A 56,447-nucleotide genomic window follows, 5' to 3' on the forward strand; every position below is an offset into this window, starting at 1 on the left:
GCGCGGTACGCAGCCAGCGCCTTGCGGTAGGACAACGGCGGGTTCTCCGAGTGACGCAGCCACCGCAGCACGACCGTGAGCTGCTCCTCGCTCAGCAACTCACCCGGCTCCGGGGTGTCGACCCCGGCCACGGCTGCCATGTCGGCCAGCGCGTCCCAGTCGAGCGGGGTGTGTCCCTCACCCGGCGAGCCGGTCAGTTCCGGCGCCGGGGACACGGGGCCGACCTGCGGGGACACAGGGGACACACCCGGGGACACGGCAGGGGACACGCCCCCGTCCGTCCACTGGCCCAGCACCCGGGCCAGGTCCTCATCCGAGAACAGCGCCGGAACCTCCTCGGGGAGGTCGGTGGCCGGGTGCTCTTGGGTGAGCTTCGTCAGCTTCTCGGCTGCCTCGTGGCGCACCTTGTGCGCCTTGCCGCGGGCCTTGCGGTCCTCGCGCTCCAGCGCGGCGGCCGTCGTGTGCCGGTCGGCCTTGGCGCGGGTGACCGCGCGGCCGATCGCCACCTGATCCCGCGTCGCACTACGGACCGCGTCGATCTGTGCCTGCGCCGCGGGGGAGATCCGGGTGGCCTCCCGCTCCACCGCCATGATCAGCGTCGCCTTGGCGGCGGCCGGAACCACCGCGCCGATGACCGCCACGACCGCCGACGCGTACAGCAGACCGTGGGTGAACAGCACCCCGACCGAGGTCACGAGGAACAGCCATCCCAGCGTGGCGGGCAGCGTCGCTTTGGAGCCCTGGCGGCGGTGCGCGGTCTCCATGGCCAGTGCGTACAGCCAGACCGCGTCATAGATCCCGGCCACCGTGTAGGCGAGCGGCTCCGGGGCTTGGCGGGAGAGGATCTCGCCCACCGCGTACACGGTCCAGCCCAGGGACAGGCCGGTCAGACCGGCCGGCAGACTCCAGTGAGCCGCCCTTCGAAGTGCAGCCTGTGCTGCCTTCCAGTCCATGTCCTCACTCCATCTCTTGCGATTGGCCCTCGGGGTAGGCGCAAGGGACGCACACCCCCAGCGAGGCGGGTATGACGTATCCGGCGTCGTTGCGGCACTGCGGGCAGGTACGGCGGGCCCGCATCGCGCACTCCAGCGCCCGGCGCTTCGCCTCCGTCATGGGCCGCACGGGCTTGGCCTTGTCGAGCCGATACAGATAGGCGACCAGCGGGCCGCGCCGGTAGCGCGGGCGCAGCACCTGTGCGGCGACCGGCTGACCGCCGGGGCGCAGGCCGCGGGCCCGTAACTGCCGTCTGGTCGCGAACCCGTCCGGGGCGTACCGCCACAGGTAGGTGGGGATGCCGTAGCGGGCACCGGTCGGGTCGAAGCACTTGCCGAACGCCCCCGCCATCAGGCCGCCGCTCCGGTCAGTTCCGGGGCGGGGATCTCGGCGAAGCCGGTCAGCGTCAGCACGGCGCCCGCCAACTCCGCGGTCGCTTCCAGGACGCGTGTGCGGCCGCCGCCCTGCGTGGCGTGCACCACCGCGTCCGGGGCGATGCCCAACGCCTCGCGCCACGCCTCGAAGCCGGCCAGGTCGCCGTGGAACGACAACTCCAACCGGTCGGGATAGACGGTGTCCACGCGCACCCACGGCGCCGGCTGGTGCCCGAAGTCCACGGCGAGCAGGCGCAGCGCCCGCAGCGGCACGGACAGGTCATCGAGCGTCAGACCCTCGTTCATGCCGCCACCCCCCGGCGCACAACGCGGCGGCGGGCGGGGCGGGCCAGCGGGACCACGTTGAACAGGTCCGGGTGGTCCTCCACCACCCGTGCGGCCAGGCGGATCAGGTCGTCGGGCAGGCTGCGGTACTCGGGGTCGGCGAGGATGTCACGCGCCGCGTCCAGGCGGGCCGCGCGCTCCTCCTCGCTCTCGCCCTCCACCCCGAGCCACAGTTCCACCGGGGTACCGAGCGCGAGTTCCGCGAACTCCGCGTCGGAGAGGGCCTGATGACCGGCAACGATGTACTTCATAGGGGATCTCTCCTCACAGTGGAGCGGCCACCACGCGCCCGGAGATGCCTCGACAGACGCGCGCCGCAACAAGGGGAAACCGCACCGGAGCGGGTGCGGGTGGAACCTTCGAAGTGCTCATCAAACGGGCAGGCCACCGACGTTGACGCCGGCGCCCTGCCCGCATGACGAGTGACGGGAAAGCCCGTCACTGTCGTCTCACGGCTCCGTACGCGCCTTGCTCCCTTCCGCTTGGCCGACGCGTCGGTGACCGCGCCACTCAGTCGTCACTCGCTGAGTGGATCGCCCATCCCTTCCGGGTGTCATGGACCGGGTGCAGCCCAACCACCGGGGTCCCCGTGATCCGATCCCTGGGACTGCGCCCGAGGGTCAGACCAGCGGCTTAGCCGATGACACCGATCACTCCGTGAAGACGACGGACTTTTACGTCTCCCCTGCCGCTCGAACCGCGTGTAAGCGGGTCCGGCGGGGTCGAGCAAACTCCCAGGTCAAAGCCCTAGGGAGAGGAGTGGCCGAGGCGCTCGCCACTCTTATCAATGCGCCCTAGGGCGCCCTGATGCACATCACTGTGACAGCGCACGAAAGGCCCGTCAAGCCCTTCCGTTGATGCGCCCTAGTGCGGTTTCGGTGACCTTGGTACGGTGGCCGTGTGCCGATCAGCAGAGATGCCCCCAGCCCACTGCACCTCCAGGTCGCAGAAGACCTGAGGCAGCGAATTCGAGCTGGCGAATTTGAGCAGAAGAGTTTTCCTTCGCTCCGGTCCCTGGCCAAGCACTACGAAACCGCGCAAGTGACGGTGCATGACGCCGTTAAAGTGCTACAGCAGGAAAAGCTGATCGTTTCCGTGAGCGGGAAGGGGACTTTTGTCCTTCCCCGAAACGAGGTCGCTTCGAGCGGAGCGAACGAAGGTGAAAGCCTGGCTGAGCAGCTCGCATCGTTGCGCACAGAGCTCGAAGAGGTAAAAGAGCGACTCAGCCGTCTCGAAGGCGGTGTGAGTCAGCGTGATGATCTCTGAATCTTGACGATCTGGATTTCCGCTTGTTCATGAGAGAAGTCAATCGTGCGTATCGAGAAAACAAAATGAAGTGACAGTGCAGCCAGAGTGCAGCCGCAGTGCAGGCCGCTGACACCAGGGGGTACGTTGGACGTCGTTGAGGCGTGGACCGGCCAGAACGCCAGTGCACTGAAGAGGGCGTTTCGTGACACAAACGAGGGATTCGCGGGCCGTCTCGGCACATCTGTCAGGACTGTCGCCGCATGGAGCGCTAACCCGAACTTGGTCCCAACGGCGGAGATTCAGCGCGCCTTGGATACGCTGCTCTTTCAGGCGGAAGGTGACGTTAAAGGGCGGTTTGCTCTGCTGATCGGGAATCAGCAACGAGTCGAGGGCGAGCATGCCGCCGCAGGTAGCCAGAGGCCGGCGCAGCACCGTTTAGCGAAAGACCCCCACATTGCAGCGGCTCTGTCCTGGCTCGAATCGAGTTTTACGTGGGCACCTACAAGCGCGCGAGAGCGAGTCGCGGAAGAACTTGCCGCTTTGGACCCCCGCACTGTGGAAGTGCAGGCCCAGCGACTCGCCCAGGTGACTCGGGAACAGGCCGCCGCGGCTGCATGGCGCTATTACCAGGCAGGGTTCGGCAAATGGCGCCCGTACAAGGCCCGGCTAGCCGATCAGGTACTTGCGACGACGATCCTGACGCAAGATGCATGGCTTGACCTAGCGCAGCCATTGGGCAGTGAGCAGGGCCACTTCCAATTTCACTCCGGCATACGGCGTGAAATGAAGATTAGCCAAAGCGTGGCGGAAGAAGCAGCGCGAAGCTTGGCTGAATCTATCGAAAAGGGAAGCCAGATCGTCAACTCTGAGATCTACAGTCTTACTTCCCTAGATATTCAGGGTGGGGTTATATCTGGCAGTGTGGGTGTCATCGATTTTGTTCAATTCGCCTTGACGCTCAATCTCTTGGAGAATGAGCTGATGCGGTCGATCGTCAGCGATGAATCCAACCGGTCGTTAGTCATGCCGATACGAAACGAACTTCTCCCTGACGTGGCGACAGTCTTGGACTTCAGTGGCCGTATTTGCGCGGGCGGAGCATTGGCCCTAACCGCGATCGCGCGGCCACGTGGACGCGGCCATGACCCTGACTACCTGCTCTTGATTCAAGAGCGGTCGGGCAGTGTGCTCAACGCGAACCGACGTTTGGCAGTCATCCCTAAGGCGTTCCACGGGCCGATGGCTGACTACGGCGAGGACGCTCACTTCTCGGCAACGATCGAACGAGAGATGGAGGAGGAGCTCTTCGGGCGGACCGATGTGGACTCTACTGTCAGCGATCAGCTTCACGCTGATCCAATGCACCCCAGCCTTCTGTCTGCTCCCATGCGTTGGCTCATGGACCGATCAGACAGTGATGCCTGGCGGATGGAGTCCACGGCTGTAGGGATAAACCTCGTAAGCGGCAATTATGAGTTCGCGAACCTGATCGTCATTGATGACGAAGAGTGGTGGGTCAGGTATGGAGGGCAAGTTAGAGCGAACTGGGAATCGAGTGGACTCCATCGTTACTCCAGCCTAGATACTGCGCGCCTGGAGTCGTTGGCGCTTGATCCGCGCTGGAGTAATGAAGGTCTCTTCGCGTTCACTCAAGGGTGTCGGCGGCTTGCTGAAATTGGCGGGCAGCGTGTTCGGATGCCTTCTATCAAATTGGAGTGGTAGGTCATGGCTGACAACTGGTATACGGGCAACGCAGGCGCCGATGCAGACCAGCACCGCGGCTGGCTTCTGGGGCACTTCATCGACCCCGCCAAGAGCGCAGTACGCCAGACGGGGGCGCTCGAAGTGAAGTGGGGCATCCATCCGGCTGGCGAGCAGCGGCCGGACTGGGTTGGCGATGATCAGCGAACCGCCATGCTCCTTCTCGTGAGCGGCAAGTTCCGGCTTGACCTCAGCGTGGGCAGCGTCACGTTGGAGAAGCAGGGCGACTATGTGGTGTGGGGGCCCGGGATTGATCACTCGTGGCAGGCGGAGGAAGACTCCGTAGTTGTCACTGTGCGCTGGCCGTCTATCTGACACGGCCCCGATTCGCCCACTCGTCCTTCCATCGGACGCCGGACGGCCGATCTACCAAGGTCAGGACGAGGTGTGGACGGGATCGGGCTACTCCAGCCGTAGACGGGCCTAACCTCGATCTTTCGTGATGGGCCCCCGACTCCGCCGGCGGCCCATCACGAAAGATCGAGGCCCACCCGGATGAGCCTGACGACCCTGCGGAGATCGAGCGCTATCGGGCGCAAGCCCGGATCAACTCCGTTCTCATCGTCGGTAGCGGTGCCCTTCGCCTCGATTCCATCCTGCCGTCAGGGGTCGGCCCGGAGTTTGGCCGCGTCATCCTCGTCGAGCCCGAATACGGATTGCGAGCCCGCCTCGTCAGGCTTCGTTGGAAGATTCAGGCGGCAACGTCCCGCCTGCGCGAACGGCAGAACTACGGAGATTGACCTTCAGGTATTTGTGAAGATTTATGGCGAGCAGTGTCGCAGGATAGGATCTAATTCGTCTCTGTGTTCTCGCTCTGATCCCCTTCTGTTTGGGGTTGCTGCATTTCACCACTTGGTACGCCAGAAATTGCCGAAATTATGTCGCGTACTGCGAGGGATTTGTCTCGCCCGTCGAGGGACGAGAGCAAACGCTCTGCGGCTAGGTACTTGGAAAACTCCAGTGGCTGAGTGAAGTAGTCGCTCAGTTGCGTGGATGCCCGCTCTTGCATCTTAAGGAAGGTTGAACCCAGGTAAGCGCCAATGCCGCCTGCCGTGGCTCCTAGGGCGCCAGCCACTACGGATGCTGTCGCATTCTTTGCGAATGCGGCGAATGCGGCGGCTGCAAGCAGGATTAGGAATCCTACGCTGGCTGCAACTTGCCCGTAAAGAAAGCTGCGCTCAGCCTGCGTGGTGGCAATTTTGTGATAGTAGTCCAAGCGCTTCTGGGTGGCGAACCAAAGGGACTGAAATGTCACGTCAGATTCGCTGGCTTCTGCTTCGGCTTGCCTGAGTTCGTCAAGGGCTTCCCCAAGGATCACCCTGTCGAGAAACTCTCGTCGGGCCCGCTTTCTATTGATTTGAAATAGGGGCAGTGTCCCGTATAGGTAGATGCCTACACCGGCAGCCGCAGATCTCAGGGCGTCAGGGCGCGTCATTATTCCGGTGTAGAGCCAGTATGCGAGCACTCCGAGCCCGGCAACCGGAATGATCCCAAAGAAGATTTTTCCGCGCAGTTTTCTAAGTCTGGAATACTCTTCGGAAGAGCGCCAAGCCTTCCTGCGGCGAGCCATATCTTCAGGGGATAGGGTTTCGGTTGCCTCGGTGGGGGCGCCCGAGTCGCCACCCAGCAGCATGTCAATCAAAGTTCTAGACGCGGGGAGTTGAGGTATGAGCGACATGGCGCATCACTCCGAGGATGGTTGGGCAAGCACACGGCGGAGCGCGACCGTATCGAGTGTGGGGCGACTGAGGGAAGCTTTCCGCTGACCATGTACCGGGTTGAGTGAACGATGTCCCGTCAAAGCTGTCCGCGCGATGCAGGGGAAGCGTAGGTGGGTCTCTGTTCTCAAGATCAGGACGAGACGTGGACGGAATTGCCTCATCTGGCGCACAGCTGGGGCTGAGTCGCAGGTCAGGCAGGGTTGCGAGTGGCGATCTTGAGAGGACTGTAAATCTGCCGGCTCAGCCTTCCCAGGTTCGAATCCTGGCGCCGCCACACTGGGGAAGACCCCCTCCATGCTGCGTAAACGCAGCATGGAGGGGGTCTCTTCATGTTCCGGGACGATCTTTCGAAGCGAATCGAAACAGGGTGACTTGTCTCACGCTGTGACGCGCGGATCCCGGGGCTGATCAGGGTTTCCAGGCAGTGCGCGGACCAACTTCGCGGGTGTGGTGTCGTGTTCGGTGTCGCGGGACTCGGCACCTAGGGGCAACTTCCTGAGCGCGACGCTCTGATGGCTGTGGCCGGCGCTTGCCGTCTCTTCAGGTGATACGGAGGCGGCTCTGGTGGCCTAAAAAATCGAACACATGATTGAATTCTGTGATGCGACCGTTCCCCGATGACCTCCCCCAGGTGCAGCAGGAGTGGAGTGCCACCTACCGACAGCTTGCCGAGCAGTCCGGTTGCACCGAGTTGCGCCGACGCCTGTACCGGCTGTCTGTGCAGCTGTACTTCCATCCCTATTGGGAGCAGCGGCGCCCAAGCCCTGGGGCGTGGTGGGAGCTGCGAGGCGTGGGACGTTCGGGCGGGGACACGAGTGAGCGGCTTCATCGATGACGTGCTGGAATGCGGGACCGGACGTCCCTGATGATCCTGGAGGCGCGTCAGGACCGACGCGCGTGATCGTGCATCCGCCGCTGCCCACTGGCGGCCGGCACGTACGCGTGAACGGCGAGATTCTGGGGCTTGCCCACGGTCTGGCCGACATCGCGGAGTTCCTCCGTCGAGCCGGGATGGAGATCGACGCTGCGGAGGTGGCGGAGGCACCGTGGATCGTGTGGCGCGGTGTCGGGCCCGAATGCTGGAGCCCAGAGGCGAGCAGTTGACGTACTGAGGGCAACGCCCCGCACAATCTGGTGCCTGATGTCCAGCGCTGAACCGCTGCTCCTGCCGTGGACTTGCGTGGATTGGTTGTCTCCGGCATCGGCTCTGGTAGGAGCTGTGATCGGCGCGGGTACGACGCTGCTGGCTCGACGTGGGCCATGGCCGACAGCAGTTGGAAGCTCAAGGCCGCCAGGCCCGGCGACAGTCGTACGGCGACTACAACTCGCGCCATTCGCCCAGAGCTCCGGCCACCCGAGTCTGCGTGAAGTCGCGCACCAACTCCCACGTGTCTGGTCCCAGCCTCGTCGCTGTGCTCACCAGGCTGGGCGACGTCCAGGACCACCCCGATGCCGAACTCGGCACCCGAGCGATCGCAGGCCTGCTTCACCGGCGTATAGCCAAGGCCGTGGAGGAGATCGCAGCGTCAACTCGCCGTGGCGGTACCTCTGACCGAGTGCAAAGCGACATCGGCGACCGGCTGAGCGAGATCCCTGAGGACGCTCAGGGGAGCAGGGCGACGGCAGGGGCGACGGCAGGGAGCCGCGTGATGAGGCGGGCCTGACAGGCAAGATCCGGGCCACTCGCGGACCAGTTCCGGCCGCGACGGCTTCCTCTCCGGCACTCACGCCCCCCACCCCGCCAAGTCGCCGCTCCACTCCGGCAGTTCGGTGCCGAACTGGGAGAGCCGAGACGGACCTCGGGCGCCGCGTCTCAGGCCACGCACTCGACGTACAACGCATGAGGAATCGTGAGGTAGTTGGCCCAGTGCTCCTCGCCGTGCGCCGCGACCCCCTCGTCCGAGACCCGCGGCCACACCCAGCCGACGCTGCCGAACCCCGCCTCGTGCAGCGCCTCCTCGTACGTCCGTCGCGACCACCGGTAGGGGAGGAGCGGGAACTCGTCGAAGCCGGGCACCTTCATCACCGCCGGGGCCTCTTCGCCGTCCCGGGCGGCCGGGGCGATGGTGAAGTCGATGCCGTAGTGCGTGTACCAGCCGGGCTCGACGGCGACGTCGGGGTTGAGCGTGGCGAAGACGAACCGGCCGCCCTCCGGACGCAGGGCCCGGCGCGCGGTGCGGCAGAAGCCGGTCAGGGTCTCGCGGGTGGGCGCGTAGCAGAGCACGTAGACCGAGGAGACCAGGTCGAAGCGGCCGTCGAGCTCGGGATCGCCCCCGGCGGGCGGGTCCGTGGCCGCACGCGCCAGGTACGTGATGTCGAGCCCCGCGGCGGCCGCGCGGCGCCGGGCGAAGTCGAGCATGCCCTCGGCGCTGTCGATCCCGGTCACGGCCGAGGCGCCGAGCTCGCGCAGCCGTCGGGTGTACAGGCCGCTGCCGCAGCCCAGGTCCAGGACGGCCTTGCCCTCGACATCGCCCAGCAGCCCGAACAAGGTGTGGGCCTCGACGTACTCGCGCAGCGGCAAAGCCGTGGCCATGCGTTCGTACGCCTCGGCGAGTCCGTCGAAGTCCGTGCCGTGGTCCTCGTCCATGGGGTCTCCTGCGGCTCGCGAGCGGCGGGGGCGGGCGGGCGATCGGGTCCCGGAGGGCATCGGGCAGGTGGCGCAGGGGCATGCTAGTGCGGGCGCGAGCCCGCCCGTCCCGCGAGAACAAGGCAGTTCCGGCCGATCGGCACTGGCCGGATCCGACGCCGTCGCGCTCAGACCGAGGACCCGGCCACCACCCGTCTGACACGCACGACACCAGCCCGCGCGGGGCACACTGATCACATGCCCAGCCGCCGTAGGAACTGCCCCGAATGCCGCCGCGAGATCGCCGTCGTCGCCGGTCGCTTCGCGCGACACGACCCGCCCGGCGCCCGCGAGAACGGCGCGCTCACCTCCTGCCCGGGCTCCCGCCGCCAGGCCCAACTGGGCGCGGCCCAGCCGTCGTTGGACGGCTATGTGATCCCGGAGATCCCGGGCCAGATGCCCCTGTTCTGACAGGCAGTTCCCACGGCGGTCTCCACGGCTGTTCCGACAGACCGTTCCGACGGACTGCTCCTACGAACCTGGCTCGTACATCCATACGAGCCACCGGTCCGTCCCCGTCGAGCCGAAGCCCTTCCAGCCGTACGAGGGGAATGGCCGGCCGCGAACTTCCGCGCCCGGCAACCCCGTACCGCCACCCTCAGTTCCCGGCCACGGCCTTCACCGCCACCGACACCGGCGTCGACCCGCCGACCAGCTCCAGGGTCAGCCCGGCCGTCGCCGGGGTCTCCAGCAACTCCGCCACCACGGCGGCCACATCGTCGCGTGTGACCGGACCGCGACCCGTGTGCGCCTCAAGCCGTACGAGGCCCGTACCGGCGTCGTTCGTCAGCGCACCCGGGCGCAGGATCGTCCAGTCCAGGGCGTCGAGCCCGCGGACATGGTCGTCGGCCTCGCCCTTGGCGCGCTGGTAGACGTCGAAGACGTCGTCGCCCTGGTGTTTCGCATCGGCGCCCATCGACGACACGACCACATGACGCCGTACGCCGGCCCGGACCGCCGCGTCCGCGAACAGCACCGCCGCACCCTTGTCCACCGTGTCCTTGCGGGCCGCGCCGCTGCCCGGACCCGCGCCCGCCGCGAAGACCGCCGCGTCCGCGCCCTGAAGATGGGCCGCGACCTCCTCGACCGAGGCCGACTCCAGATCCAGGAGCACCGGCTCGGCACCGGCCTCCCGCAGGTCGTCGCCCTGCTCGGCGTTGCGGATGATTCCCGCGACCTCGTTCCCGCGCGCGGCGAGCAGCCGCTCCAGCCGCAGCGCGATCTGACCATGTCCACCAGCGATGACAATGCGCATGCATCGACCGTACGCCGGAACGGTTGTGATTGCCGGTTCGGTTGGTGGGCGAGTGGGGCGCCGTGGCGGGTGTTCGCGGTTCCCCGCCACTCGACCTGCACCCGCCTACGACATCTCACCCGCCTACGACATTTCACCCGACCCGCACCCGGCGCCCACGACTCACCCCTCCCGTACCCGCCGCCCACGACTCACCCGACCCGCGCCCGCCTAGGACTCCCCTCCCACACCCGCCTACGACAACTCCCCCCGCCCCTGCCGCGGCAACCCCAACTCCACCGCCGCCGCCGAGTCGCAGAACTCCCGCACCGCACTCGTCCGCGCCACCACCCGCCCCCGATGCACGACGATCCGGCTGTACGCCAGCGACAACGCCCCCGCGAGCCGGTCCCCGCGCACCGCCAGCAACTCGGCCGGAAACCCCGCCTCCACGCGCACCTCGGGCAGCCCCAGCACGGTCCGGGCGGAGGTGCTCACCGCGTCGTAGGCGTCCTCGGGGCGCAGGCCGTACCGCGAGGCCAGCAGATAGGCCGCCTCCAGCGGATCCCCGCGTCCCACCGGGTTCGACACGTCCCTCAGCGCACCGCTGCCGGCCGCCACCCGCACCCCGGCCGCCCGCAGCAGCCGTACCGGAGCCGTACCGCGCCGCTCCACGCCCCCGCAGCCGCCCTGCGGCAGGCACACCACGGTCACCCCGGCCGCGGCGAGCTGGTCGGCGGTGCGGGAGGCGATCTCGGAGGGCAGCCGGCCCAGGAAGCCGCACGGGCCCAGGGTCACGCCGGGACGCAGTCCGCCCGCCATCGCCGCGAGGCGGGCGAGGCGGGCGGGGTCGGTGCCGTCGGTGTGCAGATCGACGGGGCAGCCCTGCTCGGAGGCGACATCCAGCACCGCCTGCACATAACCCGTCGGATCGGGATCGAGGTCCGGGCAGCCACCCACCACCGAGGCACCCATCTTCACCGCGTCCCGCAGCATCGCGAGTCCCTCCGCCCCCGCCACCCCGGTCAGCACCCGCGGCATCGCCACCGCGGTCAGCTCGGTGAGCCCGCGCAGCGAGCGCCGCGCCTGGAGTACGGCGGCCAGCGCGCCCAGCCCCTGGACGTCGCCCACGCGCACGTGTGCCCGCAGCGCGGTCGCCCCGTGTCCGAGCTGCAGCAGAGCCGCCTCGGTGGCCCGGCGCTGGACGTCCTGGGGGTCGTAGGAGACCGGGCCGCCCTCGTCGGCCGACAGGGCCGTGTCGCCATGGGCGTGCGGCTCGACCGGCGCCGGGAGCAGCAGATAGCCGCTGAGGTCCACCCGCGCACCGCACGCGCGCGTGCCGTCCGCCGCCAGGCTGCCCGCCGTGCCGACCGCCTCGATGCGCCCGCCGCCCAGCCGTACGTCCACGGTCCGGCCGTCGGTCAGCCGTGCCCCGCACAGCAGGATTGAGGTGGGGTCGGCCGGGCCCGAGGAGGACGAGGAGGGGGGCGGCTGCGGCTGGCTGTCGGGCATCGCGCTCCAGGGGCTCAAGGCTCGTGGCTCGGGGCTGCGGACGGGGACGCAAGATCACGCAGAGTGAGTCGAGCCTAGGGCGGTGATCCGCTCGCGGCGGGGAGGAGCGCAATAGTCGTACCGGTGTGGTTCGTCGTACGGGAGAGGCCTCAGGGGCCGGTGGGAGGACCCCTGGACAGGCCGCCCGGCAGGCGGCCGGAGAGCCCTCCGGACGGGCCGCGGAGGGGGCATGGACGAGGACCGGAAACGGATTTGGGTGAACGGCGGCCGAGCGTGTAATGTCTTCATCGCTCGCCCCAATAGCTCAGTCGGTAGAGCGTCTCCATGGTAAGGAGAAGGTCTACGGTTCGATTCCGTATTGGGGCTCTGGTGTGAGAGGTTCCCGCCGCAAGGTGGGAACCGATCGCATCACAGCGGTGTAGCTCAGTCGGTAGAGCAAGCGGCTCATAATCGCTGTGTCACCGGTTCAAGTCCGGTCACCGCTACTGACAGTAGCCGATTGCGGGGTCGGTCCTTCGATCGGCTACTCTTCTATGCGTTAATCGTCCCATCCGTTCGTCAAGGAGCACTCCTGTGGCTGCCACCGACGTCCGCCCGAAGATCACGCTGGCCTGCGTGGAGTGCAAGGAGCGGAACTACATCACCAAGAAGAACCGGCGTAACAACCCGGACCGACTGGAGATGAAGAAGCACTGCCCGCGTTGCAACGCGCACACCGCGCACCGCGAAACGCGATAAATCAGGCTCGTACGCGAGGCCGTCCCCTGTACTCCAGGGGGCGGCCTCGCGTCGTTCCTGAGCCGATACCGGCCAGTACCCAGTGATCAGGAGGTGCCGAGCCCATGGCGCTCGACCAGTCCTTCGTGGGGCGGAGCTACCCGCCCACCGACCCCTACGAGGTGGGCCGCGAGAAGATCCGCGAGTTCGCGGAGGCCGTGGGGGACGCCAACCCGGCGTACACCGACCCGGACGCCGCCAAGGCGCTCGGTCACCCCGATGTGATCGCCCCGCCGACCTTTGTGTTCGCCATCACGTTCAAGGCCGCCGGACAGGTCGTGGCGGACCCGCAACTGGGTCTGGACTACAGCCGGGTCGTGCACGGCGACCAGAAGTTCGCCTACACCCGCCCGGTCCGCGCCGGTGACCGGCTCTCGGTCACCTCGACCATCGAGGCGATCAAGTCCATGGCGGGCAACGACATCGTGGACATCCGTGGCGAGGTTCATGACGAGGCCGGCGAGCACGTCGTGACGGCCTGGACGAAGCTGGTCGCGCGCGCGGCAGAGGGGGCGTGACGAAGAACATGACGGCGAAGATCGCATACGAAGACGTCGAGGTCGGCACCGAACTGCCCGCCCAGACCTTTCCCGTGAGCCGCGCCACTCTCGTCCAGTACGCGGGCGCCTCCGGGGACTTCAACCCGATCCACTGGAACGAGAAGTTCGCCAAGGAGGTCGGGCTGCCGGACGTCATCGCGCACGGCATGTTCACCATGGCCGAGGCGATCCGCGTGGTGACGGACTGGGTCGGCGACCCGGCCGCCGTCGCCGAGTACGGCGTCCGCTTCACCAAGCCCGTCGTCGTCCCCAACGACGACCAGGGCGCCGTCATCGAGGTCAGCGGCAAGGTCGCGGCCAAGCTCGACGACAACACGGTCCGCGTGGACCTCACGGCGACCAGCGCCGGGCAGAAGGTGCTGGGGATGTCCCGGGCGGTTGTACGGCTGGCCTGATCTGCGGGTGAGGTAAGGGGCGTTCTCCATGGTGGGGCGCCCCTTACTGATGGCAGGCCCCCTACCGGCCCCAACGGTCGATGGGGTGAAGACGTTCCGAGCCTCTTGACGGCCGTTGACGTCCCTTGACGTAGTTAGTGATTGAGTACTAACTTACTGGCATGGTCAGGATGAGCGCAGAGGAGAGGCGCGAGAGCGTGATCCGCGCGGCGACGATCGAGTTCGCCCGCGGCGGCTACCACGGCACGTCGACCGAGGCGATCGCCAAGCGGGTCGGGGTCTCGCAGCCGTATCTCTTCCGGCTCTTCCCCGGCAAGAAGGCGATCTTCCTGGCGGCCGCCCAGCGATGCGTGGAGGACACGATCCGCACGTTCGCGGAGGCCGCCGAGGGGCTTCAGGGCGAAGAGGCCCTGCACTCCATGGCGGACGCGTACACCAAGGTCATCGCGGAGCGGCCGGAGCGGCTGATGATGCAGATGCAGATGTACGTCGCGGTGGCGGCCGCCGAGCAGGAGGGCGACCACGAGTTCGGTGCGGAGGTGCGCGACGGCTGGATGCGGCTGTGGGACACGGTCCATCTGCCGCTGGGTGCCGACGTGAACGAGACGACGACCTTCTTGGCGTACGGCATGCTCGTCAACTGCCTGGTGGCCATGGGGTTCCCGCCCGAGCACCGGGTGTGGGAAGGGCTGTATCCGTCGGCGCGGGCCAAGGGCCGACTCGAGCACTGAGTGGTGGAACGGGCGTCGGCGGCGCCCTTTCATGAGCGCGAAAGTTAGTAATCAATAACTACCCAACGATCCAGAAAGCTCTGGGGGAGCGATGTCACAGCAAGCCGCACAGAAGACACCACGCGGGGGAGCCGTCTGGGCTCTCGTCATCACCAGCGTCGCCGGGTTCATGGCGGCCCTCGACAACCTCGTCGTCACCACCGCCCTGCCCGCCATCCGCGAGGACCTCGGCGGCGGGCTGCACGACCTGGAATGGACGGTGAGCGCCTACACCCTCACCTTCGCCGTCCTGCTGATGTTCGGCGCGGCCCTGGGCGACCGCTTCGGCCGCCGCCGGCTCTTCCTCGCCGGACTGGCGGTCTTCACCGTGGCGTCCGCCGCGGCGGCCCTGGCCCCCGGCATCGACAGCCTCATCGCGGCCCGCGCGGTGCAGGGCGTGGGCGCGGCCATCATGATGCCGCTGACCCTCACCCTCCTGACGGCGGCCGTCCCCGCGGCCAAGCGCGGGATGGCGTACGGCATCTGGGGCGCCGTCAACGGACTCGCGGTGGCCTCCGGGCCCCTCATCGGCGGCAGCCTGACCGAACACATCTCCTGGCAGTGGATCTTCTGGCTGAACGTCCCGCTCGGCATCGCCCTCATCCCCCTCGCCCGCCTCCGCCTCGCCGAGTCCTACGGCACCGGCGCGCCCCTCGACATCCCCGGCACCCTCCTCGCCAGCGGCGGTCTCTTCGGCATCGTCTACGGCCTCGTACGCGGTCCCGCGGACGGCTGGACGGACAACCTCGTCCTCACGTCCCTGTTCGCCGGTACGGCACTCCTCGCCGGGTTCGTCCTCTACAGCACCCGCGCCAAGAACCCCATGCTGCCGATGCGGCTGTTCCGCTCCCGGGCCTTCTCCGGCATCAACGCGGCCAGCCTTCTGATGTTCCTCGGCATGTTCGGGTCGATCTTCCTGCTCAGCCAGTACATGCAGGGTGTGCTCGGCTACTCGCCCACCGAGGCGGGACTGCGGATGCTGCCCTGGACGGGTATGCCGATGCTGGCCGCGCCGATCGCGGGGATCCTCTCCGACCGCATCGGCGGCCGCCCGGTCGTCGCCACCGGCCTCTTCCTCCAAGCGGCAGGCCTCGCCTACCTGGCATCCGTCATCACCGTGGACGCCTCCTACTCGATCCAGCTCCCCGGCCTGATCATCAGCGGCATCGGCATGGGCCTCTTCTTCGCTCCCGCCTCCAACCTGGTCATGTCCAGCGTCCGTGGGTCCGAACAAGGCGTCGCGTCCGGTGCGAACAACGCCCTCCGAGAGGTCGGCGGTGCCCTCGGTATCGCGATCATGGGGTCGATCTTCTCCGCCCAGGGCGGCTACGAGACGGGCCAGACCTTCGTCGACGGCCTGCGGCCCGCGCTGGTGACGGGGGCGGGCGTGGTGGCACTCGCGGGCGTAGCGGCCCTCCTGATCCCGCGGAGGCCCTCCGCTCGGGTCGCGGCAGGCACGGCAACGGAGGAACGGACACCGGCCCTGGAAAACGCCGCCGTCTGACCTCCCACCACGAGACGGCCCCGCCCTTCGGGACGGGGCCGTCTCGTGCGCCCCCAGGCGGGACACCCCCCGGTGCGGCACCGACCCACAACGCAACCGCACCGCGCAACGCGAACCCCCACCACACCCGCGCAGGCCGCCGCAGGCATCCACCCACCCACCCGCACCCGCAATCCGCAGCGCACACCCCCACCGGCCTGCGACGGGCCGCCGCAGGCATCCACCCGCTCGGTGTCAGACGCGTCTCGTACCCTTGAGCGCGTGCAGGAACGACACGACGCCCCCCTCGCCCCGCTGACCACCTTCCGCCTGGGCGGTCCCGCCGCTCGGCTGATCACGGCGACCACCGACGCCGAGGTGATCGCGGCCGTGCGCGAGGCCGACGACAGCGGTACGCCTCTCCTGCTCATCGGCGGCGGCTCGAACCTCGTCATCGGGGACAAGGGCTTCGACGGCACCGCCCTGGTCATCGCCACCAAGGGCTTCGAGCTCACCGGCACCCGCCTCGAACTCGCCGCCGGCGAGGTCTGGACCGACGCCGTCGCCCGCACCGTAGAGGCAGGACTCGCCGGCATCGAGTGCCTCGCCGGCATCCCCGGCTCCGCGGGCGCGACCCCGATCCAGAACGTGGGTGCGTACGGCCAAGAGGTCTCCGCCACGATCACCGAGGTGATCGCCTACGACCGCCGGGCCCGCGAAACGGTCACCGTCGGCAACGCCGACTGCGGCTTCTCCTACCGTCACAGCCGCTTCAAGGCCGACCCCGAGCGCTACGTCGTCCTGCGCGTCGCCTTCGAGCTCGAAGACGCCGACGGCCTCTCCGCACCGATCAAGTACGCCGAGACCGCCCGCGCCCTCGGCGTGGAACCCGGCGACCGCGTCCCCCTCACCGCCGCCCGCGAGACCGTACTGAAGCTGCGCGCGGGCAAGGGCATGGTGCTGGACCCGGAGGACCACGACACCTGGTCGGCGGGCTCCTTCTTCACCAACCCGATCCTCACCGACGAGCAGTTCACCGCGTTCCACGCGCGCGTGAAGACCCACCTCGGCGACACGGCCGAGCCGCCCGCGTACCCGGCGGGAGAGGGCCACACCAAGACCTCCGCGGCCTGGCTCATCGACAAGGCGGGCTTCACCAAGGGCTACGGCACCGGCCCCGCCCGCATCTCCACGAAGCACACCCTCGCCCTCACCAACAGAGGCGAGGCCACCACCGAGGACCTCCTCACCCTGGCCCGCGAGGTCGTCGCCGGCGTCCGCGAGACCTTCGGCATCACGCTGGTCAACGAGCCGGTGACGGTCGGCGTCAGCCTCTGAAGGGCCCGGCCGAACGGGAATCTCCGTTGCGGCGCACCCCGCTCACCCCCGACCCTGATCCCATGAGGGATCCCGCATGCGGCTGAGGCTGCGCCAGTTCAGGCCCCGGACCGGACCGCACGAGTACCGGGTCGTCCAGCCCCGCCACCCCCTGCGTCACACCTCTCTCAGTGCCCCCGACCCCATCGGCCTGCTGCTCGGCGACCACGACGGGCTCAACCGGCTGGCCGGACTGTTCTCCTTCGCCGCCTACTCCCGCCACACCATCGTTCACGTCCCGCTGCGCGACGGAGTCCCGCCCGACGAGGGCTGGGGCGAGCGAGTCGACCTCGTCCTGGCCCACCACAGTCTCGGCCTGCGTGCCACCCAGTGGCCCGAGCTGCGCCGAAGGCTCACCCACGGCACCCCGCTGACCGTAGGCACGGACGAGGCCCGCACCGCGCGGGACGCGGAGTCCTGGCGTGCTCGCCACTCACGCGCGGACGCCCGGGACGAGCTGCGGCACGCCACCCACGCCCGGACGTTCTTCCTCTTCGGCAACAGAGACGTCTTCGCCCAGACGGCCACCGAGTTCGCCTACGCGGCCGGCTGGGGGCCGCGCCAGAAGCGTGTCGCCGAGGGGCACATGGCCCTCATGACGGCTCTCACCCTGGCTGAGCCGCCCAACACCGGCGGGCATCCCCTGGAGGTGGACATCTGCTACAAGCCGTATCCGCCCTACGCCCACTTCAGGCGGCCGGGCGAGCCAGCCACTCGTCCACCCCGGCCAGCATCCGCGCCTTGACGACCTCGGGCGCCGCGGAGGCCCGGACCGACTGCCGGGCCAGCTCCGCCAACTCCTGGTCGGTGAAACCGTGGTGCTGCCGCGCGATCTCGTACTGGGCGGCCAGCCGCGACCCGAAGAGCAACGGGTCGTCGGCGCCCAGCGCCAGCGGAACCCCCGCCTCGAACAGCGTCCGCAACGGCACGTCCTCCGGCTTCTCGTAGACGCCCAGCGCCACGTTCGACGCCGGGCAGACCTCGCAGGTCACACCCCGGTCGGCCAGCCGCTTCATCAGCCGCGGATCCTCCGCGGCCCGCACCCCGTGCCCGATCCGGGTGGCGTGCAGGTCGTCGAGACAGTCCCGTACCGACGCCGGACCGGCCAGCTCGCCGCCGTGCGGCGCCGACAGCAGCCCGCTCTCCCGCGCGATGGCGAAGGCACGGTCGAAGTCCCGTGCCATGCCCCGGCGTTCGTCGTTCGACAACCCGAAACCGACCACGCCCCGCTCCGCGTACCGCACGGCGAGCCGGGCCAGCGTGCGCGCGTCCAACGGGTGTTTCATCCGGTTCGCGGCGACCAGCACCCGCATCCCGAGCCCGGTCTCCCGCGAGGTCGTCTCCACCGCGTCGAGGATGACCTCCAGGGCGGGGATCAGACCGCCCAGACGAGGGGCGTACGACGTCGGGTCCACCTGGATCTCCAGCCACCCCGAGCCGTCGCGCACATCCTCCTCGGCGGCCTCCCGCACCAGCCGCTGGATGTCCTCGGGCTCTCTGAGGCACGAACGCGCCGCGTCGTACAGGCGCTGGAACCGGAACCAGCCCCGCTCGTCCGTGGCCCGCAGCTTCGGCGGCTCCCCGCTGGTCAGTGCTTCGGTCAGCGCCTCGGGCAGCCGTACGCCGTACTTGTCGGCCAGCTCCAGGACGGTGCCCGGACGCATCGAACCGGTGAAGTGCAGGTGCAGATGGGCTTTCGGCAGCTCAGAGACATCACGTACACGCTCCATTCCAGGATCCTGCCGTACGTCCCCGCCGTCCCGGTAGCGCTTTCCCCGAACGTGGTCTTGCTCGCACGCAAACACGAGCGGGCCGCCCCCCCCGAAGGAGACGGCCCGCGCGGCACTCAAGGTCAGTCCGTGGCCTCGGCCAGCAGCTTCTGGATCCGCGAGACACCCTCGACGAGATCCTCGTCACCGAGCGCGTACGACAGCCGCAGATAGCCCGGCGTACCGAACGCCTCACCCGGGACGACCGCGACCTCGGCCTCCTCCAGGATCAGCGCGGCCAGCTCGACCGTGTCCTGCGGACGCTTGCCGCGGATCTCCTTGCCGAGCAGGGCCTTGACCGACGGGTAGGCGTAGAAGGCGCCCTCGGGCTCCGGGCAGAGCACGCCGTCGATCTCGTTGAGCATCCGCACGATCGTCTTGCGGCGGCGGTCGAAGGCCTCCTTCATCTCCTCGACGGCCGACAGGTCGCCGGAGACCGCGGCCAGGGCCGCCACCTGGGCGACGTTGGAGACGTTCGACGTGGCGTGCGACTGGAGGTTCGTCGCGGCCTTGACCACGTCCTTGGGGCCGATGACCCAGCCCACGCGCCAGCCGGTCATCGCGTACGTCTTCGCGACACCGTTGACCACGATCGTCTTGTCGGCGAGCTCCGGCACCACCACCGGCAGGGAGTGGAACTCCGCGTCGCCGTAGACCAGGTGCTCGTAGATCTCGTCGGTCAGGACCCACAGGCCCTTCTCGGCGGCCCAGCGGCCGATCTCCTCGATCTGCGCGCGGGTGTAGACGGCGCCGGTCGGGTTGGAGGGGGAGACGAAGAGCAGGACCTTGGTGTTCTCCGTACGAGCCGCCTCCAGCTGCTCCACGGAGACGCGGTAGCCGGTGGTCTCGTCCGCGACGACCTCCACCGGGACACCGCCCGCGAGGCGGATCGACTCCGGGTACGTCGTCCAGTACGGGGCCGGGACGATGACCTCGTCGCCCGGGTCGAGGATCGCGGCGAAGGCCTCGTAGATGGCCTGCTTGCCGCCGTTGGTCACCAGGACCTGGGAGGCGTCGACCTCGTAGCCGGAGTCGCGCAGCGTCTTCGCGGCGATCGCGGCCTTCAGCTCGGGCAGACCGCCGGCCGGCGTGTAGCGGTGGTACTTCGGGTCCGAGCAGGCCTCGATGGCGGCCTGGACGATGTAGTCCGGGGTCGGGAAGTCGGGTTCACCGGCGCCGAAGCCGATCACCGGACGCCCGGCGGCCTTGAGGGCCTTGGCCTTGGCGTCCACGGCGAGGGTGGCGGACTCGGAGATCGCGCCGACTCGGGCGGAGACCCGGCGCTCGGTGGGAGGGGTTGCAGCGCTCATGGGCCCATCGTTCCAGACCGGAAACGCCAGCGGCACACGGGTTTCACAGACTGAACACGCGTGGAACAACCGTCCGGATTCGCGCGGTGGCCTGGGTGATCTTCGATCGCCGCGCAGTCGATCTTCCGTCCGCACAGCCCCTACGGGCGCTTTCTGTTCGACGGGGGCCTCCGGAGCACGTACACTCTCACCTCGTTGGCCTCACAACGGCCGCGCTCATCCGGTGCACACCGAGCACTCGGGCGGATGCGGTACGTTTGGGGAGAACCACAAAGGGTCGTAGCTCAATTGGTAGAGCACCGGTCTCCAAAACCGGCGGTTGGGGGTTCAAGTCCCTCCGGCCCTGCTACACACACCGCCAGGATGTGTGCGCATGTACGTACAGGTAATGCACCGCCGTGCGGCTCAGACCGGGCGCGGCACGGCCACGACCCGGGAACAGGTGAGGACGAATGGCGGACGCCGTGGGCTCCATCGACACGCCTGATGCCCAGGATGAGGCGTCGGAGTCGAAGAAGACCCGCAAGGGCGGTAAGCGTGCCAAGAAGGGCCCGCTGAAGCGCCTTGCCCTCTTCTACCGGCAGATCGTCGCGGAACTTCGCAAGGTCGTCTGGCCGTCGCGGAGTCAGCTGACCACCTACACGACCGTGGTGATCGTCTTCGTGATCGTCATGATCGGCCTGGTCACCGTGATTGACTATGGACTCGACCACGCCGCCAAGTACGTCTTCGGCTGAGCAATGTTGCGAAGGGCGCCGCGGTTACCGGCGCCCCTTTCGCATGTTCCACCCCTATGTATCCAGGAAGAAGCAGCCACCGTGTCTGACCAGAACCTGAACGACGCCATCGAGCCGGACGAGTCCGTGGAAGACGAGCTCGACATCCTCGAGGGCGCGGACGAGGACCTGGACGAGGTCGAGGCTGCCGACGCCGAGGCGGGCGAGCCCGCCGAGGAAGCCGCTCTCCACGTCGAGGACGAAGCCGACGAGGACGCCGAGACCGAGTCCGGCGGCGACGTCGAGGCCGTCGAGGACGAGGAAGAGGACGCCGAGGAGGAGCCGGCCGAGCCGGTGGACCCCGTCGTCGCCCTGCGCGAGGAACTGCGCACCCTCCCCGGCGAGTGGTACGTCATCCACACCTACGCCGGTTACGAGAACCGCGTGAAGACCAACCTCGAGCAGCGCGCCGTCTCGCTCAACGTCGAGGACTACATCTTCCAGGCCGAGGTGCCGCAGGAAGAGGTCGTCCAGATCAAGAACGGCGACCGCAAGACGATCCGTCAGAACAAGCTCCCCGGCTACGTCCTGGTGCGCATGGACCTGACGAACGAGTCCTGGGGCGTCGTCCGCAACACCCCCGGCGTCACCGGCTTCGTGGGCAACGCCTACGACCCGTACCCGCTGACCCTGGACGAGATCGTCAAGATGCTCGCCCCGGAGGCCGAGGAGAAGGCCGCCCGCGAGGCCGCCGAGGCCGAGGGCAAGCCGGCTCCGCAGCGTAAGGTCGAGGTCCAGGTGCTGGACTTCGAGGTCGGCGACTCGGTCACCGTCACCGACGGCCCGTTCGCCACGCTGCAGGCCACGATCAACGAGATCAACGCCGACTCGAAGAAGGTCAAGGGTCTCGTCGAGATCTTCGGCCGCGAGACGCCGGTCGAGCTCTCCTTCGACCAGATCCAGAAGAACTAGCTTCGTCTGGAGCACAAGCCTCCGATCAGGTCAGACAGGCTTTCGCAGCCGGTCTGACCTGCTCGGTTTTTGGCCGCGCAGGGATACCCGTTATCGTTGTGCGGTATGCCTCCATCCGGATCATCCGGACCGGACGGCTGAAAACTCTCACTAGGACCCGGAGAGAGCAATGCCTCCCAAGAAGAAGAAGGTCACGGGGCTCATCAAGCTCCAGATCAACGCCGGTGCGGCCAACCCCGCGCCGCCGGTCGGCCCCGCGCTCGGCCAGCACGGCGTCAACATCATGGAGTTCTGCAAGGCCTACAACGCCGCGACCGAGTCGCAGCGTGGCTGGGTGATCCCGGTGGAGATCACGGTCTACGAGGACCGCTCCTTCACCTTCATCACCAAGACGCCGCCGGCCGCGAAGATGATCCTCAAGGCCGCGGGTGTCGAGAAGGGCTCTGGCGAGCCGCACAAGACCAAGGTCGCCAAGATCACCGAGGCGCAGGTCCGCGAGATCGCCACGACCAAGCTTCCCGACCTGAACGCCAACGACCTGGACGCCGCGTCGAAGATCATCGCCGGCACCGCCCGCTCCATGGGCATCACGGTCGAGGGCTGAACCCCAGCCTCGTAGCACCTTCGTAGCACCGTGGCAGGGCCTGCTCGGCCCATACCACGACTCCTCAAGACACACAGGAGCAGTAGTGAGCAAGCGCAGCAAGTCCCTCCGCGCTGCGGACGCCAAGGTCGACCGGGAAAAGCTTTACGCCCCGCTCGAGGCCGTCCGTCTCGCCAAGGAGACCTCCACGACCAAGTTCGACGGCACCGTCGAGGTCGCCTTCCGTCTGGGTGTCGACCCGCGCAAGGCCGACCAGATGGTCCGTGGCACCGTGAACCTTCCGCACGGCACCGGTAAGACCGCCCGGGTCCTGGTCTTCGCGACCGGTGACCGTGCCGAGGCCGCGACCGCCGCGGGCGCCGACATCGTCGGCTCCGACGAACTGATCGCCGAGATCGCGGCGGGCAACCGCCTCAACGAGTTCGACGCCGTCGTCGCCACCCCGGACCTCATGGGCAAGGTCGGCCGCCTCGGCCGTGTGCTCGGTCCGCGTGGTCTGATGCCGAACCCGAAGACCGGAACCGTGACCCCGGACGTGGCCAAGGCCGTGACCGAGATCAAGGGCGGCAAGATCGAGTTCCGCGTCGACAAGCACTCGAACCTGCACTTCATCATCGGCAAGACGTCCTTCGAGGACGACAAGCTGGTGGAGAACTACGGCGCCGCGCTGGAGGAGATCCTCCGTCTGAAGCCGTCCGCCGCCAAGGGTCGCTACATCAAGAAGGCCGCGGTCTCCACCACCATGGGTCCCGGCATCCCGGTCGACCCGAACCGCACCCGCAACCTCCTCGTCGAGGAGGACCCGGCCGCCGTCTGATCCTGACGGCAGTCGCGTCGCGATACGCGTTCTTGACGCGGGCCCCGCAACCTTTCGAGGTGCGGGGCCCGTCTCATTTGCGGGTACCTGTGTCAGTGCTCCGCGCTAACGTGCGGGCACAGCAACCGCATTGGGGTGGGACGAATGAAGAGCACGACCATGCGCCGGACGGCCCTGGCGATCGCGACAGCGACCGCGCTGACCGGCCTGGCTGCCTGTACGTCCTCGGATGACTCGGCAGGCTCCGGCAAGGACGACAAGGCGTCCGGCAAGGACACGAGCAACCTCAGCCCCGTGGCGGCCCTGCGCTCCGCCGAGAAGTCCACCGACGCCGCCGACTCCGCCAAGGTCGAGTCCACGACCACCATGGGCACGATGATGTCCATGACCGCCGACGGAGCCCTCGGCTGGGGCGACGGCATCACCGGCACCATGACCATCGAGTACACCGGCGGGACCATGGCCGACACCATGCGCCAGCTGGGCACCACGTCGATGGAGGCCCGCTATCTGCCCGACGCCTACTACGCGCGGATGGGCGACAAGTTCGCCGAGCAGGCCGGCGGCAAGCACTGGATCCGGTACGACTACGACGACCTCGCGGACCTCGGCGGCAGCTCCGGCGCCTACCTCCGGGACCAGATGCAGAACACCACGCCCAACCAGTCGGTGAAGCTGCTGCTGGCCTCCGGGGACGTGAAGAAGGTCGGCGCGGAGAAGGTCCGCGGCCAGGAGACCACGCACTACTCGGGCACCGTCGACGTCGCCGACCTCGCCGGCAAGAACTCCAGCCTCACCGCGAGCCAGCTCGCCGGCCTCAAGAAGCAGCTCGAACAGGCGGGCGTGACCACACAGCAGGTCGACATCTGGGTCAACGACCAGGATCTGCTGGTCAAGAAGGTCGAGAAGGGCACGATGGCCACCGGAGACCTGACCCAGACCGCCTACTACAGCGACTACGGCGTGAAGATCTCCGCAGAGAAGCCCGCGGCCGGCGACACCCAGGACTTCAAGGAGCTGCTGGAGAAGCAGGGCGGCACCGTCGCCGGCACCACGTCCTGACATGGGCCGGAAACCCGAGGGACGGGGGAGCCCTGTGGGGGATATGGTCCTGGTCGAACTTTCAACAGGAATCACACAGTCCAGGGGGGACTCATGAGCATGTCCATACGCGGCTCGGTACGACGTAGAGGTGCGGGGGCCGCCGCGACGGCCATGCTGCTGGCGGGCGCGGTGGCCTGTAGCGGCGGGGGAGACAAGAACGACGCCGACGCCACGGACACGGGCGCGAAGACGGGCACGAAGCGCTCCGTCACGCAGGTCATCACCGCGGCGTACAAGAAGACGGCCGAGGCCAAGTCCGCCCGGGTCAACATGACCATGTCGGTGCCGGGCGCGGACGGCGGCAAGATGACCATGAGCGGGATCATGGGCTGGGACCCGACGCTCATGGACATGACGATGAAGGGCTCCGGGCTCGGCGCGGACGCGGACATGCCCAAGAACGCGCGCATCATCTGGCAGAACGACGTCGTCTACGTCGACGCGGGCGCGGCCGCCGCCGAGGAGATGGACGGCAAGCGCTGGATGAAGCTCGACCTCGGGGCGATGGCCGAGCAGGCCGAGAAGTCCGGGGACGGCGAGCTCACCAAGCAGCTCACCGGCGGCCTGGAGGACATGAACCAGGACCCCGCCCAGCAGCTGGCGATGCTCCTGGACTCGCCCAACCTCAAGCACGTGGGCAGCGAGAAGATCGACGGGGCCGACACCGAGCACTACAAGGGCACCCTCACCGTCGAGGAGATGATGGCGACCAACAAGTCGTTGGACGTCCTGGAGCCCAAGGAGCGCAAGGAGCTCCTGGCCGGCATGAAGAAGGCCGGCATCAAGGGCTACGACACCGAGGTCTGGGTCAACGAGGACGACCTCCCGGTCCGCATGGACGTCGGCATCGACAGCCCCGAGGGCAACATCGAGATGAGCATGAAGCTCTCCGACTACGGTGCGAAGGCCCAGGTCGAGGTGCCGCCGGCCGACGAGACCTTCGACCTGATGGAGATGTTCAAGGAGCTCGCGGGGAGCGGCGATCTCAGCGGGAGCTGAGCACCGTAGGACCCGATTTGCCTGACGGCGACGGGGTCACGTACTCTCCTACAGAAGCCAAAGACCGCTGGTCGTTGCCGTGCTCTCGCAAGAGGGTCCGGCGGCCGAAGGATCCGCTGAAAATCGCGGACGACCCGCGCAGGTGACTGTGGAAGTGCTCCCGGAGTTCGCTGCTCGACAGCGTGCGAGTCCCGGTCGAGCTACGCCCCGTGCACCTGTGCCGGGGCGTTTCGTTTTTCTGCAGCCCCTTCTGAGCGGTCCTCATCACCCGGAAGGAGGCCACGCTTATGGCAAGGCCCGACAAGGCTGCCGCGGTAGCCGAGCTCGCGGACCAGTTCCGCAGCTCGAACGCCGCTGTGCTGACCGAGTACCGGGGTCTCACCGTGGCGCAGCTCAAGACGCTGCGTCGTTCGCTCGGTGAAGACGCCCAGTACGCCGTGGTGAAGAACACGCTGACCAAGATCGCGGCCAACGAGGCCGGGATCTCGACGCTCGACGACCTGTTCAACGGTCCGACGGCGGTTGCCTTCATCTCCGGTGACCCGGTGACGTCGGCGAAGGGTCTTCGTGACTTCGCCAAGGACAACCCGAACCTCGTCATCAAGGGCGGTGTCCTTGACGGCAAGGCGCTGTCCGCCGACGAGATCAAGAAGCTTGCGGACCTCGAGTCCCGCGAGGTTCTGCTCGCCAAGCTGGCGGGTGCCTTCAAGGGCAAGCAGACTCAGGCTGCGCAGCTCTTCCAGGCGCTTCCCTCGAAGCTCGTCCGCACCGTGGACGCTCTTCGTGCCAAGCAGGACGAGCAGGGCGGTGCCGAGTAATTCGGCTCGCACATTGACCGCGGCCGCCTGAGGCGGAAGCGGTCGACGCGGGCCGAAAGTACGCCCGCCGACATGTACATCACGGCACCAGCCGATTAAGTGGAAGGATCGCCCAACATGGCGACGAAGCTGTCCCAGGAAGAGCTGCTCGAGCAGTTCGAGTCCCTCACCCTCATCGAGCTCTCCGAGTTCGTGAAGGCCTTCGAGGAGAAGTTCGACGTCACCGCCGCCGCCGCGGTCGCCGTTGCCGCTCCGGGTGCCCCGGGCGCCCCGGTCGAGGCCGCTGAGGAGAAGGACGAGTTCGACGTCATCCTCGCCGGCGCCGGTGACAAGAAGATCCAGGTCATCAAGGTCGTGCGTGAGCTGACCTCCCTCGGCCTGAAGGAGGCCAAGGACCTCGTGGACGGCGCCCCGAAGCCCGTCCTGGAGAAGGTCAACAAGGAGGCCGCGGACAAGGCTGCCGAGTCCCTCAAGGCCGCCGGCGCCTCCGTCGAGGTCAAGTAACACCTCACGGGTCCGCACGGACTCGCGCGTGCCGCAGGCCTCGTAAGAGGGCTGTAACGCTGACGCACCGAAGAGCGATCATCCATCCGGGTGGTCGCTCTTCGGCGTTCCCGGGGGCGTCGTGGCGGCTGCCTTGCGACCGTGGTCGTGGGGAGTATGGTGATCTTCGTCGTGCCCCTTGAGCGCCCCTGGTGGCAGGCCAGAGGCAGACCGCAAGTGACGAGCGCAGCACCCGGTTTGGGCAAGACAGGCCTTGACGAACCGCACGCAGCGCGCAATTCTCAGGACGCGTCGCCAGAACGGTCCGAATCCGAGGCATGGATCGGCGACGAAGAGGGCAGTATCAACGTGCGTTGAGGGCGAGCGTGCCGAAGGCGTTGAGGACAACGAGGGTCACAGAAAATCGGGGCTGGACATCAGTGCGCCAAGTGGCTACACTGACCCTTTGCGCTGCCTGTTAGCTGCCCCCTGCCCGTCACCAGGGGTCTGCCCTCGCCTCAGCATCGATGATCAGAACTTCTCTGACCTGGCAAAAAGCCAGATCAGGGAGGTACCTGTCTTCGGGTGCAGGAGTGGGACCGGTACGCGCGTAGTGAGTCCGAGCCCTCGGAAGGACCCCCTCTTGGCCGCCTCGCGCACTGCCTCGAACGCGAATACGAACAACGGCGCCAGCACTGCCCCGCTGCGCATCTCTTTTGCAAAGATCAAGGAGCCTCTCGAGGTTCCCAACCTGCTCGCGCTGCAGACCGAGAGCTTTGACTGGCTGCTCGGCAACACCGCTTGGCAGAGTCGGGTCGAGGAGGCTCTGGAGTCAGGTCAGGACGTCCCCACCAAGTCCGGTCTGGAGGAGATCTTCGAGGAGATCTCTCCGATCGAGGACTTCTCCGGGTCGATGTCTCTGACATTCCGCGACCACCGCTTCGAGCCGCCGAAGAACAGCATCGACGAGTGCAAGGACCGCGACTTCACGTACGCGGCCCCGCTCTTCGTGACGGCAGAGTTCACCAACAACGAGACCGGCGAGATCAAGTCCCAGACGGTCTTCATGGGCGACTTCCCGCTCATGACCCACAAGGGCACCTTCGTCATCAACGGCACCGAGCGTGTCGTGGTGTCCCAGCTGGTCCGTTCGCCGGGTGTCTACTTCGACTCCTCCATCGACAAGACGTCCGACAAGGACATCTTCTCGGCCAAGATCATCCCGTCCCGGGGTGCCTGGCTGGAGATGGAGATCGACAAGCGCGACATGGTCGGTGTCCGCATCGACCGCAAGCGCAAGCAGTCCGTGACCGTCCTCCTCAAGGCTCTCGGTTGGACCACCGAGCAGATCCTCGAGGAGTTCGGCGAGTACGAGTCCATGCGCGCCACCCTGGAGAAGGACCACACCCAGGGCCAGGACGACGCGCTGCTGGACATCTACCGCAAGCTGCGTCCGGGCGAGCCGCCCACGCGCGAGGCCGCGCAGACGCTTCTGGAGAACCTGTACTTCAACCCGAAGCGCTACGACCTCGCCAAGGTCGGCCGTTACAAGGTCAACAAGAAGCTGGGCGCGGACGCCCCGCTCGACGCCGGCATCCTGACCGTCGAGGACATCATCTCGACGATCAAGTACCTGGTGAAGCTGCACGCGGGCGAGACCGAGACGGTCGGCGACCGGGGTACGAGCATCGTCGTCGAGACCGACGACATCGACCACTTCGGCAACCGTCGTCTGCGCAGCGTCGGCGAGCTCATCCAGAACCAGGTCCGCACGGGTCTGGCTCGTATGGAGCGCGTCGTCCGTGAGCGCATGACGACCCAGGACGTCGAGGCGATCACGCCGCAGACCCTGATCAACATCCGGCCGGTCGTCGCCTCCATCAAGGAGTTCTTCGGCACCAGCCAGCTGTCGCAGTTCATGGACCAGAACAACCCGCTGTCGGGTCTCACCCACAAGCGCCGTCTGTCGGCTCTTGGCCCGGGTGGTCTCTCCCGTGAGCGGGCCGGCTTCGAGGTCCGTGACGTGCACCCGTCCCACTACGGACGTATGTGCCCGATCGAGACGCCCGAAGGCCCGAACATCGGTCTGATCGGTTCGCTCGCCTCCTACGGCCGCGTCAACGCGTTCGGTTTCGTGGAGACGCCGTACCGCAGGGTCGACGGCGACGTCGTCACCGACGAGGTCGACTACCTCACGGCCGACGAAGAGGACCGATTCGTCATCGCGCAGGCCAACGCCACGCTCGACGACAACATGCGTTTCACCGAGAACCGCGTCCTGGTCCGCCGTCGTGGCGGCGAGGTCGACTACGTCCCCGGTGACGACGTGGACTACATGGACGTCTCGCCGCGCCAGATGGTGTCGGTCGCGACCGCCATGATCCCGTTCCTCGAGCACGACGACGCCAACCGTGCCCTCATGGGCGCGAACATGATGCGTCAGGCCGTGCCGCTCATCAAGAGCGAGGCCCCGCTCGTCGGCACCGGCATGGAGTACCGCTCCGCGGTCGACGCCGGCGACGTGGTCAAGGCCGAGAAGGACGGTGTGGTCCAGGAGGTCTCCGCGGACTACATCACCACCGCCAACGACGACGGCACGTACATCACGTACCGCCTGGCCAAGTTCGCCCGCTCCAACCAGGGCACCTCGGTCAACCAGAAGGTCATCGTCAACGAGGGCGACCGCATCATCACGGGCCAGGTGCTCGCCGATGGTCCGGCCACCGAGAACGGCGAGATGGCCCTGGGCAAGAACCTGCTCGTGGCGTTCATGCCGTGGGAGGGTCACAACTACGAGGACGCGATCATCCTGTCGCAGCGCCTCGTGCAGGACGACGTCCTCTCCTCGATCCACATCGAGGAGCACGAGGTCGACGCCCGTGACACCAAGCTCGGCCCCGAGGAGATCACCCGGGACATCCCGAACGTCTCCGAGGAGGTCCTCGCCGACCTCGACGAGCGCGGCATCATCCGTATCGGTGCCGAGGTCGTCGCCGGCGACATCCTCGTCGGCAAGGTCACGCCCAAGGGCGAGACCGAGCTGACCCCGGAGGAGCGCCTGCTCCGTGCGATCTTCGGTGAGAAGGCCCGCGAGGTCCGTGACACCTCGCTGAAGGTCCCGCACGGCGAGATCGGCAAGGTCATCGGCGTCCGCGTCTTCGACCGTGAAGAGGGCGACGAGCTGCCGCCGGGCGTGAACCAGCTGGTTCGTGTCTACGTGGCGCAGAAGCGCAAGATCACGGACGGTGACAAGCTCGCCGGCCGCCACGGCAACAAGGGCGTCATCTCGAAGATCCTGCCCATCGAGGACATGCCGTTCCTCGAGGACGGGACGCCGGTCGACATCATCCTCAACCCGCTGGGTGTGCCGTCCCGAATGAACCCGGGACAGGTCCTGGAGATCCACCTCGGCTGGCTCGCCAGCCGCGGCTGGGACGTCTCCGGGCTCGGCGAGGAGTGGGCGCAGCGCCTCCAGGCGATCGGCGCCGACCAGGTCGCCGCCGGCACCAACGTCGCCACCCCGGTGTTCGACGGTGCGCGTGAGGACGAGCTCGCCGGTCTGCTGAACCACACCATCCCGAACCGCGACGGCGACCGCATGGTGCAGCCGACCGGTAAGGCGAGGCTGTTCGACGGCCGCTCCGGCGAGCCGTTCCCGGACCCGATCTCCATCGGGTACATGTACATCCTCAAGCTGCACCACCTGGTCGACGACAAGCTGCACGCCCGGTCGACCGGTCCGTACTCGATGATCACCCAGCAGCCGCTGGGTGGTAAGGCCCAGTTCGGTGGCCAGCGCTTCGGTGAGATGGAGGTGTGGGCGCTGGAGGCTTATGGCGCCGCGTACGCCCTCCAGGAGCTGCTGACCATCAAGTCCGACGACGTCACCGGCCGCGTGAAGGTCTACGAGGCCATCGTCAAGGGCGAGAACATCCCCGAGCCCGGCATCCCCGAGTCCTTCAAGGTGCTCATCAAGGAGATGCAGTCCCTGTGCCTCAACGTGGAGGTGCTGTCCTCGGACGGCATGTCCATCGAGATGCGCGACACCGACGAGGATGTCTTCCGCGCTGCGGAGGAGCTTGGCATCGACCTGTCCCGGCGCGAGCCGAGCAGCGTCGAAGAGGTCTGACGGGAGTCCGGAGGCCTTCACCATGAAGGCCTCCGGCCCCAGGACCCCCGTATCAGACCCCATGACTTACAACCCTGAGAGGGATTGACGCATAGTGCTCGACGTCAACTTCTTCGACGAGCTCCGGATCGGTCTGGCCACCGCTGACGACATCCGTCAGTGGAGCCACGGCGAGGTCAAGAAGCCCGAGACCATCAACTACCGCACCCTCAAGCCCGAAAAGGACGGACTCTTCTGCGAGAAGATCTTCGGTCCGACCCGGGACTGGGAGTGCTACTGCGGCAAGTACAAGCGCGTCCGCTTCAAGGGCATCATCTGTGAGCGCTGCGGCGTCGAGGTCACTCGCGCCAAGGTGCGTCGTGAGCGGATGGGCCACATCGAGCTGGCCGCCCCCGTCACGCACATCTGGTACTTCAAGGGCGTCCCGTCGCGTCTGGGCTACCTGCTCGACCTGGCCCCCAAGGACCTCGAGAAGGTCATCTACTTCGCGGCGTACATGATCACGTACGTCGACGAGGAGCGCCGCACCCGCGACCTGCCCTCCCTGGAGGCGCACGTCTCCGTGGAGCGTCAGCAGATCGAGAACCGTCGCGACGCCGACCTCGAGGCCCGCGCCAAGAAGCTCGAGACCGACCTGGCCGAGCTCGAGGCCGAGGGTGCCAAGGCCGACGTGCGCCGCAAGGTGCGCGAGGGTGCCGAGCGTGAGATGAAGCAGCTGCGCGACCGTTCGCAGCGCGAGATCGACCGTCTCGACGAGGTGTGGACCCGGTTCAAGAACCTCAAGGTCCAGGACCTCGAGGGCGACGAGCTGCTCTACCGCGAGCTGCGCGACCGCTTCGGCACGTACTTCGACGGTTCGATGGGTGCCGCGGCGCTGCAGAAGCGCCTGGAGTCCTTCGACCTCGACGAGGAGGCCGAGAAGCTCCGCGAGATCATCCGCACCGGCAAGGGCCAGAAGAAGACCCGTGCGCTGAAGCGGCTGAAGGTCGTGTCTGCCTTCCTGCAGACCTCCAACAGCCCCAAGGGCATGGTCCTCGACTGCGTCCCGGTCATCCCGCCGGACCTTCGCCCGATGGTGCAGCTGGACGGTGGCCGCTTCGCGACCTCCGACCTGAACGACCTGTACCGCCGTGTGATCAACCGCAACAACCGTCTGAAGCGACTCCTTGACCTCGGCGCGCCCGAGATCATCGTGAACAACGAGAAGCGCATGCTTCAGGAGGCCGTCGACGCGCTCTTCGACAACGGCCGTCGTGGTCGCCCAGTCACGGGCCCCGGCAACCGTCCGCTGAAGTCGCTGTCCGACATGCTCAAGGGCAAGCAGGGTCGATTCCGTCAGAACCTGCTCGGCAAGCGTGTGGACTACTCCGCGCGTTCCGTGATCGTCGTCGGTCCGCAGCTGAAGCTGCACCAGTGCGGTCTGCCGAAGGCCATGGCGCTGGAGCTCTTCAAGCCGTTCGTGATGAAGCGCCTGGTCGACCTGAACCACGCGCAGAACATCAAGAGCGCCAAGCGCATGGTGGAGCGCGGCCGCACGGTCGTGTACGACGTCCTCGAAGAGGTCATCGCCGAGCACCCGGTTCTGCTGAACCGTGCTCCCACCCTGCACCGCCTCGGCATCCAGGCCTTCGAGCCGCAGCTTGTCGAGGGCAAGGCCATCCAGATCCACCCGCTCGTCTGCACCGCGTTCAACGCGGACTTCGACGGTGACCAGATGGCCGTCCACCTGCCCCTGTCCGCAGAGGCGCAGGCCGAGGCCCGCATCCTGATGCTGTCCTCGAACAACATCCTCAAGCCCGCCGACGGCCGTCCGGTGACGATGCCGACCCAGGACATGGTCCTCGGTCTGTTCTTCCTCACCACCGACGGTGAGCTCCGTGACACCAAGGGCGAGGGCCGTTCGTTCGGCTCCACGGCCGAGGCGATCATGGCGTTCGATGCCGGCGAGCTCGCGCTCCAGTCGCAGGTCGACATCCGCTTCCCGGTGGGCACCATCCCGCCGCGCGGCTGGACCCCGCCGGTGCGCGAGGAGGGTGAGCCGGAGTGGCAGAACGGTGACTCGTTCCGTCTGAACACCACTCTGGGCCGCGCGCTCTTCAACGAGCTGCTGCCCGAGGACTACCCGTTCGTCGACTACTCGGTGGGCAAGAAGCAGCTCTCCGAGATCGTCAACGACCTCGCCGAGCGCTACCCCAAGGTCATCGTGGCGGCGACGCTCGACAACCTGAAGGCGGCAGGCTTCTACTGGGCGACCCGTTCCGGTGTCACCGTCGCCATCTCCGACGTCGTCGTTCCCGAGGCGAAGAAGGAGATCGTCCGCGGGTACGAGGCGCAGGACGAGAAGGTCCAGAAGCAGTACGAGCGCGGTCTGATCACCAAGGAAGAGCGCACTCAGGAGCTCATCGCGATCTGGACCAAGGCGACCAACGAGGTCGCCGAGGCGATGAACGAGAACTTCCCCAAGACGAACCCCATCTTCATGATGGTTGACTCGGGTGCCCGAGGAAACATGATGCAGATGCGGCAGATCGCCGGTATGCGTGGTCTGGTGTCGAACGCCAAGAACGAGACCATCCCGCGTCCCATCAAGGCGTCCTTCCGTGAGGGCCTGTCCGTGCTGGAGTACTTCATCTCCACGCACGGTGCCCGTAAGGGTCTGGCGGACACCGCCCTGCGTACCGCCGACTCGGGTTACCTGACCCGTCGTCTGGTGGACGTCTCGCAGGACGTCATCATCCGCGAGGAGGACTGCGGCACCGAGCGCGGTCTGAAGCTGCGGATCGCCTCGAAGAACGCCGCCGGCGTCCTGATCAAGGCGGACGACGTCGAGACCAGCGTCTACGCCCGCATGCTCGCCGAGGACGTCGTCATCGACGGCAAGGTGATCGCGCCGGCCAACGTGGACCTCGGCGACGTGCTGATCGACCAGCTCGTGCACCACGGTGTCGAGGAGGTCAAGACCCGCTCGATCCTGACGTGCGAGTCCCAGGTCGGCACCTGCGCGATGTGCTACGGCCGTTCGCTGGCCACCGGCAAGCTGGTCGACATCGGTGAGGCGGTCGGCATCATCGCCGCCCAGTCCATCGGTGAGCCCGGTACCCAGCTGACGATGCGTACCTTCCACACCGGTGGTGTGGCCGGTGACGACATCACCCAGGGTCTGCCCCGTGTCGTCGAGCTCTTCGAGGCTCGTACGCCCAAGGGTGTCGCCCCGATCTCCGAGGCCCAGGGCCGCGTGCGGATCGAGGAGACCGAGAAGACCAAGAAGATCGTCGTCACCCCGGACGACGGCAGCGACGAGACGGCGTTCCCGATCTCCAAGCGTGCCCGTCTCCTGGTCAGCGAGGGCGAGCACGTCGAGGTGGGCCAGAAGCTCACCGTGGGTGCCACCAACCCGCACGACGTGCTGCGCATTCTGGGCCAGCGTGCCGTCCAGGTCCACCTGGTCGGCGAGGTCCAGAAGGTCTACAACTCGCAGGGTGTGTCGATCCACGACAAGCACATCGAGATCATCATCCGGCAGATGCTCCGCCGGGTGACGATCATCGAGTCCGGCGACGCCGAGCTGCTGCCCGGCGAGCTGGTCGAGCGCTCGAAGTTCGAGACCGAGAACCGTCGTGTGGTCCAGGAGGGCGGTCACCCGGCCTCCGGTCGTCCGCAGCTGATGGGTATCACCAAGGCCTCGCTGGCGACGGAATCCTGGCTGTCGGCCGCCTCCTTCCAGGAGACGACCCGAGTCCTGACGGACGCGGCGATCAACGCCAAGTCCGACAGCCTCATCGGCCTCAAGGAGAACGTCATCATCGGTAAGCTCATCCCGGCCGGTACGGGTCTGTCCCGTTACCGCAACATCCGGGTGGAGCCGACCGAGGAGGCCAAGGCCGCGATGTACTCGGCCGTCGGCTACGACGACATCGACTACTCTCCGTTCGGCACCGGCTCCGGCCAGGCCGTTCCGCTGGAGGACTACGACTACGGTCCGTACAACCAGTAGCAGTCGGCTCTGAAGCACTGAAGGGCGGTCACCCCGTTTCGTACGGGGTGACCGCCCTTCGGCATGTCCGGGTGGCGTCGCCGTCTGTCCCGGATTGCCGGTTCGGCGCATCATGGAGGGAGTTCGGGGGGTTGGGGAGGTACTCCGTGTCGAATCCTTCGTGGCAGCCCGGGCCGGGCGGCGTCCCACAGCCCTGGCAGCCCTATACCGCCGCGTCGCCCATGCTCGCCTCCCACGCGGACCGGGAGCGGGCCGTGGACGTGCTCAGGGCGGGGTACGGGGAGGGGCGGCTGGAGAAGGCGGAGTTCGACAAGCGGGTCGCCCGCGCGTACGCGGCCCGGACCGTCGGGGAGCTGGCCCTGCTCGTCGGGGATCTGCCTCAGGGGCCCCTGACGCACCCCGTGGCCGTGCCGCGGACGTTCGTGGCCCTGCCCAGGCCGCGGACCAACGGGAAGGCCGTAGGAGCCGCCGTGTGCGGGGTGCTGTGTCTGCCGACCTTCGGGTTCACCGGGATCCCGGCGGTCGTGCTCGGACAGGCGGCGCGCTCGGAGATCCAGCGCACCGGGGAGGGCGGCGACGGGCTCGCGCTGATCGGGCTGGTCATGGGGTGGATGTCGGTCGCGGCCTGGACGGTGATCCTGACGCTGATGCTCGCGGTGGCCATCGGGAGCGGGTGAGCGGACATGTGCCGCAGGGCGGTCCCTCTCGGGGTGGCCGCCCTCTGGGCGTGCCCGGGCGTCCGGGCTCAGTACGGCTGGAGGTACGGCTGGAGATGGTGCAGCCGGGTGTGGTGGTCCGGGTGCGAGGACAGGAGCCGGCTCAGGGCGCCCTCCTCGATGGGGATGCCGCCGTTGCGGGCGGTGACCTCGGCCTTCTCGTACTGCTCCTGCCGGTGCAGCTTGTCGAGGACGGCGGCCAGCATCGGGGCGAAGCCGAGAGCGGCCGCGTGCTCGTCCGCGCGGAGTTCGGAACGGCGGCCGACGGCGGCGAGGGCGTAGGGCACACCGAGGATCAGCAGCGGAAGCCCGTACAGGGTGCTGACTGTCGCGAAGGCCAGACCGCCCACGAGCAGGACGACGAAGGCGACGCCGAAGCAGCCGAAGGCCTTCGAGACGTGGAAGGCGACGGTGGAGACCGCCTTGAGGACGCGCCAGGCGATACGGCCCGGCAGGGCGTACCAGTAGCCGAGGAGACCGGACCACGCGTGGCCGCCGACGTGATGGCCCAGCTCATGGGCCATGACGGCGGCGAGTTCGCCGTTGGGGAGCTGGTTCATGGCGAAGCGGGTGACGCCGACGATGTGGCCGGCGGCGGCGACCGCGTTCAGGCTGTCGCTGTCCTCGACCCACAGCTCGTAGGTACGGCCCTCGACGCCGGCGCGGGCCGTCACCTCGCGCCAGACCGGTTCGAGTTTGGCTCGTTCTTGCGGCGTGGGGTAGCGCAGACGGAGCAGATGGCGCGCGAGGGCGCTTTCGGTGGGGCGGTGGAAGACGAGTGCGCCGCTGGCGATCCAGAGCAGGATCACGACGAGAGCGAAGTCGCCGAAGAGCGCGGAGACCAGGCCGACGACGAAGAGGCTGCACAGGAAGTTCGGCAGATGGAGAAGGAGACTGCCGACGGCTGTGGCGTCGGTGCGGCGCTGCTGGTTGGAGAGGTGGATCCGGCGGGGGTCGGTGCTGATGTGGTGGGGGTGGGACGGGTCGGTGGGGGCGGGTGGGGTGTTGGGCGGCAGGGGGGTGGTGTGGGTGGTGGGAGGAGTCGCGGGCTGGGTGTATTGCGGGGGTATGGGGGCGGAGGGGTACTGGGGCGGGACTTGAGGTGGGGACTGCTGGGGGTACTGGGGCGGGGACGGTTGTGGGTACTGCGGTGGGACGTGTTGTTGGGGATACGGCGGTGAGGGCTGGGGATATGGGGGCGGCGACTGCTGCTGGGGGTACTGGGGCGGCTGTTCCGGATATTGGGGTGGCTGGGTCATGGCGGTTCCTTCATGGGAGCGGTGGCCGGTCGGCCGGGTGTTCAGCCGAGCAGCAGTGAGGTGGGGAGCAGGACCGTGCCGACGCAGAAGGCGATCAGGCCGGCTCGGATCCACTGGTGTTTGCGTACGGCGATGCGGCTCATCTCGGTGAGCGCGAGGGTCAGCGCGGTGACGGGGGCGCGCCGGGTGTCCGTCAGCGCCGTTTCCAACTGCCCCTGGCGGACGGCCTCTTGGATGTCGCCGAAGTAGGACAGCGGGCGGCCGGGGGCCCAGTGCGGGGAGCGGTAGCGGGGCAGTACCGCCAGCAGCAGGGCGAAGAGCGACAGGACGAGCGCGGCCGCTCCCGTCCACCACAGCACGGTGCCCACGGCGGACAGCGCGGCCGGGGTCCAGTCCCGGCCGACCAGCAGCCCGCTGAGGACACCGGCGGTCATACCGAGGGCGGCGACCAGCACGGACGCCTTGGTGTCGGCCCGGGCGACCTCCGTACGCAGGTCGGCGAGGAGGCGTTCGCAGAGGGGGACGAGGGTGTCGGGGGGCGCGGGTGCGGGCGCCGGTGTCGGGTCGAGCGTCGTCATGTGCCGCTCGCCTCCGGGCCGTTGGGCCGAGCGTCGGCTTCGGTGGCGGGGGCGCTGTCCGGTACGTCGGTGGCGGGCAGGGTGGGTGTACGGCCGTAGCCGGGCGGGGGTTGCCAGGGCGGGGTGGCGGGCGGTGCCGGGGCGGGCGGGGTGGTGGGGCCGGATGTCGGTGCCTGCGGGGGCCAGGGCGAGGTGCCCGGGGTGGCCGGGGGTGCGGGCTGGGGGCCCGGGTAGCCGGGATACGGGGTCTGTGCGCCCGGCGGCGGCGTGAGGGGCGTCGGGGGCTGCCAGGCAGGGGCGCCCTGGGTGCCGTAGGGGCCGGGCGGGCTGTAGGGGGCGCCGGGTGGGGGCATGGGCGACCCGGGGTACGGGGATGCCGGTCCGGGCGGGTGGGGGACGGCGGACTGGGCGGGCCCGGGGACCGGTCCTGTCGTGGCTGTGGGTGTGGGTGTGGCGGGCTGTCCTGCCGTGGTCCCGGGGTATGGCTGTCCCGGTGTGGGGCTGGGCGCGGCGTATGGCTGGCCGGGCATGCCGGCGGGTCCGGCGTACGGCTGGCCCGGTACCAGCTGGCCCTCGACGGTTGTCGGCATCCCCTGTCCCGGGGCGGCCTCAGGCGTCTGCGGCATTCCCTGCCCAGGGACGCCCCCCGGAGACCCGTCCCCCTCCGGCAGCGCCTGCTGGGCCACCCCCGGCATGCGTTGGTTGAGGATGTCGTGGACCGTGCGGAGGGCGAGTTGTTTGGGGCCCTCCAGTTCCCAGTTCTCCGCGGCCTCGCTGCTGAGGAGTTGTTTCACCAGGTCCATCTGGGCCTGGATCATGCGGAGTTGGTCGTCGCGCATGCTCTGCATGACCAGGCGGGAGTCCTCGGGGTGCTGGGCGAGGTGGAGGGCCCATTGGTGGACGCCGCCCTGTTGGAGGTGCCACTGGTAGAAGGCGATCTTCTCGGCCTCGATCTGTTGCAGCTCCAGCATCTGCCGGCCTTGCAGCAACGCCTGTTCGTGCTGCCAGCGCTGCTGCTGGAGCAGGAGTTCCTGCTGCTGGACGCCGTAGGCCATGGCCCGGTCCAGCTGGAGCGCGTCCTGCCGGCGTCCCCGGCGGTCCGCCTCGATGTCGATGTCCATGCCCCGCTGGGCCACCCGGATCTGTTCCTCGGCGGAGTGGTCGATGGCCTGGAGCCGGCGCTGGTGGTCGATGTTCTCCTGGTCGCGGCGGAGCCGGACGGTCCAGGTGACCTGGAGGCCCGCCGGGGCGCCCAGCGGGCCCAGCAGGTTCATCGCGTCCAGCATCTCCCGCTCGGCGGCCGCGCTGTCGGCGATCGCGAAGCGCCGGGTCACGGGACGGGCCGCCTGCTGGAGCTCGCCGAGGAGCAGCCCCGGTACGTCCCGATGGCCGGAGGAGACGAACCGGGCCGGGTCCAGGACCTGCCAGGACAGGTCCACCTGTGCCGTGAACTCGAACGCGTCGTTGTCGCTGGGCAACGGCAGTTCGGCGGTGTGCGGATGCACGCCCATGTCCACCTCGTACACCGCCGTGTACCGGTTGGTTGCTATCTCGCCGCGGGTCGGCCGGCGCGGCGGCAGATAGGCCTCGTAGCCGCCCTTCGCCGTGGCGAAGACCAGGGCGTGGTCGATACGGACGTACGACTTGAGGTTGAACTCGAAGCGCGAGAGCTGACGCACGGTGAGGACCGGGTCGATCAGCTCGGTGTGCCGGTCGGCGTTCTGCTGCCACTCGGGCTGGCGGAAGGTGGGCATGGGGCGGGTCTCCTCGGGCGTACCGACTCGGTGCGGGTCAGCGGTTGGGCAGCGTGGTCAGCAGGCGGGCCGCGACCGGGGGCGGTGGATTGCCGTCCTCGCCGGACATGGTGCGCAGCAGATGGCTCAGGCGCTGGTGCTCGGTGGGCGTGGTGACGAGAGTGGGCAGGAGGGCGGCCAGCGCCCACTCCACGGTGGTGGACCGGTCGGCGATCAGGACCCATTCGTGGAGCACCTTGAGGGCGTCCCGGGTGGTGCGGGGGTCGCTGAGCGCGGTCCGCCACAGGAACGGCACGCCCTGGGCCGCCGTACCGCCCTGGCCGGCGGCGCGGGCGTACCAGCTGAGGACGAGTGGAGCGCCGTAGGGCTCGTCGTCCTCCCTGCGGTCGCAGGCCGACACGAAGCCGCCGAGGGTGAGATCGCGTACCGCCCGGTCGTCGTCGATGTGGGCGCGCAGTTCGGCCAGGACCTGGTCGCTCGCCGAGGACAGCAGCAACAGGCCGACGGACTGGGCGAGTTCCACGACCAGTTCCTCGTCGGTGCTGTCGGGCGCGTCGGCGTAGAGCCGCCGTACGGCGCCGCGCAGCGCGGCGAGGGCCTGCTCGGGGCGTTCCGGTCCGAGCAGGCCGTACGCCCGGACCGCCACCCAGCGCAGCCGCGGGTCGTCGCCGGAGCACCAGGCGTCGAGGATGCGGGGGATGTTGGGGGTGGCGATGAAGTGGGCGAGGGTGAGCGCGTTGACGGCCACGAGCCGGTGCTTGAACCGCTTGGACATGCCCCAGGGCTGGATGACCAGCGCCATCGCCGACGGCAGGTCGGTCCGGGCCAGGACGGCCGCGGTGGACGCGGCGCGGGTGCGCACCAGGGGGCGGCCGTCGTCGGCGAGGCGGCGCAGCCAGCGGATCAGCGCGGGGCGGGCGGAGGGGTGCCCCGTCCAGACCTCGCGCAGCAGGACCCCGGAGGCGCGCTCGTCCAGGAACTCGGCCTTCTTCTGGGTCACCGGCCCCCATTCCGTGTGCTCCTCCGCCAAGTAGGCCTTCGCGCGGGCGACTTGGAGGCGTTTGCGGACATGGGTGCCGAAGACGGGGACCTCGGGGACCCGGGCCGGGTTCTCGGTCTCCTGGAGGAACCGGTAGAGCAGGTCGCTCAGTTCGGCGGTGAGCGGGTAGGGGCCGCCGTCGAACGCGGCGAGCGCGACGAGGAACGCCTTGTCGCGCAGGTGCAGCGAGGTCTCGTCCTCCGCGAACCACTCCTGCACCTGGTTCTCCAGCGCCACCCACGAGAAGCCGGCCACGGCCTCCTCGCTCGCCTCCCCGGTCGCGTACCGGCCGAGCAGTTCGGCGAAGCGGGCGACCTCGCGGGGCTGGTGGCTGCGGCCGAGGAAGTCGGCGACCTGAGGGTGGGCGAGGAGGCCGGGGGTGGCGCGGGTGCCCAGATGGGCGGCGAGGACGTCGGCCGCCGCCGGGGGCGGCCACTCCTCGGGGGTGACGTCCTCGACGGGCGTGGTGGGTCCGATGGTGACGACCAGATAGGCGTCCTGGACGGTGAGCCGGTCACGCACGGCCAGCAGGTGGTGTTCGCGCAGCGGGTTGTCGCGGCGGGCGGTGAGGTCGTACAGGACGTAGCCGCAGGTGAGAGGCGGCTCTTCGGACGGGTCCGCGTCCTCGGTGGGGAGGCTGTCGGCCAGTTCACCCGGTCGTGTGTCGCGGTCCAGTACGCGTACGGGGGAGGCGCCGAGCCGGTGCAGCAGCATCAGGGCCGCCGTGCGTCTGCCGGTGAAGCGGCCGCCGGACAGCACCAGGACCCGCTCCCGCCGTAACCGCTCCGCCAGCCGGTCCATGAGGTCCTCGTCGGCGGCGAAGTGCGCGGCGAGTTCCTCCAGCGTGGCGCTCGGGACCTCTCCGGAGGCGCCGGACGCGGGGGAGGGGAACGCCGGGAGGGTGACCTGGAAGACCTCCGTCTTGCTGCCCAGGAAGACGTCGCCGGAGAAGTTCCCGCCGCTGATGCCGCCGTGCTGGGTGCCGCCGTGCAGCCCGCCGTTGAACGCGGCCCGCGCGCCCACGTTCATGATCCGGGGGCTGTGGTCGACCAGGTCGCGCCGGGCCGACCAGGCGTTCTGCGGCTGGTCCAGCTCCTCCGGCTCGCCCTCCGCCTCGGGCCGAGCGCCGTCCGCGGCCTCGGCGTCGCCGCCGGACTGCTGCGGTACGGCGTTGGCGGCCCCGGGGCGTTCGGCGGCCGGCGCCTCCGGTGCGCTCACGCGCCCTCACCCCGCTCGCCGCCCAGGGTGACGTTGCCGTGGAAGTTGCCGCCGCTGATGCCGCCGTGCTGGGTGCCGCCGAAGACACCGCCGTTGAACGTGCCCCCGTGCACGTTGACGGCGGAGCCCGGCGCCGGGGCTCCCCTGTTTCCGTCCGGCGCCGGGCCGTCCTCGTGGGAGCCGCCCTGTTCGGGCACCCGCGGCGCCGGGCGGTCCCCCGATCCGCCCGGCGCCTCCCCCTTCTCACGGTGGTCCTGGCCGGTCGCCGCCGCGGGCACCGGTCCGTGCAGCCACGCCGTCAGCGGGCCGTTCTTGCTGTCCACGGTGACCTCGTGGAAGCCGTCGGCGGGGATTCCCGGGTGGTCGTGCCGTACGACACCGCCGTACAGCGGGTCCGAGACGCACAGCGCGAAGTCGTCGGCGCGCTCGCACAGGGCGGCGCGCAGGATGTCGGCGTCCAGCAGCCGGCAGGCGTGGTTCAGGTCGGAGCCGACCCAGCCGTCGTGCTCGTCCACGGCGACGTAGCCGGTGGCCAGGACGGCCCGCAGGCGGATCTGCGCCGAGCGGGAGGCCATGCGGTTGACCGCCCTGAGCTGTGCCGGAACCTCGCTGAGCAGGGCTCGCAGCAGCGCTGTGACCGGGGCGTTCGCGTCGATGAGCTCCATGACCGAGTCCCCGCGGTCGGCGCGCAGCCGGAGGGTCTCGTCGATGCCGGCGCGCTGGAGGGTGCGGTCGGTGATGTCGTAGAGCATGCGGCGCAGGTAGGCCTGCTCGACGTCGTCCCGGTCGCTGTACCTCTCGATGTCCACCAGCAGGATCGTCCGGGTCACGGGGTCGCTCATGGTCGCCTCTCGAGGGGGGTGGGGCGGTGCAGACGAGAAGCGTGCGGGAGGGAAGGGTGTTGTCTGGAGGGCGGATGACGCAGTTGGAATGTGACCGTGTGCACAGAGCAGGGGCGGGGCAGGGGGTGCCGCTTGGTGTTTCGTTGCCGTGTGCGGGTGCGTTGTGGCTGGTCGCGCCCCGCGGCGGAGCCGCTGTTGACACAGCCCCGCGCCCCTGAAGGCGGCTGCGCCGCCTCAGGGCCACGCGCGCCCGGGGATCCTGAAGGCGGCTGCGCCGCCTCAGGGGCACGCGTGCCTGGGGATCAGTTCTCGCGTGGCTGTTGTGGGGACGGGATTCCCGTCGCGGGCCCCGTCGCCGCGATGCGGCGCAGTACGTCCGGGCGCATGATCAGCATCGCCCGCCTTCCCGTGGCGACCACGCCCTTGTCCCGTAGCTCCTTCAGGAGGCGCTGGACCATTTCCCGGGAGGCGCCGACCGAGCCCGCCAGTTCCTGCTTGCTCAGGGGGACGGCGAGTTCGATGCCCTCCGGGGTGCGGCGGCCGTGGGTGCGGGCCAGGTCCAGGAGCAGGACGGCGAAGCGTTCGCGCACGCTCATCGACGCGAACTCCAGCCGGCGCCGGTCGGCCGCGCGGGTGCGGTCCACGGTGAGCCCGAGCAGGGCGAAGGAGGCCGCGGGGGAGCGGTGCAGGAAGCCCCGGAACCGCTCCCGGTCGACGGCCACCGCCCTGACCTGCTCCAACGCGGTCACCGTCGCTCCGCGCGGCCGGCCCGTCAGCGCCGCCGACTCGCCGACGACGTCACCGGGTCCGCGCAGGGCGAGCAGTGCCTCGTAGCCGCTGGCGGCGGACGCGGTGACCTTGGTCCAGCCCTGGACGAGGAACAGGACGTGCGCGGACGGCTCCTCCTGGCGGAGCAGGACCGTGCGCGGCGGGAAGTCCAGGCCGCGGCCGAGCGCCAGCAGCGCCGAGCGGTCCTCGCTCTCCAGCCGCGCCAGGAACGGCACCCGGTCGTCCAGGCCACCGTCGTCCGGCGAGTACGCCGGCGTCCACGTCGTCATGCCTCATCCCCCGAATCCCGTACGGGCCCCGTCGTGAAGACGGGTCAACGTACTGAACGCCCAAGATCGCGTGGGGCGGAAGAGCGCGAATCGGCCACTGGCGCCGGCCGTGCCCCTTGACAGTCGAAAGCGCGGCGTGTCGGGGCCCGCTCCATTTGTTTTGACCGAAGTCCGTGAGGTAGGTACGCTCAGACCTTGTGCCTGGGGTGTGCCCTGGCTCTCGTGCGTGCCATCAACCGCATGGCGAGCCTCCATCGGCCACCGTGAATCCGCGCCCTTTCCGCCTCCGGGTGGAAGTCTGCGGGATCCGACACACCCGACCGCGTGGGTCGGCGATGTTCCAGGTTAGCTTCACCATTCGGCACACAGAAACCGGAGAAGTAGTGCCTACGATCCAGCAGCTGGTCCGGAAGGGCCGGCAGGACAAGGTCGAGAAGAACAAGACGCCCGCACTCGAGGGTTCGCCCCAGCGTCGCGGCGTCTGCACGCGTGTGTTCACGACCACCCCGAAGAAGCCGAACTCGGCCCTGCGTAAGGTCGCGCGTGTGCGTCTGACCAGCGGGATCGAGGTCACCGCTTACATTCCGGGTGAGGGACACAACCTGCAGGAGCACTCCATCGTGCTCGTGCGTGGTGGCCGTGTGAAGGACCTGCCGGGTGTTCGCTACAAGATCATCCGCGGTTCCCTTGACACCCAGGGTGTGAAGAACCGCAAGCAGGCCCGCAGCCGCTACGGCGCCAAGAAGGAGAAGTAGAAAATGCCTCGTAAGGGCCCCGCCCCGAAGCGCCCGGTCATCATCGACCCGGTCTACGGCTCTCCTCTTGTCACGTCGCTCATCAACAAGGTGCTGCTGAACGGCAAGCGCTCTACCGCCGAGCGCATCGTCTACGGCGCCATGGAGGGCCTGCGTGAGAAGACGGGCAACGACCCGGTCATCACGCTGAAGCGCGCTCTGGAGAACATCAAGCCGACCCTCGAGGTCAAGTCCCGCCGTGTCGGTGGTGCGACGTACCAGGTTCCGATCGAGGTCAAGCCCGGTCGTGCCAACACGCTCGCGCTGCGCTGGCTGGTCGGTTACTCCCGCGCCCGTCGCGAGAAGACCATGACCGAGCGTCTGCTCAACGAGCTTCTCGACGCCTCCAACGGCCTGGGTGCCGCTGTGAAGAAGCGCGAGGACACCCACAAGATGGCCGAGTCCAACAAGGCCTTCGCGCACTACCGCTGGTAGTCGCAACCCCCATCGAGACCGAGAGAAGACCGAAGCCTTATGGCTACCACTTCACTTGACCTGGCCAGGGTCCGCAACATCGGGATCATGGCCCACATCGACGCGGGCAAGACGACCACCACCGAGCGGATCCTCTTCTACACCGGCGTCAGCTACAAGATCGGTGAGGTCCACGACGGCGCTGCCACCATGGACTGGATGGAGCAGGAGCAGGAGCGTGGCATCACGATCACCTCTGCTGCCACCACCTGTCACTGGCCGCTCGAGGACAACGACTACACGATCAACATCATCGACACCCCGGGGCACGTCGACTTCACGGTCGAGGTGGAGCGTTCGCTCCGCGTCCTCGACGGTGCCGTCACGGTGTTCGACGGTGTCGCGGGTGTCGAGCCGCAGTCCGAGACGGTGTGGCGTCAGGCCGACCGCTACGGCGTGCCGCGCATCTGCTTCGTGAACAAGCTGGACCGCACCGGCGCCGAGTTCCACCGCTGCGTGGACATGATCAAGGACCGGCTCGGTGCCGTTCCGATCATCATGCAGCTGCCGATCGGTGCCGAGATGGACTTCAAGGGCGTTGTGGACCTGGTCCGCATGAAGGCGCTCGTGTGGTCCGCCGAGGCGGCGAAGGGCGAGATGTACGACGTCGTCGACATCCCCGCCACGCACGCCGAGGCCGCCGAGGAGTACCGCGGCAAGCTGGTCGAGACCGTCGCCGAGAACGACGACGAGATCATGGAGCTGTTCCTGGAGGGCCAGGAGCCCACCGAGGAGCAGCTGTACGCCGCGATCCGTCGTATCACCATTGCCTCCGGCAAGGGTGGCGGCGTCACGGTCACCCCGGTGTTCTGTGGCACCGCGTTCAAGAACAAGGGCGTCCAGCCCCTGCTCGACGCGGTCGTGCGCTACCTGCCGACTCCCCTGGACGTCGAGGCCATCGAGGGCCACGACGTGAAGGACCCGGAGCTGGTCGTCAAGCGCAAGCCCTCCGACGAGGAGCCGCTGTCCGCCCTCGCGTTCAAGATCATGAGCGACCCGCACCTGGGCAAGCTCACCTTCGTCCGGGTCTACTCGGGCCGCCTGGAGTCCGGCACCGCCGTGCTGAACTCCGTCAAGGGCAAGAAGGAGCGCATCGGCAAGATCTACCGCATGCACGCGAACAAGCGTGAGGAGATCGAGTCGGTGGGCGCCGGCGACATCGTCGCCGTGATGGGCCTGAAGCAGACCACCACCGGTGAGACGCTTTCGGACGACAAGAACCCGGTCATCCTGGAGTCCATGGACTTCCCGGCGCCGGTCATCCAGGTCGCCATCGAGCCCAAGTCCAAGGGTGACCAGGAGAAGCTGGGTGTCGCCATCCAGCGTCTCGCGGAGGAGGACCCCTCCTTCCAGGTTCACTCGGACGAGGAGACCGGCCAGACCATCATCGGTGGTATGGGCGAGCTGCACCTTGAGGTGCTGGTCGACCGTATGCGCCGTGAGTTCAAGGTCGAGGCCAACGTCGGTAAGCCGCAGGTCGCCTACCGTGAGACGATCCGTCAGGCCGTCGAGCGCGTGGACTACACCCACAAGAAGCAGACCGGTGGTACCGGTCAGTTCGCCAAGGTGCAGATCGCGATCGAGCCGATCACCGAGTCGGACGGCCCGGCGTACGAGTTCGTGAACAAGGTCACCGGTGGCCGTATCCCGCGGGAGTACATCCCCTCGGTGGACGCCGGTGCGCAGGAGGCCATGCAGTTCGGCATCCTCGCGGGCTACGAGATGACGGGCGTCCGCGTCACGCTTCTCGACGGTGCCTACCACGAGGTCGACTCCTCCGAGCTCGCGTTCAAGATCGCCGGTTCGCAGGCGTTCAAGGAGGCCGCGCGCAAGGCCAAGCCCGTGCTGCTCGAGCCGATGATGGCCGTCGAGGTCACCACGCCCGAGGAGTCGATGGGTGATGTCATCGGCGACCTCAACTCCCGCCGTGGCCAGATCCAGGCCATGGAGGAGCGCAGCGGCGCCCGCGTCGTGAAGGGCCTCGTGCCCCTTTCGGAGATGTTCGGCTACGTCGGAGACCTCCGCAGCAAGACCTCGGGTCGCGCAAGCTACTCGATGCAGTTCGACTCCTACGCCGAGGTTCCCCGGAACGTCGCCGAGGAGATCATCGCGAAGGCCAAGGGCGAGTAACACACTCCGTTTACACGCCTTAGGCTTGACACCGACCGCCGGGATTCAACCGGAAACGGAAATCCCGGCGGGCGGCATCCCAGCAAAGATCACCCTGGCGCCGATGAGCAAGGCGTACCAGAACCACTCCACAGGAGGACCCAGTGGCGAAGGCGAAGTTCGAGCGGACTAAGCCGCACGTCAACATCGGCACCATCGGTCACATCGACCACGGTAAGACGACCCTCACGGCCGCCATTACCAAGGTGCTGCACGACGCGTACCCGGACCTGAACGAGGCCTCGGCCTTCGACCAGATCGACAAGGCTCCCGAGGAGCGCCAGCGCGGTATCACGATCTCGATCGCGCACGTCGAGTACCAGACCGAGACGCGTCACTACGCCCACGTCGACTGCCCCGGTCACGCGGACTACATCAAGAACATGATCACGGGTGCCGCGCAGATGGACGGCGCGATCCTCGTGGTTGCCGCCACCGACGGCCCGATGCCGCAGACCAAGGAGCACGTGCTCCTGGCCCGCCAGGTCGGCGTTCCGTACATCGTCGTCGCCCTGAACAAGGCCGACATGGTGGACGACGAGGAGATCCTGGAGCTCGTCGAGCTCGAGGTCCGTGAGCTCCTCTCCGAGTACGAGTTCCCGGGCGACGACCTGCCGGTCGTCAAGGTCTCGGCGCTCAAGGCGCTCGAGGGCGACAAGGAGTGGGGCCAGACGGTCCTCGACCTGATGTCCGCCGTCGACGAGTCGATCCCGACCCCCGAGCGTGACGTCGACAAGCCGTTCCTCATGCCCGTCGAGGACGTCTTCACGATCACCGGTCGCGGTACGGTCGTCACCGGCCGTATCGAGCGTGGTGTCCTGAAGGTCAACGAGACCGTTGACATCATCGGCATCAAGCAGGAGAAGACCACCACCACGGTCACCGGCATCGAGATGTTCCGCAAGCTGCTCGACGAGGGCCAGGCCGGTGAGAACGTCGGTCTGCTCCTCCGTGGCATCAAGCGCGAGGACGTCGAGCGCGGCCAGGTCATCATCAAGCCCGGTTCGGTCACGCCGCACACCGAGTTCGAGGCCCAGGCCTACATCCTGTCCAAGGACGAGGGTGGCCGCCACACGCCGTTCTTCAACAACTACCGTCCGCAGTTCTACTTCCGTACGACTGACGTGACCGGTGTTGTGACCCTCCCCGAGGGCACGGAGATGGTCATGCCGGGCGACAACACTGAGATGAAGGTCGAGCTCATCCAGCCCGTCGCCATGGAAGAGGGCCTGAAGTTCGCCATCCGTGAGGGTGGCCGGACCGTGGGCGCCGGCCAGGTCACCAAGATCAACAAGTAAGTCTTGTTGGCTTGACAGCCTGGTAGCTCTCAGAGCTCCCTGAAGGGGCCCGTACGACTTCGGTCGTGCGGGCCCTTTCGCGTGCGGCGCCGAGATGGCTGCCGCCGGGCCTGCGTCTTCGCTTGTATGCACGTGATCATCGGGGTGTCGTACGGCAGCTGGCGAGACGCCGGTCACTGGATGTTGCGCAGCGGGGGATGGTCGTACGACATCTCGCAGACGTAGAGCTGGAGGGCGTGGTCCCGGCCGATGCTCAGGTGGGTGGGCCGGGCCGAGCCGGTGTCGTCGAGCGGGAACCAGCTGCGGCTGCCGCCGTCGCACTCCCAGCCGTCGACGGTGAGCAGCGGCCGTACCGCCGAGCCGCACTCCGCGCAGGACATGGGGAAGGGGTCGGTGTAGCTCCACGGGGCGTGACCGCCGACCTTGCAGCCCGGGGCGACGGCGAGGTCGTACTGGTAGTCGGCGCCGTGTTCCTCTGCCCACTCCTCGACCCGGTCCGCCAGCTCCTCGGGCAGCTCGTGCGGGGCCGGGTATTCGGTGACGGGCTCCGGGTGCAGGACGCAGGGCTCGGGGAAGAAGTGGCTTCTGCCGATCACCGACGGGTACGGGGCCGCTCCTTCGGCCAGGGGTTCGACGACCTCGGAGGTCGTCCGCCAGCGCAGCTCCGTGCGGGGCATCCAGCCCTCGTGGTCGAAGGGGCACCAGAGGAGTTGCATCAGGTCGGTGCCGGGCGGGCCGGGAAGTCCGGGGACCTCGCGGGCGTAGAGCTGGGCGACGGGGATCAGGGGGACGGGGCCGTCCTGAGGTATCCGGCGCGCGGTCGTGGCCCGGTCGACGACGGTCCGCTCCTCCGGGGTGAGGAAGTCGGCGCCCTCGGCACGCGGCCGGCTGTGCGCCTCGGCGAGCACGCGGCGGCTTGCGCGCAGGTCGTCGGGGGTGTGGCCGAGGTGGGCGGGGCCGTCGTGTTCGGGGCAGGTGGGCCAGGGCTCGTCCGCGGGCCAGAGCAGGGGGCCGCCGACGGAGCTGCCCGTGGTGGTGGGGGCGCCGGGGCGCGGGTGCAGGCGGACGGTCGTGCGGGCCAGGGGGGTCAGCTCGGGGAAGGCGGCCGTCACGTCGAGGGGGCGGGGCGGGGTGGTGCGGGTCATGGGGGCGAGGTTATGGCTGAACGGTGGTCAGTGGCGCGGGAGTTTTCGGTGGGTGGCGGTCGGACCCGAGGCGGGTGGTGCGGGCCATGGGGCCGGGGTTATGGCTGAACGGCGGTCAGTGGCGCGGGAGTTGTCGGTGGCCGGCGGTCGAGTCGGAACAGGGGCGGGGTGGTGCGGGTCATGGGGTCGAGGTTGTGGCCGAACAGGGCCCGGTAGCACGGGAGTTGTCGGTGGGCGGCGGTCGAGTCGGACCCGAGGCGGGGTGCGTACCGTACAAGTCGCTCATGGCGGTGGATCCGGGCCGGGCTGCCCGGAGGGGAGAGGGAAGGACTCGCTCGATGATCCTGACGATCAACGTGGCGGTTCTGCTGGCCGTCGTCATCGTCCTGCGATTGCGCCGGCGCACCCAGGCCCGGAGCCGGGCCGACGAGAGACTGACCGTGGCCCTTGTGCTGGTGTTCGGGGTGCTCATCGCTCCGACGGCGTTCGGGCAGGGGATCCTGGATGTCGTGGGGCAGGTCGTGGAGGGGGCCTCGGGGGTGGGGGAACCGTGAGGCGGCCTGTCCACGGTGGCCGCCTCTGGGTGGCACTGCCGAGGAGGCCGTAGACGCCGATCCCATGCCGTCGCAGCCGATGACGGCGAGCAGGGCGGCGCCGATGCCGACCGGGCGCCCGCCTAGGGTGGCCGCATGAGGCGCGCCCGAGGGATCTTCGCACCGCTCGGCGGGGTCGTGCTGGCCGGGGCCGTGAACGCCACCGGTACCTGGGAGCTCGCCGAGGGCTCGCCGGGGGAGTTCCTGACGCGGCGGCGGGACGACTTCGATCGGCTCATGGACGGGATCCGGTCGGTCTGCCGGCTCGACGACGCGGCCATGGGGATCGCCGACGAGATGGGCTGGTTCCAGGAGTACGAGGTGGCCGGGGCGCATCTGGCGCTGTACTCCGGGTATCTCGCGGCCACCCCGGAGCTCCTGGACCGGCTCGACCAGCCGCCCGTCGTCCGGCGTATGTGCCGGATGGCGGCGGATCTCCAGCTGACCGAGTTCCTCGGGGCCCTGATCGGCGGCACCGTCGAGGCGGAGACGGCGGCCGGGCAGGGCGCGGCACGGATCGTCGACGTACTCACGATCGCGTGCGACCTCGCGGACGCGACGGGCGGCACCGCCCCGGCACAGGTCTTCCGGACGTGGCGGGTCGCTCGGCTGCCGGGGATCCTCGACCCGCGGTCGGACGCGCCGGCGTACGGCAGGGCCGGGTTCCGGGCGTACGACGAGGCGCTGGAGGCGCTGCTCCTCGGGGGCGCGTGACCTATGGGGGTTCCGTGAAGGCCGGACCAACGCCGTGCGGCGCGCCGGCGAGGGTTCGGGCAACTCCCTGTCCGGGTGGGGAGAAATGTTCTTGTCCGCGTGTTATGCGGCGGTTGTGACGTCGTAGCGTGAGCCGTCCTTCGGCCGCCCCCGGGGCGGGTTCCCCGACGACGATGGGCAGAGTGCGGATGCGCGGCGCGGACAGCCGACCGACGGTTCCGATGCGTACGGCGGTGCGCGGGGTGCAGCAGCCGCTCCCGCCGCTCGTCGTGACCGAGGCGCCGCGGAGACCCGCCCCCGGGGCCCGGAAACGTCCCGACCGCCGCCTCCACGCCATCGACGGCCTGCGCCTCGTCGCCGCCCTGATGGTGGTCGTGCACCACTACGCCGGTACGTACCGCGTGAACCAGCCGGACAACGCGATCTGGGGCCGGCCGGTGTCGGAGATCATGCCGACGGTGTTCCGGTTCGCCTCCTACGGCTGGATCGGCGTCGAGATCTTCTTCGTGATCAGCGGCTTCGTGATCTGCATGTCGTGCTGGGGGCGCACCCCGAGGCAGTTCTTCGTCTCGCGCGTGATCCGGCTCTACCCGGCGTACTGGTTCGGCATCCTCTTCACCACGGGCGTCCTGGCGGCCCTGCCCGGGGTGTGGCCCCGCCAGCCGTGGCGCGAGGTCCTGCTCAACTTCACGATGCTGCAAGCCGGTTCGGGCGTGGAGAACGTCGACCGCGTGTACTGGACCCTCTGGTCCGAGCTCCGCTTCTACCTGCTCTTCCTGGTCGTGGTCGCCACCGGCCTGACGTACCGCAAGGTCGTCGTCTTCTGCTGTGTCTGGGGCGCCGCGGCGATGCTCACGCCGGTCGCCGACTTCCCGCTGCTGGACCTGCTCGCCAACCCGGAGGGCGCCTGGTACTTCATCGCGGGCCTGGCCCTGTACCTCATGCACCGCTTCGGCCAGGACCTGCTGCTGTGGGGCATCCTCGGGATGGCCTGGCTGATGGGGCAGCTGGAGCTGGGGCAGCGGATCGACGAGGTCGAGCATGTCTCCGGATGGCGGGGGAGCGTGCTGATCTTCACCGTGTTCCTGCTGGCGATGGTCGCGATCGCGCTCGGGGCGACGGACCGGGTGCGGGGGAAGTGGCTGGTGACGGCGGGGGCCCTGACGTATCCGCTCTATCTCACCCACTACGTCGCCGGTACGACGGTGATCAACCGCCTGCGGGACGCCATGGACGCCCGGCTGCTGGTCGCGGTGGTGATCTGCGGGTTCCTGCTGCTGAGTTGGGGCGTCCATCGGTTCGTGGAGCGGCCGGTGGCGGGGGTGCTGAAGCGGGGGTTGGACACGTCGTTCGCGCGGTTGCGGAACGCGGGGCAAGGTTAGGACCGAACGGGTGGTAGCGATCTACCGCTCGTGTGGGGTGCCATTGGCCGACTCTTGTCAGGTCGTAGCGATCGAGAGAGGTGTCCGGTGAAGACTCCCCGTCTGGAGGAGGTGCGCCTGACCCCTTTCAAGAGCTTCACCGAGCAGCGTCTGCCCCCTCAGGACCTCATGGTGCTGATCGGCCGTTACGGCAGCGGCAAGTCCAGCCTGTATCCCACTCAGGCGGCGCGTGTGCTGCGCCTGATGAAGGAGCAGTCCCAGCGACGTCGCATCGACGTGCTGTTCACCAGGCATAGCCCGGCCCTGCTCAACTCCCTCACCGCACAGACCATTCGGGCGTTGTCGTCTGCAGCAGGCACCCGGACTCCGGTGAGAGCCTCCTGACCCGTCTCACCGAGCTGCCCGGATATGTGGACCTGCTCGCGGCCGGCGACCTCGGGGGTGCGGTGGCCAAGGGGCGTCTACCCGATGCCGTACGTCCCCGCGACACCGATGTGACCAGCGTCGAGGATTTCCTGAGGAGTCTGTGAGTCCGTGAGCAGGCAGCGTGAGTCCGGGCTCCAGCTCCCCGTGGTCGATTTTCTCGACACCTCGGTCTTCGGCGAGGTTCTTGGCGTGCCGTACATGAACGACCGTCGCGCGGATGTCCTCGCGGAGATGGACGCCCGGTTGAAAGCCAAGGTGCGCTTCGTGCTGCCGACGGCGACGGTGGTGGAGACCGGAAACCACGTCTTCCAGATCAAGGGCGGTGTGGCCCGCCGCAGCTGTGCCACGGCATTCATGAGCATGCTGCGCAAGACCACCCTGGGCGAGGCGCCAGAGGTCCTGCACGAGCGCACTGGGACGACGCCTTCCTGAGCGCACTGTGCGATGGCGGCACCACCGGCATGGACATGGCCGAGCACGCGGTGCGGCAGCAGCTAGGCACGGGCGACCTGAGCGTCGTCGCCGAGCAGGATCTGTACGCCACCCGCGCGCAGGCCGAGGTCCGCATCTGGACGCTGGAGGCGACGATGGGGACTTGGGCCGAGCTGCCTTGATTCGAGCTCTGTCGCCTGGTGCTCAATGGGACTGCGGGACCTTCGTTTCCTCCACCGAAGGGTCGCCAACCTCCGCCTTCGTACTCATACAAAGAGTCGTCCAACAGTCAGGGGAGTCTCTCCTCAAGTGCGCTGAGGAGAGTCGCTGGCATCCTGTGCCGCCCGCTCAACAGCCGCACATTCAGCATCGCTTGCGGCCTCGTCGCCGTCAGGCGTCGGAACTCGCCGCCCGGTTGCGCTGCGCGGCCGGATCTTGACGTCGGTGTCCCGATCCGGGCTCCTGGGTCCTGTGTTCAGCGCCGGTGCGGCCATGTTCACAGACTTCGTTGCACTATGAAACGGTGACCGCGTGACCGCGCTGCGTATAGCGGCATCTTTTGAGATTTGCCCAGTTGGAAGATCGCGTTTGACGTAAACCCAACTGGCGTCGCCCCAAGTCCCATAGATAGCGTTGGCACACTCGTGAGAATCCTCGCCCCACCGGGAGCCATCCGTGAACCGCCGTCCCACACTGCTCGCAGCCGCCGCGCTGACCGCTGTCGCGGCCCTGTCGCTGTCCGCCTGCGGGGGTGGCGATGACAGCGCCAAGGGCAACGACAAGATCGCGGGGGCGGACACGGGAGCCGACTCGTCGGCCTCGGCTTCACCGAGTGCGAGCGCATCGGGTTCCGCCGAGCGCCCGACTGTCAAGCTGCCGTCAGACGTCAAAGAGGTCTTCACTCCGGAAGAAACCGGTGACCCTGTCAAGGACGCAGTCCTGAAGGACAACGCCGAACTCATCCGCGCGCTCGACGCGGCAATCATCGCCCAGAATCCGCGACTTCCTGCCCTGGAGTTCTACACGGAGGGCGAGGGTGCTGCGTCCGCTGAACAGTGGGTCAAGGGGTTCAAGGACGCGGGCTGGACGGTAACGGGCACCACGCGGTACTTCAACCGCGCCGTGAAGGTGAAGTCCGAAACCAGCGCCGCTATCGGCTACTGCGCCGACGAGAGCAAGGCGTACAGCAAGGTCATCAAGACCGGCGAGCTCAAGGGCACTGAGGTGACCAAGGACAGCTACGTCGCCTACAACGCGCAGGTCATCAAGAACAAGCAGGGGATCTGGGAGCTGGTGAAGATCACGTCGGTCCGCGGTGCTGCGGGGTGCCAGCCGTGACCAACTGGCTCCGTCTCGCCACGGCGGCCACTGCCGCAGCGGCAATCCTGATGTCCGCGGCTCCCAGCGCCTTCGCTTCGAAGACCAACCCTGGAGAGGGCTCGTTCGGCGGCGGATCCGACTCCGAGTCGGGCACCAGTGCCTCGGGCGGTGCCGACGGTGACAAGGTCACCTCGACCGTCTCCGCCGGGATCGTCTACGACCGTTCGAGGAACGGCAGCGGCACCTCGGCCGGCGCTGTCACATCGACCTCGACGTCCTGGACTCCCCCTGCCTGCTACTACGCGCCGAAGTACACGCCCAAGGAACTTGAGGCGCAGATGCGGCAGGTCTGGCAGAGCAGCGCGCCCAGCCACGAGTGGGCCCTGATGACGCAGAACTACTTCGTCAACGGCGACCCGTACAAGGACTTCAACCAGGACAAGGCTGACGACGGCTACTGGTGGGATTCGTACGTCACCGAGGGCCGGGAGGCCGACCCGGCGTCCAATGACTGCGATGAGATGCCGTTCTGGGTCGACAAGGGCGACGCGCCGCCGGCCAACCGTCCGCAGGCCATCACCGCCGAGACCCTCGCCCAGCTCGCCTACGGCGAGATCCGCGTCCCCTCCACCAAGGTCGATCTCGCCCCGGAGAACACCACGAAGGTGAACCTGCCGACCTGGGCCTGGCTGGACACCGCGGAGTTCAAGCCGGTCTCCGTCACCGCTTCCGTCCCGCTGCTCGGCCTCAGCGCGACGACCACCGCCGAGCCGATCTCGCTGAAGATCACCCCGGGCACGGACGACGCGGTCACCTACCCCGCGTCCGGCGAGTGCGAGATCCGAAACGGGAAGATCGGCGAGCCGTATGCCAAAGGCAAGGCCAGCGAAACACCGCCGTGCGGCGTGAAGTACCTGCGGTCCTCCGGCGACGGTTCCTACAAGCTGCAGGCGACCATCACCTGGAAGATCAGCTGGACGAGCACCACCGGCCAGGGCGGGGACCTGCCGAACGGCACGTTCGGCGCCGACCGGGACGTCGTCGTCCAGGAGATCCAGGCCGTCAACCGCTGACCACCACGAGGAGTAAAGGTGTCCAAGGGGTCCGATCTGCAGGTCGACTATGACCTGCTGAACACCAGCGCGACGCAACTCGACGACATCCGCAAGGAGTTCAAGGGCCTGGGTGCGTGGAAAGCGGAGGTCACCGCAGTCGTCGGCGACTCGCGCGTCAGGAAGGCTATGGGCGAGTTCGTGGACAACTGGGACAAGAACCGCAAGCGCCTGATCAAGGAGATCGGGGAGGTCGGGGACATGGTCGAAGCAACCCGGGACGCCTTCCAGGGCCTCGACGGCGAACTGGCCAAGGCCACCCAGGGAAAGAAGGAGTAGCGCCCGGGCGCGTACGAATCGATGACGCCAGCAACTCGCCACGGGGGGACTTTCCATGGTGCGGCCGACTGACTGGTCACCTCTTGCCGAAGCGGATCCCGTTCCGGGTGACCCGGAGGGGATCCGTGACGAAGTCACGCACATGAAGAAGATCGCCAAGAAGCTCCGCGACCAGGCCGCGACCCTGCAGGCGATCGCCGACGCCGACGGCCTCAAGGGCAAGTACGCGGACAAGATCGGAGAGAAGGCCGGCGGCCTGTCCAAGAGGCTTGATCTGGCCGAGGACCGCTACCGGGAAGTGAAGGGACACCTCAACGGCTGGGCGGATGACGTGGAGGAAGCCCAGAAAAAGGCGGACCGCGCGCTGCAGGACGCGAAGGACGCTCAGCGGATCCTGGACAGCCACAAGCCCGACGACAAGGGGCAGGGCTCCGACAAGGGTCGTTCTGGTTCGGAAGCCGACGACCCTGCCGTTAAGCAGGCCAAGGAGGATCTGGAGAACGCCCGCACGAAACTGAACTCAGCGGTGTCCTTCTATGACGAACGGGCAGGGCACTACGCCCGCGAGATCGGGAAGTCGATCGACGACGACATGGAGGACAGCTGGTGGAACGACGTCAAGGCGTGGGTTGGCGACGCCGAGTGGCTCGGCAAGCTGGCCGAGACGTTGAGCTGGATCGCAACGGGTATCTCCGTTCTGGCCATCTTCTTCCCGGCGCTCGGCGTCGTGGCCCTGGCACTGACTGGCGTGGTCGCCTTGATCCATTTGACCCAGGCACTGACCGGAAATGGCTCTTGGTTCGACGTTCTGATGGATGTCGGAGCCTTGAAGATGGCACGTAACGGAATTAAAGCCGCTAAAGCCATCAAAGGGCTACAAAAGGGCGCCCGAGAAGTCGCGGAGGGACTCGCCAAGCAGAAGGCCAAGCAGGAAGCACGGCGCGCGAGCGCAGG

At 68.1% G+C, this 56,447-nt stretch carries 54 protein-coding genes and 3 tRNA genes (2 of these 57 running past the window's edge); 40 read left to right on the top strand and 17 right to left on the bottom strand.

What is annotated here, in order from left to right:
• The 4 genes in view from ACFY0U_RS38980 to ACFY0U_RS38995 are tightly spaced (at most 4 nt apart) and all read right to left on the bottom strand, a layout consistent with a single transcriptional unit that may run on beyond the window.
• Positions 1-953 carry the 5' portion of a hypothetical protein gene (locus tag ACFY0U_RS38980; protein ID WP_388644235.1) on the bottom strand. It extends 79 nt beyond the left edge of the window, so 953 of the gene's 1,032 nt are visible here — the first part of the coding sequence; its start codon is at positions 951-953; its stop codon lies off the left edge, out of view.
• A gap of 4 nt (positions 954-957) precedes the next feature.
• Positions 958-1,344: an RRQRL motif-containing zinc-binding protein gene (locus ACFY0U_RS38985; RefSeq protein ID WP_388644237.1), complete on the bottom strand. Its 387-nt coding sequence runs from the start codon at positions 1,342-1,344 to the stop codon at positions 958-960.
• Positions 1,344-1,673, bottom strand: a complete 330-nt coding sequence (locus tag ACFY0U_RS38990) for a hypothetical protein (RefSeq protein WP_388644240.1) — start codon at positions 1,671-1,673, stop codon at positions 1,344-1,346. Before ACFY0U_RS38990 ends, ACFY0U_RS38985 begins: the two co-directional genes overlap by 1 nt.
• On the bottom strand, positions 1,670-1,963 hold the full coding sequence (locus ACFY0U_RS38995; protein WP_388644242.1) for a hypothetical protein: 294 nt from the start codon (positions 1,961-1,963) through the stop codon (positions 1,670-1,672). The genes ACFY0U_RS38990 and ACFY0U_RS38995 overlap by 4 nt, the downstream gene beginning before the upstream one ends.
• A gap of 649 nt (positions 1,964-2,612) precedes the next feature.
• Between ACFY0U_RS38995 and ACFY0U_RS39000 the strand changes: the two genes are divergently transcribed.
• The 3 genes from ACFY0U_RS39000 to ACFY0U_RS39010 all read left to right on the top strand — a co-directional run bounded on the left by ACFY0U_RS39000 (position 2,613) and on the right by ACFY0U_RS39010 (position 5,036).
• Positions 2,613-2,978, top strand: a complete 366-nt coding sequence (locus ACFY0U_RS39000) for a GntR family transcriptional regulator (RefSeq protein ID WP_388644244.1) — start codon at positions 2,613-2,615, stop codon at positions 2,976-2,978.
• A 126-nt stretch (positions 2,979-3,104) separates the two neighbouring features.
• Complete coding sequence (locus tag ACFY0U_RS39005) at positions 3,105-4,682, top strand: hypothetical protein (protein WP_388644246.1); 1,578 nt, start codon at positions 3,105-3,107, stop codon at positions 4,680-4,682.
• A gap of 3 nt (positions 4,683-4,685) precedes the next feature.
• On the top strand, positions 4,686-5,036 hold the full coding sequence (locus ACFY0U_RS39010; protein WP_388644249.1) for a signal peptidase I: 351 nt from the start codon (positions 4,686-4,688) through the stop codon (positions 5,034-5,036).
• A 475-nt stretch (positions 5,037-5,511) separates the two neighbouring features.
• On the opposite strand, the gene ACFY0U_RS39015 is transcribed toward ACFY0U_RS39010, so the two are convergent.
• A complete protein-coding gene (locus tag ACFY0U_RS39015; RefSeq protein WP_388644251.1) occupies positions 5,512-6,354 on the bottom strand; it encodes a hypothetical protein in 843 nt (280 codons plus the stop codon).
• A gap of 985 nt (positions 6,355-7,339) precedes the next feature.
• On the opposite strand from ACFY0U_RS39015, the gene ACFY0U_RS39020 reads away from it, so the two are divergent.
• Positions 7,340-7,546 (top strand): hypothetical protein, encoded by a 207-nt coding sequence (locus ACFY0U_RS39020; protein ID WP_388644253.1) that lies wholly within the window; start codon positions 7,340-7,342, stop codon positions 7,544-7,546.
• Between the two features lie 709 nt (positions 7,547-8,255).
• On the opposite strand, the gene ACFY0U_RS39025 is transcribed toward ACFY0U_RS39020, so the two are convergent.
• Positions 8,256-9,029, bottom strand: a complete 774-nt coding sequence (locus ACFY0U_RS39025) for a class I SAM-dependent methyltransferase (protein WP_388644255.1) — start codon at positions 9,027-9,029, stop codon at positions 8,256-8,258.
• Between the two features lie 237 nt (positions 9,030-9,266).
• Here ACFY0U_RS39025 and ACFY0U_RS39030 point away from each other — a divergent pair, with 237 nt between their 5' ends.
• Positions 9,267-9,479 (top strand): hypothetical protein, encoded by a 213-nt coding sequence (locus ACFY0U_RS39030; protein WP_388644257.1) that lies wholly within the window; start codon positions 9,267-9,269, stop codon positions 9,477-9,479.
• A gap of 187 nt (positions 9,480-9,666) precedes the next feature.
• Here the strand turns inward: ACFY0U_RS39030 and ACFY0U_RS39035 are convergent, their stop codons facing one another.
• Together ACFY0U_RS39035 and ACFY0U_RS39040 are read right to left on the bottom strand one after the other, a co-directional pair.
• The gene (locus tag ACFY0U_RS39035) at positions 9,667-10,323 is read right to left on the bottom strand and encodes an SDR family oxidoreductase (RefSeq protein ID WP_388644259.1); all 657 of its coding nucleotides are present in this window, start codon (positions 10,321-10,323) and stop codon (positions 9,667-9,669) included.
• Positions 10,324-10,557: 234 nt separating this feature from the next.
• Entirely contained in the window at positions 10,558-11,814 is a 1,257-nt protein-coding gene (locus tag ACFY0U_RS39040) for an amidohydrolase family protein (RefSeq protein ID WP_388644260.1), read from the bottom strand.
• Positions 11,815-12,107: 293 nt separating this feature from the next.
• On the opposite strand from ACFY0U_RS39040, the gene ACFY0U_RS39045 reads away from it, so the two are divergent.
• From ACFY0U_RS39045 to ACFY0U_RS39085, 9 genes are all read left to right on the top strand, one after another.
• A tRNA-Thr gene (locus tag ACFY0U_RS39045) sits at positions 12,108-12,180 on the top strand.
• Positions 12,181-12,226: 46 nt separating this feature from the next.
• Positions 12,227-12,299 (top strand) — tRNA-Met (locus tag ACFY0U_RS39050).
• 88 nt (positions 12,300-12,387) lie between these two features.
• Positions 12,388-12,552, top strand: a complete 165-nt coding sequence (gene rpmG / locus ACFY0U_RS39055) for a 50S ribosomal protein L33 (RefSeq protein ID WP_003948671.1) — start codon at positions 12,388-12,390, stop codon at positions 12,550-12,552.
• A 104-nt stretch (positions 12,553-12,656) separates the two neighbouring features.
• Complete coding sequence (locus tag ACFY0U_RS39060; RefSeq protein WP_046262533.1) at positions 12,657-13,109, top strand: MaoC family dehydratase N-terminal domain-containing protein; 453 nt, start codon at positions 12,657-12,659, stop codon at positions 13,107-13,109.
• Between the two features lie 8 nt (positions 13,110-13,117).
• Complete coding sequence (locus ACFY0U_RS39065; protein ID WP_388644361.1) at positions 13,118-13,546, top strand: MaoC family dehydratase; 429 nt, start codon at positions 13,118-13,120, stop codon at positions 13,544-13,546.
• Positions 13,547-13,707: 161 nt separating this feature from the next.
• Complete coding sequence (locus ACFY0U_RS39070) at positions 13,708-14,277, top strand: TetR/AcrR family transcriptional regulator (protein ID WP_388644263.1); 570 nt, start codon at positions 13,708-13,710, stop codon at positions 14,275-14,277.
• A gap of 91 nt (positions 14,278-14,368) precedes the next feature.
• Complete coding sequence (locus ACFY0U_RS39075) at positions 14,369-15,820, top strand: DHA2 family efflux MFS transporter permease subunit (RefSeq protein ID WP_388644264.1); 1,452 nt, start codon at positions 14,369-14,371, stop codon at positions 15,818-15,820.
• A gap of 261 nt (positions 15,821-16,081) precedes the next feature.
• Positions 16,082-17,137: a UDP-N-acetylmuramate dehydrogenase gene (locus ACFY0U_RS39080; RefSeq protein WP_388644265.1), complete on the top strand. Its 1,056-nt coding sequence runs from the start codon at positions 16,082-16,084 to the stop codon at positions 17,135-17,137.
• A 76-nt stretch (positions 17,138-17,213) separates the two neighbouring features.
• Positions 17,214-17,921, top strand: a complete 708-nt coding sequence (locus ACFY0U_RS39085) for a hypothetical protein (RefSeq protein ID WP_388644267.1) — start codon at positions 17,214-17,216, stop codon at positions 17,919-17,921.
• Here ACFY0U_RS39085 and ACFY0U_RS39090 read toward each other — a convergent pair.
• Both ACFY0U_RS39090 and ACFY0U_RS39095 read right to left on the bottom strand, forming a co-directional pair.
• Entirely contained in the window at positions 17,866-18,906 is a 1,041-nt protein-coding gene (locus ACFY0U_RS39090) for an adenosine deaminase (RefSeq protein WP_388644269.1), read from the bottom strand. The genes ACFY0U_RS39085 and ACFY0U_RS39090 overlap by 56 nt on opposite strands.
• Positions 18,907-19,028: 122 nt before the next feature.
• Positions 19,029-20,255: a pyridoxal phosphate-dependent aminotransferase gene (locus tag ACFY0U_RS39095; RefSeq protein ID WP_388644272.1), complete on the bottom strand. Its 1,227-nt coding sequence runs from the start codon at positions 20,253-20,255 to the stop codon at positions 19,029-19,031.
• Between the two features lie 273 nt (positions 20,256-20,528).
• On the opposite strand from ACFY0U_RS39095, the gene ACFY0U_RS39100 reads away from it, so the two are divergent.
• The 12 genes from ACFY0U_RS39100 to ACFY0U_RS39155 all read left to right on the top strand — a co-directional run bounded on the left by ACFY0U_RS39100 (position 20,529) and on the right by ACFY0U_RS39155 (position 35,568).
• A tRNA-Trp gene (locus ACFY0U_RS39100) sits at positions 20,529-20,601 on the top strand.
• Positions 20,602-20,707: 106 nt separating this feature from the next.
• Positions 20,708-20,992, top strand: coding sequence for a preprotein translocase subunit SecE (gene secE / locus ACFY0U_RS39105; protein ID WP_046262539.1), 285 nt, complete (start codon positions 20,708-20,710; stop codon positions 20,990-20,992).
• An 81-nt stretch (positions 20,993-21,073) separates the two neighbouring features.
• Positions 21,074-21,943 carry a transcription termination/antitermination protein NusG gene (gene nusG, locus ACFY0U_RS39110; RefSeq protein ID WP_388644274.1) on the top strand — a complete coding sequence of 290 codons (870 nt, stop codon included), beginning with the start codon at positions 21,074-21,076 and terminating at the stop codon, positions 21,941-21,943.
• Positions 21,944-22,112: 169 nt separating this feature from the next.
• On the top strand, positions 22,113-22,547 hold the full coding sequence (gene rplK / locus ACFY0U_RS39115; protein ID WP_020132675.1) for a 50S ribosomal protein L11: 435 nt from the start codon (positions 22,113-22,115) through the stop codon (positions 22,545-22,547).
• An 85-nt stretch (positions 22,548-22,632) separates the two neighbouring features.
• The gene (gene rplA, locus ACFY0U_RS39120) at positions 22,633-23,364 is read left to right on the top strand and encodes a 50S ribosomal protein L1 (protein WP_388644277.1); all 732 of its coding nucleotides are present in this window, start codon (positions 22,633-22,635) and stop codon (positions 23,362-23,364) included.
• Positions 23,365-23,508: 144 nt separating this feature from the next.
• Positions 23,509-24,426 carry a hypothetical protein gene (locus ACFY0U_RS39125; protein WP_388644279.1) on the top strand — a complete coding sequence of 306 codons (918 nt, stop codon included), beginning with the start codon at positions 23,509-23,511 and terminating at the stop codon, positions 24,424-24,426.
• Between the two features lie 99 nt (positions 24,427-24,525).
• Positions 24,526-25,467, top strand: a complete 942-nt coding sequence (locus tag ACFY0U_RS39130; RefSeq protein ID WP_388644363.1) for a hypothetical protein — start codon at positions 24,526-24,528, stop codon at positions 25,465-25,467.
• Positions 25,468-25,754: 287 nt separating this feature from the next.
• The gene (gene rplJ / locus ACFY0U_RS39135) at positions 25,755-26,285 is read left to right on the top strand and encodes a 50S ribosomal protein L10 (protein WP_388644281.1); all 531 of its coding nucleotides are present in this window, start codon (positions 25,755-25,757) and stop codon (positions 26,283-26,285) included.
• Positions 26,286-26,402: 117 nt separating this feature from the next.
• Positions 26,403-26,789 carry a 50S ribosomal protein L7/L12 gene (gene rplL / locus ACFY0U_RS39140; RefSeq protein ID WP_388644284.1) on the top strand — a complete coding sequence of 129 codons (387 nt, stop codon included), beginning with the start codon at positions 26,403-26,405 and terminating at the stop codon, positions 26,787-26,789.
• 622 nt (positions 26,790-27,411) lie between these two features.
• Positions 27,412-30,897, top strand: a complete 3,486-nt coding sequence (gene rpoB / locus ACFY0U_RS39145) for a DNA-directed RNA polymerase subunit beta (RefSeq protein ID WP_388644287.1) — start codon at positions 27,412-27,414, stop codon at positions 30,895-30,897.
• Positions 30,898-30,991: 94 nt separating this feature from the next.
• Entirely contained in the window at positions 30,992-34,891 is a 3,900-nt protein-coding gene (locus ACFY0U_RS39150; RefSeq protein ID WP_388644289.1) for a DNA-directed RNA polymerase subunit beta', read from the top strand.
• Between the two features lie 146 nt (positions 34,892-35,037).
• On the top strand, positions 35,038-35,568 hold the full coding sequence (locus ACFY0U_RS39155) for a DUF1707 and DUF4190 domain-containing protein (protein ID WP_388644291.1): 531 nt from the start codon (positions 35,038-35,040) through the stop codon (positions 35,566-35,568).
• A gap of 68 nt (positions 35,569-35,636) precedes the next feature.
• On the opposite strand, the gene ACFY0U_RS39160 is transcribed toward ACFY0U_RS39155, so the two are convergent.
• The 6 genes from ACFY0U_RS39160 to ACFY0U_RS39185 all read right to left on the bottom strand — a co-directional run bounded on the left by ACFY0U_RS39160 (position 35,637) and on the right by ACFY0U_RS39185 (position 43,355).
• The gene (locus tag ACFY0U_RS39160) at positions 35,637-36,866 is read right to left on the bottom strand and encodes a M48 family metalloprotease (protein ID WP_388644293.1); all 1,230 of its coding nucleotides are present in this window, start codon (positions 36,864-36,866) and stop codon (positions 35,637-35,639) included.
• Positions 36,867-36,907: 41 nt separating this feature from the next.
• Positions 36,908-37,444: a Pycsar system effector family protein gene (locus ACFY0U_RS39165; RefSeq protein WP_388644296.1), complete on the bottom strand. Its 537-nt coding sequence runs from the start codon at positions 37,442-37,444 to the stop codon at positions 36,908-36,910.
• A complete protein-coding gene (locus tag ACFY0U_RS39170) occupies positions 37,441-39,198 on the bottom strand; it encodes a hypothetical protein (RefSeq protein ID WP_388644299.1) in 1,758 nt (585 codons plus the stop codon). The genes ACFY0U_RS39165 and ACFY0U_RS39170 overlap by 4 nt, the downstream gene beginning before the upstream one ends.
• A gap of 37 nt (positions 39,199-39,235) precedes the next feature.
• Positions 39,236-41,455 (bottom strand): hypothetical protein, encoded by a 2,220-nt coding sequence (locus tag ACFY0U_RS39175; protein WP_388644302.1) that lies wholly within the window; start codon positions 41,453-41,455, stop codon positions 39,236-39,238.
• Complete coding sequence (locus tag ACFY0U_RS39180; protein ID WP_388644303.1) at positions 41,452-42,297, bottom strand: hypothetical protein; 846 nt, start codon at positions 42,295-42,297, stop codon at positions 41,452-41,454. Before ACFY0U_RS39180 ends, ACFY0U_RS39175 begins: the two co-directional genes overlap by 4 nt.
• 302 nt (positions 42,298-42,599) lie before the next feature.
• Positions 42,600-43,355 carry a Crp/Fnr family transcriptional regulator gene (locus ACFY0U_RS39185; RefSeq protein WP_388644305.1) on the bottom strand — a complete coding sequence of 252 codons (756 nt, stop codon included), beginning with the start codon at positions 43,353-43,355 and terminating at the stop codon, positions 42,600-42,602.
• 383 nt (positions 43,356-43,738) lie between these two features.
• On the opposite strand from ACFY0U_RS39185, the gene rpsL reads away from it, so the two are divergent.
• The 4 genes from rpsL to tuf all read left to right on the top strand — a co-directional run bounded on the left by rpsL (position 43,739) and on the right by tuf (position 48,090).
• Entirely contained in the window at positions 43,739-44,110 is a 372-nt protein-coding gene (gene rpsL, locus ACFY0U_RS39190) for a 30S ribosomal protein S12 (protein ID WP_003948652.1), read from the top strand.
• Positions 44,111-44,113: 3 nt separating this feature from the next.
• Complete coding sequence (rpsG, locus tag ACFY0U_RS39195; protein WP_003974303.1) at positions 44,114-44,584, top strand: 30S ribosomal protein S7; 471 nt, start codon at positions 44,114-44,116, stop codon at positions 44,582-44,584.
• 39 nt (positions 44,585-44,623) lie between these two features.
• A complete protein-coding gene (gene fusA / locus ACFY0U_RS39200; protein WP_388644308.1) occupies positions 44,624-46,753 on the top strand; it encodes an elongation factor G in 2,130 nt (709 codons plus the stop codon).
• A 143-nt stretch (positions 46,754-46,896) separates the two neighbouring features.
• The gene (tuf, locus tag ACFY0U_RS39205) at positions 46,897-48,090 is read left to right on the top strand and encodes an elongation factor Tu (protein ID WP_353689747.1); all 1,194 of its coding nucleotides are present in this window, start codon (positions 46,897-46,899) and stop codon (positions 48,088-48,090) included.
• A 173-nt stretch (positions 48,091-48,263) separates the two neighbouring features.
• Here tuf and ACFY0U_RS39210 read toward each other — a convergent pair whose 3' ends face one another.
• A complete protein-coding gene (locus tag ACFY0U_RS39210; protein WP_388644310.1) occupies positions 48,264-49,235 on the bottom strand; it encodes a hypothetical protein in 972 nt (323 codons plus the stop codon).
• Between the two features lie 338 nt (positions 49,236-49,573).
• Here ACFY0U_RS39210 and ACFY0U_RS39215 point away from each other — a divergent pair, with 338 nt between their 5' ends.
• The 10 genes from ACFY0U_RS39215 to ACFY0U_RS39260 all read left to right on the top strand — a co-directional run.
• The gene (locus ACFY0U_RS39215; RefSeq protein WP_361481069.1) at positions 49,574-49,789 is read left to right on the top strand and encodes a hypothetical protein; all 216 of its coding nucleotides are present in this window, start codon (positions 49,574-49,576) and stop codon (positions 49,787-49,789) included.
• A gap of 135 nt (positions 49,790-49,924) precedes the next feature.
• Positions 49,925-50,542, top strand: coding sequence for a hypothetical protein (locus ACFY0U_RS39220; protein WP_388644312.1), 618 nt, complete (start codon positions 49,925-49,927; stop codon positions 50,540-50,542).
• Between the two features lie 221 nt (positions 50,543-50,763).
• Positions 50,764-51,924 (top strand): acyltransferase family protein, encoded by a 1,161-nt coding sequence (locus tag ACFY0U_RS39225; protein WP_388644365.1) that lies wholly within the window; start codon positions 50,764-50,766, stop codon positions 51,922-51,924.
• Between the two features lie 87 nt (positions 51,925-52,011).
• Positions 52,012-52,308 carry a hypothetical protein gene (locus ACFY0U_RS39230; protein ID WP_388644314.1) on the top strand — a complete coding sequence of 99 codons (297 nt, stop codon included), beginning with the start codon at positions 52,012-52,014 and terminating at the stop codon, positions 52,306-52,308.
• Between the two features lie 150 nt (positions 52,309-52,458).
• Positions 52,459-52,782: a hypothetical protein gene (locus ACFY0U_RS39235; RefSeq protein WP_388644316.1), complete on the top strand. Its 324-nt coding sequence runs from the start codon at positions 52,459-52,461 to the stop codon at positions 52,780-52,782.
• Between the two features lie 29 nt (positions 52,783-52,811).
• Entirely contained in the window at positions 52,812-52,964 is a 153-nt protein-coding gene (locus tag ACFY0U_RS39240) for a hypothetical protein (RefSeq protein WP_388644318.1), read from the top strand.
• Between the two features lie 493 nt (positions 52,965-53,457).
• Entirely contained in the window at positions 53,458-54,120 is a 663-nt protein-coding gene (locus ACFY0U_RS39245; RefSeq protein ID WP_388644321.1) for a hypothetical protein, read from the top strand.
• Positions 54,108-55,175, top strand: coding sequence for a hypothetical protein (locus tag ACFY0U_RS39250; RefSeq protein ID WP_388644322.1), 1,068 nt, complete (start codon positions 54,108-54,110; stop codon positions 55,173-55,175). Before ACFY0U_RS39245 ends, ACFY0U_RS39250 begins: the two co-directional genes overlap by 13 nt.
• Before the next feature lie 18 nt (positions 55,176-55,193).
• The gene (locus ACFY0U_RS39255) at positions 55,194-55,493 is read left to right on the top strand and encodes a hypothetical protein (protein ID WP_388644325.1); all 300 of its coding nucleotides are present in this window, start codon (positions 55,194-55,196) and stop codon (positions 55,491-55,493) included.
• 55 nt (positions 55,494-55,548) lie between these two features.
• Positions 55,549-56,447, top strand: partial view of a putative T7SS-secreted protein gene (locus ACFY0U_RS39260; protein ID WP_388644326.1) — the 5' portion only. The gene runs 379 nt beyond the window's last position; 899 of the gene's 1,278 nt are visible here — the first part of the coding sequence; it begins with the start codon at positions 55,549-55,551; its stop codon lies off the right edge, out of view.

It is taken from the genome of Streptomyces sp. NPDC001536 (genome assembly GCF_042894505.1).
Lineage (GTDB): Bacteria > Actinomycetota > Actinomycetes > Streptomycetales > Streptomycetaceae > Streptomyces.

Excerpts from the sequence above, each read along its gene's own strand:
- ACFY0U_RS39085 (WP_388644267.1), top strand. The coding sequence starts at position 17,214 with ATGCGGCTGAGGCTGCGCCAGTTCAGGCCCCGGACCGGACCGCACGAG.
- rplK (WP_020132675.1), top strand. The coding sequence starts at position 22,113 with ATGCCTCCCAAGAAGAAGAAGGTCACGGGGCTCATCAAGCTCCAGATC.
- ACFY0U_RS39015 (WP_388644251.1), bottom strand. The coding sequence starts at position 6,354 with ATGCTGCTGGGTGGCGACTCGGGCGCCCCCACCGAGGCAACCGAAACC.
- rpsG (WP_003974303.1), top strand. The coding sequence starts at position 44,114 with ATGCCTCGTAAGGGCCCCGCCCCGAAGCGCCCGGTCATCATCGACCCG.
- ACFY0U_RS39030 (WP_388644257.1), top strand. The coding sequence starts at position 9,267 with ATGCCCAGCCGCCGTAGGAACTGCCCCGAATGCCGCCGCGAGATCGCC.
- ACFY0U_RS39130 (WP_388644363.1), top strand. The coding sequence starts at position 24,526 with ATGTCCATACGCGGCTCGGTACGACGTAGAGGTGCGGGGGCCGCCGCG.
- ACFY0U_RS39040 (WP_388644260.1), bottom strand. The coding sequence starts at position 11,814 with ATGCCCGACAGCCAGCCGCAGCCGCCCCCCTCCTCGTCCTCCTCGGGC.
- secE (WP_046262539.1), top strand. The coding sequence starts at position 20,708 with ATGGCGGACGCCGTGGGCTCCATCGACACGCCTGATGCCCAGGATGAG.
- ACFY0U_RS39035 (WP_388644259.1), bottom strand. The coding sequence starts at position 10,323 with ATGCGCATTGTCATCGCTGGTGGACATGGTCAGATCGCGCTGCGGCTG.
- ACFY0U_RS39075 (WP_388644264.1), top strand. The coding sequence starts at position 14,369 with ATGTCACAGCAAGCCGCACAGAAGACACCACGCGGGGGAGCCGTCTGG.
- ACFY0U_RS39180 (WP_388644303.1), bottom strand. The coding sequence starts at position 42,297 with ATGAGCGACCCCGTGACCCGGACGATCCTGCTGGTGGACATCGAGAGG.
- ACFY0U_RS39170 (WP_388644299.1), bottom strand. The coding sequence starts at position 39,198 with ATGCCCACCTTCCGCCAGCCCGAGTGGCAGCAGAACGCCGACCGGCAC.
- ACFY0U_RS39160 (WP_388644293.1), bottom strand. The coding sequence starts at position 36,866 with ATGACCCAGCCACCCCAATATCCGGAACAGCCGCCCCAGTACCCCCAG.
- ACFY0U_RS39010 (WP_388644249.1), top strand. The coding sequence starts at position 4,686 with ATGGCTGACAACTGGTATACGGGCAACGCAGGCGCCGATGCAGACCAG.
- rplL (WP_388644284.1), top strand. The coding sequence starts at position 26,403 with ATGGCGACGAAGCTGTCCCAGGAAGAGCTGCTCGAGCAGTTCGAGTCC.
- ACFY0U_RS39165 (WP_388644296.1), bottom strand. The coding sequence starts at position 37,444 with ATGACGACGCTCGACCCGACACCGGCGCCCGCACCCGCGCCCCCCGAC.
- ACFY0U_RS39060 (WP_046262533.1), top strand. The coding sequence starts at position 12,657 with ATGGCGCTCGACCAGTCCTTCGTGGGGCGGAGCTACCCGCCCACCGAC.
- ACFY0U_RS39095 (WP_388644272.1), bottom strand. The coding sequence starts at position 20,255 with ATGAGCGCTGCAACCCCTCCCACCGAGCGCCGGGTCTCCGCCCGAGTC.
- ACFY0U_RS39065 (WP_388644361.1), top strand. The coding sequence starts at position 13,118 with ATGACGGCGAAGATCGCATACGAAGACGTCGAGGTCGGCACCGAACTG.
- ACFY0U_RS39090 (WP_388644269.1), bottom strand. The coding sequence starts at position 18,906 with ATGGAGCGTGTACGTGATGTCTCTGAGCTGCCGAAAGCCCATCTGCAC.
- ACFY0U_RS39070 (WP_388644263.1), top strand. The coding sequence starts at position 13,708 with ATGGTCAGGATGAGCGCAGAGGAGAGGCGCGAGAGCGTGATCCGCGCG.
- rplJ (WP_388644281.1), top strand. The coding sequence starts at position 25,755 with ATGGCAAGGCCCGACAAGGCTGCCGCGGTAGCCGAGCTCGCGGACCAG.
- ACFY0U_RS39225 (WP_388644365.1), top strand. The coding sequence starts at position 50,764 with ATGCGTACGGCGGTGCGCGGGGTGCAGCAGCCGCTCCCGCCGCTCGTC.
- ACFY0U_RS39215 (WP_361481069.1), top strand. The coding sequence starts at position 49,574 with ATGATCCTGACGATCAACGTGGCGGTTCTGCTGGCCGTCGTCATCGTC.
- ACFY0U_RS39025 (WP_388644255.1), bottom strand. The coding sequence starts at position 9,029 with ATGGACGAGGACCACGGCACGGACTTCGACGGACTCGCCGAGGCGTAC.
- ACFY0U_RS39185 (WP_388644305.1), bottom strand. The coding sequence starts at position 43,355 with ATGACGACGTGGACGCCGGCGTACTCGCCGGACGACGGTGGCCTGGAC.
- ACFY0U_RS39125 (WP_388644279.1), top strand. The coding sequence starts at position 23,509 with ATGAAGAGCACGACCATGCGCCGGACGGCCCTGGCGATCGCGACAGCG.
- ACFY0U_RS38990 (WP_388644240.1), bottom strand. The coding sequence starts at position 1,673 with ATGAACGAGGGTCTGACGCTCGATGACCTGTCCGTGCCGCTGCGGGCG.
- ACFY0U_RS39210 (WP_388644310.1), bottom strand. The coding sequence starts at position 49,235 with ATGACCCGCACCACCCCGCCCCGCCCCCTCGACGTGACGGCCGCCTTC.
- ACFY0U_RS39220 (WP_388644312.1), top strand. The coding sequence starts at position 49,925 with ATGAGGCGCGCCCGAGGGATCTTCGCACCGCTCGGCGGGGTCGTGCTG.
- ACFY0U_RS38985 (WP_388644237.1), bottom strand. The coding sequence starts at position 1,344 with ATGGCGGGGGCGTTCGGCAAGTGCTTCGACCCGACCGGTGCCCGCTAC.
- ACFY0U_RS39240 (WP_388644318.1), top strand. The coding sequence starts at position 52,812 with ATGGACATGGCCGAGCACGCGGTGCGGCAGCAGCTAGGCACGGGCGAC.
- fusA (WP_388644308.1), top strand. The coding sequence starts at position 44,624 with ATGGCTACCACTTCACTTGACCTGGCCAGGGTCCGCAACATCGGGATC.
- ACFY0U_RS38995 (WP_388644242.1), bottom strand. The coding sequence starts at position 1,963 with ATGAAGTACATCGTTGCCGGTCATCAGGCCCTCTCCGACGCGGAGTTC.